The following is a 57211-nucleotide window of genomic DNA, read 5'->3' on the forward strand; positions in this document are numbered from 1 at the left end:
ATGACTGGTACAGCAGCGCCAAAGCTCAATTTCATCGGGAGGATTCTCGATCATAGCGGCGAGATCTCCACGACGCTGGACATGCTGCGGACCCAACGGTTCCCGCCGAACGCCCAAAAGACGCTCCGCGAGTTCGGCCTTACCGAAGCTGCGACAATCCTCGGTGTGTCAGGAAGCTACCTCAAGAAGCTTGAGCGAGACAAGGGCGTGAAGCCCACGACGGTGACACCAGCAGGCCGACGCTCATACAGCCTGGAGAAGATCCACGAACTGCGAGAGATTACTAATCGTGTTCCTCACAGAAAACTCCACGAAAAGCTGCAGGTCATAGCCGCCGTTAACTTCAAGGGTGGCTCGGGTAAGACAACCACTGCGGCGCACCTGGCCCAGTACTTGGCTCTGAAAGGGCATCGGGTCTTGGTCATCGATCTCGATCCGCAGGCTTCCCTCACCTCCATGTATGGCATCCAGCCGGAACTCGACAACAAGCCGTCGCTCTACGAGGCACTGCGCTTCGACGATCAACGCTGCTCGATCAAGGATGTGATCCAGCCTACCAATTTCCCCAACCTCGATATCGTCCCTGCGAACCTCGAGCTGCAGGAATACGAATACGAGACGCCACTCGCGATGCATGGTCCGAACTCCAAGGAAGGTAAGCTCTTCTGGACGAGGATCATCACGGCCCTCAATGAGATCGACAGCCGCTATGATATTGTCGTCATCGATTGCCCTCCCCAGCTGGGCTATCTCACCCTGACCGCACTCACTGCGGCCACAGCGGCCTTGATCACGATCCACCCCCAAATGATGGACGTGATGTCGATGGCGCAGTTCCTCGCCATGCTCGGTGGTATCCTTGGACCGCTCGAAAAGGTCGGTGTCCCTCTGCGGCTCGAATGGTTCCGCTATCTGATCACCCGCTACGAGCCCACCGACATTCCTCAGCAGCAGATGGTTGGACTGATGCAGGCTATGTTTACCGAAGACATGCTGAAGCACCAAATGGTGAAGTCCACAGCGGTCTCTGACGCGGGCCTAACCAAGCAGACCCTTTATGAGGTCGAGCGTGGCCAATTCACGCCCCAGACATATGACAGGGCGCGAGAGGCGCTTGACGCGGTGAACGACGAGATCCTCCAACTGATCAATAAGGCTTGGGGGCGCTAATGGCACGGAAAGACATCTTTGCGAACATAACCCACGGGCAAGGCCGCCGAACCGAGGAGAGCTATATCGCTCATGGCGCAGCCAAGGCGATGATCTCTTCCATCGAGGACTTTGCGGTCCAGGTGCGGGAAGGCGGCGTTCGCGAGTTAGATCCCAATCTCATCGATCCCTCCCCGTTCCCCGACCGGCTACCGGACGATGACCCGCAGCCCTTCGAAGATTTCAAAAAGTCGATAGCCGAAGATGGACAGAAGGTTCCCGTTCAGGTTCGACCGCATCCCGTCGCTGAGGGCCGCTATCAAACGGTCTACGGGCATCGCCGCGTTCGAGCCGCCAAGGATCTGGATAAGCTCGTCAAGGCGATCGTGATCGAGATCTCCGATGCCGACCTTGCTGTGGCCCAGGGCGTCGAGAATGCCGCTCGCCAGGATCTCAGCTGGATCGAGCGGGCCTTGTTCGCAAAGCGAATGGAGGAGGCGGGTGTAAAATCTCGCGAGATCCAGGCCGCCCTTGCGGTCGGTCGTCAGGAACTGGCTCGGCTTCGGGGTGTGTGGTCAGCGCTTCCGATAGACCTGATTGAGGCGATCGGAAGGGCTCCCAAGATTGGGCGTCCTCGGTGGCAGGAGCTGGCAAAGCTGGTGGAACTGCATCCCGAGCGGGTCGATGGTGCTCGTAAAATGGTGCCAGCTGGCAACATTTCTTCGTCTGACCAACGCTTCCAATTCGTCTTCAACGTTATGAAGGCCCAGGTAAAGCCTGCGGTGAAAGCGGGTCAGCTCGATTTGAAAATCAGCGCCTCGAGCCAGCGTGGCCGAGCGTTCGCAAAGTTCGTCGAGAGCCGATTGCCGGCGCTCATCGAAGAGTTTGAACAAGGAGAGAACTGAGCAAAAGAAAAAGGCCCCCAAACGTTCCCGTCGTGGAAGCCTCCTTCGAAGTAAGCACCCGAAAGATCGCACCTCCACGAATCATTGTCAAGATCAACGGACACCGTTTTGGTGAGCGGATTTCTTTTGCCTTTTGAAGGGTGAGAGACAATGCAGATTGGAAGTGTGACGACGCCTTTCGGGCGGCGGCCGGCGAAGCTTACCCTTGTGCGGCAGCAAATGGATATGACGCCCCCTGCCCGCTCGGCCGACAAATGGAAGATCTTCAGAGATGTTTGCGAGGCTCGAGATCTGCTCGGTATCCCAGACCGCTCCTTGACGGTGCTCAATGCGCTGCTGAGTTTCTATCCGGAGACGGAGCTGCAGCATGAAGGCCAGTTGATCGTTTTTCCGTCCAACAATCAGTTGGCGACCCGGGCGCACGGCATCGCTGGCACGACCCTAAGGCGGCACCTGGCGGCTCTTGTGGAGGCGGGCATCATCGTTCGGCAGGATAGTCCGAATGGCAAACGCTACGCGAGGAAAGATCGAGCGGGCGACATTGAGACTGCGTTTGGTTTCGATCTTATACCGCTGCTCGCACGCGCTGACGAGTTTGCTCTACTTGCCCAGCAGATCGCTGCGGACCGGGCCACGCATAGACGGCTGAAGGAAGCTCTGACCATCTGCCGGCGAGATGTCCGCAAGTTGATCACGGCAGCCATGGAGGAGGGTGCCGATGGCGATTGGGACGCGATCGAGGGAATGTATATCAACCAGGTGAGCCGGCTTCCCCGCTCTCCAACGTCCGAGAATCTGAAGCAAATCCTCGACGACATGCAGATGCTGCGTTCGGAAATCCTCAACATTCTGGAAATGCAGCTAAAATCGGAAAAAACGGACGCCAATGATGACCATTTTGGGCGTCACATACAGAATTCAAATCCCGACTCTACCCATGATCTTGAACCTCGCTCCGAAAAAGAGCAGGGGGCAAAACCTGAGCTAAAAAGTTTTCCGTTGGGTATGGTGCTGAAGGCCTGCCCGGAAATCGTCATGTACGGCAAGGGAGGGGAAATAGGCAGCTGGCGCGATCTGATGGCCGCCGCGGTGGTAGTGCGGTCGATGCTGGGGGTCAGCCCGTCGGCCTATCAGCAAGCCTGCGAGGTGATGGGGCCGGAGAACGCCGCCGCCGTGATGGCGAGTATTCTCGAACGAGGAGGGCATATCAACTCTGCCGGCGGCTATTTGAGATCGCTGACCGAACGGGCGAGGAAGGGCGAGTTTTCCTTGGGTCCGATGTTGATGGCGCTGTTGCGGGCGAATGGGATGGTATTGCCAAGGACGGGGTGAGGGCGATGCGCGTGGTGCGCGACGCTAGTCCTCGGGCAGGAGGCCATCGAAAACTTCGAGCAGCGCATCGACAATTGCCTGACCCAGTAGGTTGGCCGTTTCTGCGATCTTATCTTCCTCCATGTCACGCGCGGCGAGTGCCAGATTGCCGCCTTGTTCAGCAACAATGGCGCGTGATCGTTCGATCGCCCACTGAGCGAAGTCGCTGCGGTTTTCGATAGACATGGTTTCGGTCAGGGGCTCATCGTTCATCTCAGATCTCTCGGTAGGGGTGACATGTTGCGTCAAGAGGTGGCGGTGCATCTAGATGCAATCGGCACTTCCGCGTCAGGTGTCCTCATTTGCTGCGGCGTCGGTCAGCCTGGCCAAACGCTTCTGTCGTTCCGAGAGCCGGGTATGCGATCGTGCCAGAAACTTCGCTGCCAGAGCCGTAGGCTCATTAAGCCGTTGCAATTCGGCAAGAAAGCGTTCCTGCTGGGTAATAGCCCGCTGAAGCTCAGAAATCTGGCTATGCAATGAAATGATATCGTCTGCGTCCAGAAACATTGGCCCGGCCTCATCGAATGTCGATCGGACTGTCTGGATAACAACTGGCGGACGTTTTTTGAAGCCATGAAACGAGTTGATGATGGAAGACGCGATTGTGGGAAAAGGTCGAATCTCGTCAGCGGACATTTCTCCTGTTTCAAAGTCCTGGGCAAATTGACGTTAGAATGCGGCGTCTTAGGTTCGAACGCCGACCAAACGAAGGTCATTCGCATACAAACGAATGTCGCTCTAATGAAACAAATCGTTTCTATCAGGGCGCCAACACGAACGATCAACCTCGGGACAAGGTATCATGGACGTGATTAACTCGGTTATTGCAGTAGCAGCGACCCTCACCGGGCTCTGGGCGTCGGCCGTGCTTCAGGATGTGCGCGGCACACGAAGCGAAGATATTGTCGTAGCTTCCTCTGCAACAAAGACCCGCGGTATCGATATATCCGTCTCTTTCACGGTGCGGGCGGCCCCCCAACCGATAAGGGGCGGTCGACCAATTCGATAATACGCTCCGATCGAGGTCGCCACGATCACGCGCGCGGGAACTTGGCTATCTCGTGTCATAAGAAGGACTGTCTCTCCTGCCACTTATTCCGAGCCTCTCCAGGCCAAGCCTGATTTCAGGTGCGTCCATAAAAAGATCCCACAGAAGCCCTGATCGGCGGTTTTCGATCATCGCGACGATCGGCCCCTGATTTACGGCGAGATAGCTCTTCGAAATCCACTGGCCATTGGCAGCGAACGCATCGACGAAACCGTAGCGGCCCACAGCCGGCCATCGGCGACTGCAAGATAATGCCTCAACGCAGCTTCGGCTGCTGCCGGCAGATACGGAAAACTTGAGAGTGCCGCCGTCGGGGCAACAATGCCAAAATCATTGTCTGGCGCGCTGGCTACATACTTCCTCGGTCCATGCGACGATGTCAGTCCCCAACATGCCGCGCAATAGCCGACATGCTGGTTCGGATTGGCCATGGCATGCGCGTGGTGGATCTCTGCATGAGCGACGTTCTGTTCCCAGTAGTCGCAATATCGGTCCAGCATCCGTCTCGGATCGAGGCAGCAGAATGAGGAATGCGCCAGAAAAAGCGGACCTCCGAACGGTCGGCCCACTGGCAGGATGTGGCCATAGTAGCTGTTGCCATTCAGCAAGGCGCCATTTCCGGCCCAACCGTGATGGAACACGCTGTCGTCAATTGCGTGTTGTCGCGCACCGGCCGCGAGAACGTAAGCGAGCAGACCTTCGCTCCAACCCGTGATCGGAAGCGCCATCTTCCATTGATGCTTTGGGCTCCAATGCCAATACAGCGGCTTGGATGGCTTAGGCGCGTACCAACACCACGCGACCTCATCGACCAATTCTTGGATCAATGTTCGTAGCAGACGCTCGCCTGCATCCTCGCCGTTGCAATATTGCCGAGCGCAAATCAAGCCCTGCAGAAGGAGGGCCGTCTCCACGAGGTCGCCGCCATCGTCGCGACGTGAGAAGGGGACGACCTCTCCGGTTGCGCCGTTGATGAAATGCGGGAATGCGCCATGGAAGCGCGGCACCTTCTTTAGAAAAGCGACCATCCCGAGCATTCGTTCAATCGCTTGCCGGCGATCGATCCAGCCCCGACTGACGGCGACAATGATTGCCAGGAACGAAAAGCCCGAACCACCGATCGAAACGAGATCATTCCGCGCCGGACCCCAGGTCAACCGTCGATCATAGGCAAGCCCACTGACGGGATGCGCACCCTCCCAGAAATAGGCGATTGTTGCCCTTTGGACGCGATCGAGCAGCTCATCGAGGGGTGTTGCATCGGGCGGCGTCGGCGTTACGGAAGCTGAGAAATTCGGCATTGGCATGCTGTCTTGTACCATAATCACGGATGTCCATAAGGCAGTCCGTGCGGCGAGGGCATTTGACGTTGTTTTCGTTTGTTGGATGAGCGGGAACCGACTGCGAGGCTCGAAGCTTTATGGTTCATCTGAAACCCGAGGGTCTTGCGATGGATTGGGATAGAAGAGGCAGCGTCCTTTGGCTTGAGCCATATTCCGAGCAACCGGAAGCGTCGCGGTTTGAAACCGATATGGCATCGGTCAAATACACCCATGCCATCGAAGCACTTCGCGAGATTTACGCCCGACTTCAGGAGCCAAACCCGCCGGCGACCGAACCCTGGATGCTGTGGAACGACGGGACGATTTTTTCCCCCGGCCAGATCATCGCGGTGAAGGACCTCTTCGACCAGGAGATCAAAGGTCGCGGTGGCCCATTGGGCAAGCCGATGCCAGTCGGAATGATATCGACCGACTGAGATGTACGGGTGTGAGATAGCGCCCGGGCATCCGTCAGTCAAAAAAATGGCCGCACGAAGCGGCCAAGGACGGGTCGCATGGGCGCGGCCCGCGGGGAACATCTCAGAGGGCCGGACAGGAGGGAAGGCCGCAATGAGAAGATCGGGCTTTTACGACGGTTTTGTTTCGGATCGATGACAGTTGCGTTCAGCCGTGCAAAACGCCCGCAGCCAGGTGCCGCAATTGCATTCGCCACAGCCGAGCCAAGGTGCCTGCACCCGAAGTGACCGGGTCAGGATCCGGCTGTACGCAGTTTCGGATCGCGATGAGATCGGTCTCGCTTGGTGCATCGTTTTCATATCGGCGGTCTGGTCGGGAGGATAAGCACCAATGACCAGGAAATCGTTGCTCGCGTTCAGCCGACAGTGCGCGGGAAGAAGGAGGCAATCTCCCCCCGAGACTTCGAAGATCTGCCCGCCCTGGCCACCGAGAGCAACCCAGCCGCCGGCGCGAATAGCTAGTGCCGCTTCATACCGAGCCAACGTTCTTGGCCCTGAACCGACCAGGATCGATCTCATCCAGTTTCCAATCATGACCACCGGGTCACCAAAGAAATTCACACGCCGGGTTGCAATTGCGGCGTGAAGGTCGCTAGTGTCTCCGAAACGATCGCCTTGTCGGACCCGATCCTTCCTTCGTCCGCTATCACATTGATGGCAATGGGCTGGCTTTCGCTGATCATCGAGGGCGCCAAGCTGCTGCAAAGTTTCGTCAGGTAGGATCCGACGTCGATCTGGTCGATGCCGGATATGTGGAGGTGCCTTCGCACCCAATCAAAATCCAGTCGATTTCAATTGGTTCGTTGCCGGAGAAAGTGATCAAACTTGAATTGACGGCTTGTTGTAAATGGGCCTAGCATTCTCTCATCACGAAGGAGGTCGCCATGACACAGGTTGTTTCGACTTCTATTACAAGACGAAGCGTAGTCGCAGGGCTGACGCTGACCACCGCCTCCGTGGCCGTTTTAGCGGGCACCGATAGCGGGCAGGCCAACCAAACCACACACGAGAAAAGTCTGTACGAGCGGCTGGGCGGTGTCTTTGCCATCGCGGCGGTGGTGGATCACTTCAGCGACGCCGTTGTGAAGAACCCCGTCGTCGGCCAGGAGTCCAAGAATCCGCAGCTGCGGGAATGGCACACCAAGAATTTGGGCAGGCTGCCCGGCCTCAAGTTCATGCGGACACTTTGGGTCTGCGACGTTTCGGGTGGGCCCTTCCAGTTCTCGGCCACCAAGCCCGGCACGACGCCACTCGGCCTTGAGGAGGCACACCGGGATCTCCGGATCACCCCTGTAGAATTCGATGAGGTAGCAGCGGAACTCGGACGGAGTCTGGACTTCTTCAATGTTCCGGAACGCGAAAAGTCCGAAGTCCTGGCAGCCTTCGCCGCACATAAAGATGAGGTCACCGCCGACTAGGTCGCGGCCGCAAAGTGCGGTCGTATCCTGTCGTTCCGAGTCTTGACGATCACGCCCAGCTAAGGCCGGGCGGGATCGTTAGCGGCGCGTTTCTGCCTTATGCGTCCGCTGGCCTTACATCATGCCGTTCGCCGCAATCATCGTCGGCTGTCAGAGACGGAGCAGAATCTCGCAAACGTCGGCAGGGAGGTTTATGAGTTAGCGCTCTGCTTCGCACCCGATTGCGACTGAAGCCAAGAGGCGATCACGATGGATTGATCGCCGGAGTTCAAACATCACCGCGATCTACCTAGCCGAAGAAGCTACTGGAAAGGTTGGGTATGATACCTCTCGGCAAGCCAATTGAACAAATTCTCGGAATCGGCGCCCTTCTGCTCCTTGCGTTCGGGTGCGCTCTCGTGCTTCAACCCTTCCTTTCAGCCATCCTCTGGGCGGCGGTGCTCTGTTTCTCGACATGGCCGGTCTACCAGAGGTGCGAGCGGGCAGTCGGTGGCAATAAGAGCCTGGCCGCAGCCATGATGACATTGCTGGTCACGCTCGTTCTCATCGCGCCGTTCGCCGTCATGGTGCCGACGTTGACGGACAGCGTAGCCAACCTGCTCACGGCTGCGAACCAGATTCTCGAGCAAGGCCCTCCAAGGCCGCCGCGTTGGATCGCTGGACTTCCGGTCATTGGCGAGAACCTAACTGCCTATTGGGAGAGCTTGGCCCACAATGCGCCCGCGTTCACCATTGAACTCAAGAAGCTGATCGGCCCCGCCACTAATCTAGCAGTAGCCAGCGGTGCGGTGCTTGGCGTCGGGCTCCTCGAACTCGCGTTGAGCGTATTCATCGCCTTTTTCTTCTTTCTTCACGGCCGGCGCATGGCGACCTACGTGCGCGCGGTGGGTGAAAGATTCGCCGGACCTCGGGCCAGAGAGCTGCTTGTGGTGGTCGGCACGACCGTAAAGGGGGTCATATACGGTTTGATCGGCACGGCACTCGCCCAAGGGCTCTTGGCCGGCATTGGATTCTGGGTCGCTGGGATATCTCAGGCGGTGCTGCTTGGTTTCCTGACGTTCGTCCTGTCATTTGTGCCGATCGGCCCTCCGCTTGTGTGGGGGGCGGTGGCGCTGTCGCTTCTTGTGCAGGGAGCCGTTGGGTGGGGCATCTTCGTCGCTGCATGGGGCTTGCTCCTCGTTAGCGGCATTGACAATGTCATCAGACTCTACATCCTCGGCAAGACCAACAACCTGCCTGTGTTACTGGGCCTGTTCGGACTCATTGGCGGCGTCGTCGCCTTTGGCTTTGTCGGCATCTTTCTCGGACCGACATTGCTTGCGGTCGCGTACAGCCTCTTCCTTGAATGGAACCGCGCCGAAGTGGAGGAACGCAGTAACCCGACGCCACTCTCCGACCCCGAGTGAGCTTAGTGCTGTTGAAACGTTGCTATCTCTATCTCGCGCCGAATACGCCGGGACAGCTGAGTACAATCATTGGCCGGGGTTACCGAAGGGCGGCCCGCGCAGAGGCGCAGATGGCGGCTGCCAAGGCCGCCGCTAGCTGCGTCACTTGTGTTCGCGCAGTTCCTGGGGCACAAGTATCAAGGGTGTCGCTTAATACCAGCGGCCTCGGCCATAAAAGCCGCCGCCTAGGGCAATAACTATAAGAGCTATGATAAGCAGGGTGGTGATATCCATTAACGTCTCCTGGGAGCCACCAGCACGGGCGTAGTTCCTCGTGATGTACTCCAGCTTAACTTAACGTTTAGCGCTTCGCATTGTTCCGCAGCGGACTGCTCGTCGCTGAGGCGACAGGAGCAACGTCCCTGCCCGCACCTTCACACGCGGATCAGCAGACCGTTGCAATTCTTGCAGTCTAGTCAGGTTCGCAAGGCTGATGATCGGTGAATGCGCTTGGCAATCAAGTGATCAGGCGCGCCGCCCGCCCCATCTTACGCTCGCTTTCGTTGTAGTAGCTTGCGGCCTGGGCGATGGACTTGTGCTGCGACTGCTGCATGGCCTCGGACAGGGGGATGCCGCGATTGGCAGCCTCGGTGAGATACCCGGCGCGCAGGCCATGGGCGGAATAGAGGGTGACATCCAGCCCGGCCTGGGCGGCCCGGGTTTTAAGCACCAGGTTGACAGACTGTGGCGTCAGTGCCCGGCGGGTGAGATTGCCCCACTGATCGACCTTTCGAAACACTGCCCCGCTGTCTATGCCGGCGGTCGTCAACCAGGCCCTCAACGCGACCACCGGCCGGCCGATCAGCAGAACGGTGGCGTCGTCCTCGATCGTCGTGGTCTTGGTGCGGCCGAGATGGATGCTGAGGCAGGGCAGCATTGGCGAGTCTGCAACCTTCGGATCGGTTGGCACCGGATCTTCTTCGATCAGATCGTCGACCCGGAGCCCAGCCACCTCCGACCGCCTGCGCCCGCCCGAGGCAAAGGCAAGCAGCAGCAGGGCGCGATCCCTTACGTCGACCGGGCGATCGCTGTTGCAGGTCGCCAGCAATTTGGCCAGCACATCGCCGGTCACCGCCTTCTTGCTCTTGCGTTGCCGTGGTCGTCCGGTGGCGCGAACCGCGAGCCGCAGCGCGCTTTTCAACGACGGCGTGCCAAAGTTGCCGGTCAGCCCACGCCAGCGGGTGAGGATCGACCAGCTGGTCAGCCGGCGCCGGACCGTCGCCGGCGCGTGCGGCCCGTCGGTTCTGAGCAGGCCGCGTGTCTTGAGATGCTCGGCCAGCTCCGCTGGCATGCCATGCGCCGGATCGCTTTGGCGGCGGATTGGGTCCCACAGATGATGCGCCACGAATTTGAGCAACAAGCTCTCCGGCGCCGGCCAGGGCAGGGGAGTACCGATCGCTGCTACGGCCCAGGCCTCGAGATAGGCGAGATCGGATGCTAGCGCCCGCAGCGTGTTGTCGCCCATGCCTTCGGACGCGAGATGCTTGAGGGTTTCAACATCGTCGTCGGTCAGGATTTCGGCGAGCTGGTCACGCCGGTCGAACGGCAGGATGGCGTCGAGGGCATCGAGCTCCGCGGAGCGCTTGAGCACAGCGTCGGCGGGGATGGCGGGCAGGGGGCGTTTGACCATGGCGAAGTCCGAAGATTTTGCACGGACGACGCGGCCGTGATTTGCAAAGATTCTAGCGTTCTTCGACGATGATGACCATGTCTATCGACCCTTGACTTGCAGCCACGCGCTGGAGCGCTTCGAAGACCATGTGTTCTTCAAACACCATGCAGGTTCCTACTTCCCAACGGCGACCAAGTCTACCAAAGGAGATACAAGTTCATTTGCCCATTGAGCCCAGCTTAGGCGGTGTCGTCGTACCGCCAGCCTTTTCCGCTCTGATCTCGCGTTCGTTACCGGAGGGTAGGCAATCAAGCCAGGTATAGAGCGGCTCAGCCAAGTCGGCCGGCCATGAGGACGCGATGCGTAGCCGGTCGACCCACTAAGCGTCAAAACAGTTTAGGTTATAGCATTACTGATTTGCCGTATCGCTTTCGATGGGGTAGCGCGCGTCTTCCCAAGCGGGGAAACCGCCCGCGAAATGGTAGACGGTCGTATATCCCCAAGCCAGCGCCTTGGCCGACGCATAAGCCGAGTCACTGCAATATTTGCCGTGGCAGGAGAAGATGATCCCTTCGTCCTTGCGCAGCGTGGCCTTGGCCAAGGCATCCTTCGTCAGCGCGGTGGTGACGGAAATGTTGATCGCGCCGGACGCATGGGCGCGCGCGAAACTGACCTCGCTGCGGACGTCGAAGAGCTTGATTCCGCTGTCATGCAGCCGCTTCGTCGTTTGCGCGTCTATCTTCCTGGCACCGGTGACGTTGTACTCGCCGTTGGTCTTGTTGACCAGGCGGGCATATTCGTCGAAGGCGAGGTCGGTTCCGGCCCCCGAGGGCACGCCGGCCTTGCGAAGGCCTTCCTGCATCTGTTCCACATAGGGCCTGTGGTAATTGAACGCATCGCCATACCACCACCAACCCATTTCCTGCACGGTCAGCGGGGAATAGCCCACAGGGACCGTGATCGCATCATATCGACCGATGTTTTCCTTGACGCCTTCCTTGCGGCCAAGATGGCCCAGGATGGACACGATCGTCGCATAATCGTCCGGGATGTCCTGCTGTTTTTCCACCACCGAGCTATAGGCCTCGAGCGCCTCTTCGTATTTCTGCTGATTGAAGAGCGAAAGAGCCAGCACCCTGAGAAAACCGGGCGGATACTGCGGATCGAGCCGCATGGCATCGCGGGCGGTCTTCTCACCTTCCTCGGCCTTGCCCGTTGCATTCAGGATGCGCGCCTTGCTGACATAGATGTCGGCATCTTGAGGCGCCAGGTTCAGGGCACTGCTAATCGCCGCAAGCGCCTCCTGATAATGGCCCTGCTTGGCCAGCACTTCCGCCGAGACCGCGTGAGCGAGCGCGTTCGGCTTGCGCATCGCAAGCGTCAGGTTCTGATAGACCTTCTCCATCGATTTCTGGAAATGGAGATTGGCCGATTCCCAACCGGAGGAGGCTATTCTCCAGTTTGCGAGCGCAAGGGCGGCATAGGCGCGGGCATAATTGGGATCGAGCCTTACGGCTTCCTCGAGCAGCGGGATTGCCACCAGCGTCTCCTTTTCGCTCTCACTGCGCAAGTGGCCCAGCCCCTTCAGGAGCCGGTCATAAGCCTCGGAATTGACTGTCTCGACCCGTTCCGACACCGAGCGCTCGGCGGATGTGATCTCGACGGTGAGCGCGGAGACGATCTGGCGCAACACCTTATCCTGGACCGAGAAAATCTCGCCCATGGCGGCGTCGTAGCGGTCTGCCCAGATATGATGATCACCGCGCGCATCGATGAGCTGAACGTTGATGCGCACCTGATCGTCCTGTCGCCTGACGCTGCCTTCCAGCACATATTGCACGCCGAGTTCCTCGGCGATCTGCCGCAGGTTCGTCGATTTGCCCTTATAGGCGAAGGTCGAGTTGCGGGAGGTGACGAAAATGCCCGACAGCTTGGAGAGGTCGGTGATGAGATCCTCGGTCATTCCATCCGCGAAATAAGCTTGTTCGGGATCCGCGCTCAGATTGTCGAACGGCAGCACGGCAAGAGACGGCTTGTCAGGCAGGGCCAGTACGTGGCGGTCGGCGGTTGCCGTCCGGACGTCGCCTGTCCATGGTTGGAACCACCACGCGCCGGCGCCGGCAGCCAGCAGCACGAGGGCCGCGGTCGCATATCGCAGTTGCCTTGTATGGGTGGGGCGGCGCCGGGTCGCACCCTCGAACTGCACCCGATAGGTGCGCACGGGCCTTGAAATGTTCTTGACGTGCTGTTCGCCAATAAATTCTAGCGGAAGTCCGAGCTTCCCCTGCAGTTGGTCGTAGGCCGTGCCGGATACGAAGACGCCGCCGGGTTCGCATAGCTGTTCGAGGCGTGCGGCGACATTGACGCCGTCGCCAAGCAGGTCGTCGCCATCGACGACCACGTCGCCAAGATTGATGCCCATCCGGAAGCGGATGAACCTTTCCGGTGGCGTCCCGACCTGGGCGGCGGCAACGCGCTTCTGTGCTTCGACCGCGCAGGCCACGGCATCGACCACGGAACCGAACTCAATGATGGCGCCGTCGCCCATCAGCTTGACGATGCGCCCGTGATATTCGTCAAGCAGAGGATCCGTCACCGCTGTCCGCAGTGTCTTCATCGCCGCGAGAGTGCCTGCTTCGTCGGCCTCGATAAGTCGAGAGTACCCTACTACATCGGCGGCAAGAACAGCGACCAGCCGCCGTTCGGCATGATCCGTTGCCATGGCGCATCCTCCCGAGCAGGAGATGGAAGCATCCAATTCCTGCTCGTTAGCCCGAATTCTCATGCTGTCGATCTATAAAGACTACTCCCATTTGTCCGTCTTGACGAGTGCGAATGTGGCAGGAGTCCGTACATTGTGCCCGAGCGAACTGCTTCGGTCGAATATTCAACGACCGCGGGAACACCCGCTCCCGTCATCGAGAGCGCCTGCCAACGATGTCTTGATTTGGCCACTGGTCTAAGCGGTAACCACGCAGGCTTGCACTCAATGGAGCAAGCATGCTCCGGATCATCGTGCTTCTCAGAAAGGCCGACCTCGAGTTGCGCGACGTTCGCAGCGATGTGCTGCCCTTTGCTCAAGCGTAGGCGAATGACGTGGGCTTGCAAAATTAGCTTTCCAACCGGCCGACACGGCCGTGATTTGCATCGATTCTAGCCGTTCCGGGTGGCAAAAGCCATCACTATCGATACATGATCCCTATCGATAGTGATGGCTCGGAATTACATTTTGATTTCATGACTTGACTTGTGTGAAACAGAAATGTAATTTGTGGCAGGAGCAAAAGGATGAACGAAAATATAGTCTATCTGCACGGCCAGCCGAAACCCGTCGGCCATTTCCTGCGCGTCGGAACGAGTGGCCATCGGCAGCTCGAAACCCTTCTGGGTTCCGGAAGGATGATGGTTGACAGGGTAGTCGTCGAAGCGTCAGCCGCTACTAGGCAACAGGATCTTCTTACTGCCCTCGCGGAGATTGGCGGCGAGCTGATCTTGGATACTAACGTCGCGGAGCTCTCGTCGATCGGTCGATTCGGTGGTGCCGCCAAGGCGGCGCCTTGGGCGAATCCTGAAAGTGTCCTCACCCCAGACGATCTACGGCCAAACGCAAACCGAGACGTCATCGGGCAAATAGCCAGGTTTGCGGTCAAGCAGGGCTTCCACGCTGTGCAGGCTCCGGCCCACGTTCTTGAAAGTTCCACAGATCAGCTCTTTGCACTTGATTGTGAGGCCGCTGCGTCATTGCGCCGAGCGTTGGATGCAGAAGGCGGGAAGCATATCGGCATCGACTATCCGTTAATGATCAAGAATGCTTCCCTACGTGACCCGGCCCAGCGACGGTCGTTCATTGCGTCGCTAAAAAATGTGCCTTTCGAAAATCTATGGTTCAGGGTCTCGGGCTTCGGCGCCGACGCCACCCCTGCCGGATTGCGCCGATATATCGCGGCAATGATGGACTTTCATAGGTTGGAGACGCCGATCGTCGCCGACGGCGTTGGAGGTCTTGTCGGTGTCGCCATTGCCGCGTTTGGCGCGGCTGGCGGGATTTGCCACGGTGTTGCCGAAAAGGAGCGGTTCGATGCCAGCGATTGGGCAAAGCCACCCCAGTCTGGTGGTGGAGGTCGTGAGAAGCGTGTTCTGATGAGCGGGCTGGATCGCCTCCTCAGTGTAAAGCAGGTTGACGCGTTGATGGCGGCCCAGGGAGCGAGATCATTGTTAGCTTGCCATGATCGGTCTTGCTGTCCGAACGGTTTGAGCGACACCCTAAAGAATCCCAAGGCGCACTATTTGCGTCAGCGCGCGCGTCAAATCGGGGAGTTGTCATCTGTACCCGAAGCACGACGTTCTCAGCATTTTCTTGAAAAGGAGCTCGCTGCTGCCGAACGGATCGCGCGGTCCGCTGCGAAGCTTGAAGTGTCAGATGAAGGCTTGTCTGCTGTGCTGCAACGCAGTAGTGAGCGGCTAGAAAAAATGCATGCGGTTCTGGAGTCCTTGAACGGCACAATTGCCGGCCAACCAAGGGCTCCTATCCCACCGCGGCGACAGGGGAGGCGTGCGAGCGTTGCTTCGCACGGCAGGTAACGACATGAGCACAGCTGTAGCACGAATTCTGGACGATCTCCGGTCTCGCGGAGGACTTCAGGGCAAAGACATAGCCAACATTGTGGATGTATCGACCGCGACGGTGTCGCGGTGGTCACATGGCAATGGCTCGCCAAACCTTCGAACCCAGACGGTGATTGCGGATTTGCGGTACGTTGTTGACCGTCTTTCTGATTTTTACACCGCAGACGAAACACGGCTTTGGCTGCACTCGCGTCATTCGCTTCTCAACAATGAACGGGCAATCGATCTCATAAATGCCGACCGAACTCAGGAGGTCTTGGCCGTGATCGAGCGTCTTGACGCCGGCGCTTACGTCTGAGGTTGAGTGTGGAGCGGCGGGCGCGAGACCTAGAATTGCTTGATCTGCTTGAGACGCATAAAGGCGTGTCATTCGAAGGAGATGTGTGGCGCATAGTCCGCGAAGAACGAGAGCCTTTGCTTGGCTACCCCGCTGGGGCACGTTGGGATCCAGGGTCGTTCGACGTGCTCTACACCTCTCTGGAGAAGGAGGGTTCGCTTGAAGAGATTCATTTTCATTTGAGCCGCCAGCCAGTCTTCCCCTCAAAGATTCGGTCGATTTTACATCGAATATCGGTGCGTACGCAAAGAACGCTGCGAATAGCAAATTTGGCTGAGTTAAAGACACTTGGTGTGACCGTCGAGACTTATGGGTCGCTGTCCTATCAGCGAACACAGGAAATCGGGGACGCTGCTGCATTCCTGGGATTCGATGGAATCCTGGCACCAAGTGCTCGCTGGCCGTGCCAGAATCTAATTCTCTTTACTGAGAGTTTCGCTCCCGCTGATCTCAAAGTCGTGAGCTCGGAGCCAGTGATTTGGGATGACTGGAGAGATCGAAGGGCCTCCGAGCGACGACAACGAGAACGAGGGGCGCCATCCGAATAGGGTAGTGGAATTCTTCACAGCCCGGACGCCTTGGTGAGATTGACCCGGAAGCGGTCGCGCCGACGCTGATATTTGCGGGTCATTTCCGCGCTGGCATGGCCAAGCTGCTTTTGCACATAGCGCTCGTCGACCTCGGCCGAAGAGGCAAGCCCGGCGCGCAGCGAATGGCCGGAGAATTTCGCCGCCCGCTCCCCTTCGCTGAGGTCACCGCGAACACCGGCGGCCAGCGCCGCCGCCTTGACGAGACGGGCGACTTGCCTGTCGTTGAGGCGGTCCGGCCCGACATCCTTGCCCTTTCCAGTGACGCGGCGGAACAGGGGACCTTTGGCGAGCTTTCCAAACTTGATCCAGGTCTCGATGGCAACGACCGGGCAGGTCGTGTCGGAGGAACCGCGCCCGACCTCAACCTCACGCCAGCCGGTTTTGCCGCGCAGTGTCACCAGCAGGCCTTTGTCGAGGATTTCGATCCAGCCCGAAGAATCCTCGGTCTGGTCGCGACCGAGGTCGAGCCCGACGATTTCCGAACGCCTGAGGCCGCCAGCAAAACCGATCAGCAGCATGGAGCGGTCGCGCATGCCACGAAGGGTTCCCCGATCCAGAGTTTCCAGCATGGCGATCAGATCTTCCGGCAGGATGGCTTCCTTCTGCCGGGGAGGCGACGCGTGGGTGTTGCGAATGCCAGCCATTACGGTAGCGATGGCACGGTCCTTGCGATCGAGCGGCGTGCCGCGCTGGGCACAGTTCCAACTGATCGCCGAAAGGCGGCGCTCGATCGTCGATACGGAATTGGCCTTCATTCCGCGTTCCGCCGTCCCCGATGCGCAGGCGGTGGTGTAGAGGCCGACGACCTGCGGATCCGGAGGCACCGGCGCAACATTCTGGCGCCGGCACCAGGCAGCGAAATGCTTCCAGTCGGAAGCGTAGGCGCGGCGGGTATTGGTGGAACTGGCGGCCTCGACATAAACGCGGGCGCGATCGGCCAGTTGTTCGAGGTGCGCCGGCAGGCTAGCGCTCGCCTGCGGCGGAGGAGCAGGGAGACCACTGTTCCCGGCCGACGCGTCCGGCGCGGAAACATCACCAGAATGCGCCGTGCTGTCAGACGGCGCTGCGCTCGCCTCGGCGTGATTTTCGGTGTTCTGGTCGCTGATTTGGGCCATTCTCTATATAAAGAGCAAAACATCCGATAATGCAACATTATCGGACGTTATTTATTTTCGACGAGCAGTGCGGTTTAACGTGAAATTGATGGCATGAACTGCTCTTATGATTTATGTTTCCAGGTATGGATTCGCCCCTGAAGCACGCCCTGACGGCATCGACCTGGTCAACCCACCTGCCAGACTGGGCCTTGTCGCGCGCGCGGGATTCCAGTGATCTCGACGCTGCTTTCGCTGCGGGCATTGCCTTGAAATCCTTGGATGATCTCGTCAGTACTGAGCCCGTTTGGGCCGGCTGTTGGCGTGCACGCCAGGCACTGCGATGCGCCGCTGCCGCCGCCCGGTTGCTCGGCCGCAAGGAGGCAGAAGCAGCGCTTCGGGATACCGTTCTGCTCACCGCGCCCGGCGACGATCCGGGGCCGGCCGGAGCCGTGTTATTGGCCTTTCAAAAGCTGGCAGGCAAAAGGCAGACGGTCGGCAGCAAACTTCTGGAAGATTTCGCGGGGCTGATGGGGTTGCGCCGGGAGGGGATGAGCGAAATCGTCGACATCTTCGATGGTGCGGTGCAGTCCGGGCGTGCCGTGCCGTTCGCGGTCGCCGCGCTGGTGACGCAAATTTGCTCGGCACAGCCGGATGCCGAGATCCTTGCCTGGTGGCTGGCCGACCGGCTCTTGGGCGAAAAACTCGGCTGGGAATGTTGCCTGCCGCTGATGATGGCCGAACGCTATGGCGCGGCCTTCCGCACGATCGGGGGCAGGGGGCGGTTGCGGCCCGGCGACGATGGGTTTGAGCGGGCAGTGTGCCTGGCGCTGGTCACGGGCGCCGGCGCGGCACTGCGAAGTGCTGGTGAGATTGCCGGGCGCGCAGAGAGGCTGCAGGCGATTGCACCAAAGGTCCGGACCAAGGGCGCGGAGATCGTGGTCCACCAATTGCTCGCCGAGGACGCCGTGTCGGCCGCGGCGCCCGGATCCAAACTGTCGCGCTGGGCCAGCCGGCGCTTGTTTGAGCGGCTCGAAAGTTTTGGCGCCGTGCGTGAACTCTCGGGCCGGGCATCGTTCCGGATTTATGGGTTGTGATCATGGCCGGAGCAAGCGCATCAAAGGCAGAAAGAGCGAGGAGCAAGACGAGGTCCGAGGACAATGTCCTCATTGATCGCGAGCTGGAGGACCTGCCCCCGGATTTGCGCTGGCGCGAATGGATGCTGCGGGCCGAGGCGGTGATGTTTGCTTCTGCCGAGCCGGTCAGCCGCGAGATCTTGGTGCGCGTGGTGGGCAACGACTGCAGCATCGATCTCTTGATCGACGACCTGCGCGAGGAGCTTCGTGCCCGTCCTTATGACATCGTCGCGGTTGCTGGCGGCTGGCAGCATCGAAGCCGTACAGCCTATGGTCCGGTGATCCGCGCCTCGCACGCGCCGACACGCTCTGCGTCCGCATTGCTCTCCGAACATGAGGCAGCGCTGCTGATGGCGATCGCCTACCTTCAGCCGGTGACACGCGGCGAACTGTCGAAAATGTTCGGCAAGGAGGTGAGCCGCGACACGATTGCCGGCCTCCGCGATGCCGCCTTCATCGCCTCCGGCCCGCGCAGCCCGACGCCGGGCGCCCCCTATACCTACGTCACGACGAGGCAGTTCCTGTCCGTCTTCGGTCTCGAGACGCTGCGGGACCTGCCCGACATCGAGCGGCTGGAAGATGCCGGACTGCTCAGCCGGCATACGCTTGCGCGGGAAGCGTTCGCGGAAGAAGGCGCCGATGGTGACGAGCAGGACTAGCTGTGAGCCCATCTGGTCGGCATGACGGGCTGCCATTAGCGCTGGCGTGCGATCGACCAGGATGGCCATGTGCTCGGCGAAATCGTCCAGGCTCGCCGCAACGCCAAGGCTGCCAGGCGCCTTCTGATCCGGCTGATGAAGAAGCAGGGATGCCTTTCCGAGCCCATCGTCACTGACAAGCTTCGCTCCTACGGCGCTGCAAAGATCATACCCACAGTCGAGCACCAATCGGACAAGGGATTGAACCACCGAGCCGAAAACTCGCGTCTCGTGTGGCGAAAACGGGAGCGGGTGATGCCGTCAGCTTGCGGCCGACGTGCTCAACGGAGAGGTTTACGGCGCTGACGGCGCTGACGGCGCTGACGTCGCGCAGGACACGCGGTGTGAATGCAATGGAACTCATGGCCAGGCGGTTGCGCTTGAGCGTTGTCTCCGTTTTCGCCCCTCCAACCGGACTATTGGGGGAACACTCTCGACGATTTCGCGCAAGTTCTCGAATTCGCTACGTGATGAAGCAGCCGCTTTTCATTTCCTGTGCTCATCCCCTCTCCGATTGGTGGGACTGATCTAGGAATGTTTCCTCAAGGGCGACCCGGGAATGCGACAAGGCATTGCGAACCCGACTGTCTGGCCGAGGGGATCTCTCAAAAAATAAAATCAGATCCGTGCAGGTCGGCCAAATCAATTCCTTGAATGCGAAGCGAATCCTTGCCGGCGTGGAGAGTGATGTCGGCGCCGGTATCGATTGCATGTGCCTTGAAGTCGGCAAAGCTCGAGATCATCTGCGAGCCGCGCAGATCGATTCGATCGAGGCCGGCCACGAAGTCGGCGATGGTGTCGTCTCCGTAGCTCTTGCCGAAGACAAAGACATCCACCTCGGTGCCTCCGAACAGGACATCGTTGCCTTTGTGCCCGTCCAGCCGGTCCTTGCCTGCCAGTCCCTGGATGACATTGAAGGCCGAGTTGCCGTCCAGATGGTTGTTCAGTTCGTTGCCCGTGGCTCCACCCGCCGCCTTGCCGATCAGGACCAGATCCTCGACATGGGCGTTGAGGATGTAACCGACGGTGGACTTGACCATGTCCCTGCCGCCGTTTTCGGATTCCGAGATGCTGACGCTCGCGTCGTCGGTGATCAAGATGTCGTTGCCGCTGTCTGTGCTTATCACGTGATCGACAGAGCCTCCCCGGTTGTCGAACACGTCATTGCCCGAACCAAGGCTGATCGTGCCTTTCATGACGCCGCGATTGGTGATGACGTCGGCGAGTTCGCCGCCATTGACCGCATAGTAATAGGCTTCGATCGTGCCATGATTGATGATCCTGCCGGCACCACCTTCACCCTGCACGTTGATCGCGGTATCGGTGTCGCCGCAAAGGATCTCCGCGCCGGGGCGGTTGACGATCTTGACCAGGCCAGAATTGGACCAAATGCCGGTGCCTGCGTTGATCGTCCCGTCATTTATGATCTTCCCGCCAAGCTCGGCGAATATGCCCACCCCACCGACCGTGATGTCGCCGTGGTTGGTGATGCTTTGATGCCGGCCGTTTGCCTGAATGCCCATTTGCCCCTGGACCACGCCCAGGTCACCAACGATGAGGCGCGTGTCGCGCCCGCCGAGGACAATGCCATCGTCGTCACCCTCGGCGCCGCCAATCACGGCTCCGTTGACGACGATCGTGTTGCCATGTGCTCCTTTGACTTCCGATAGCGCGGTTTCGTGGAAGACCTGGCCGGTGACGATCAATGCCGATGTGTCGATGACCCAGGTATTGCCGGACCCTTTGATGATGAGGGGCTGGCTCGTATTGCTTGATATGATGTGCTTGCTCACCAGGTGCTCCTGCATGGATCGGTTGATAGAACCGCCACTCGGCCGCATCCACGATGACCAAAGGCGCTCGAAGTCGCCTCTACCCTGGCAAATTGCAGTGACGTGACGCTGCAGCGTCGGTTTTTATTCGCAAGGCGACGCCAGATTACGATAGAAAGCCGCCGAGCGTTTCGACGGGCCTATTGTCGCTCGGCACTCAATCCTGAGATTGCGAGCGTTCATCCAAGGTCTGGCATTAGATCGAGACTGGCGGACGTGAACCGGTTCCGGACGAACAGATGCCTCCCGGAAGCCGCCCGCGCCGAGTTTCCGCGGTGCGCGGCTGCAAGGTTGTCACCGTCCGATCGGCCCGATAGCGTGCGAAGTGGTTGTAGACTTGCCGGGTTGTTAGCCGCAGCTCGGCCGCGGCACGCGTGATGGCAGACCGCCTCGGGCCGCCGTCATTAAGAATCTTGTCCTACTCACGCGCTATGCGGCGCGCCGTCGACCACTGCTCGTCCGAGATCGCTTGAGGCGTCGTCGGTGTTCGCGCGCGCAGTCTCTTTGGCAAAGCTGGAGCTTCACTGAAATCGTTAGCGGAAAATCGTGTCGTAATTGTCGGCTAAACCCAACGGGCGTATGACACTTGCCGGTTTGAAATCACAAACCAAAAGCCACATCGGCACTGGCGCGCCTCGACGAGCGCATCGCCCGATCGCCGGTCGGAGCAGGATGGATCGAGCGATGCCATTTCGCGGATGCCTGCGCCTCGCTCTGGGTCGACGGGGAGCTTGTCCATCTCGAGGACCTCATCCTGCACGATGCCGGCGCCGATATCCGTGCCCCGAGCCACGAGCTCACCATCGCCCGCGACGTGCTGCGCGCCCGTCGCCGGATCGCCGCGCAGCCGCCGGGCTGGGCGCTGAGCGTGGATGGCGTGCGCAGCCTGCGCGGGCAGGCGTGACCTGCACCATCACATGATGCCGATAGCGCCGTGGTGAGCAGCAGCGCCGCGCCGAATGTCGATATGACCGGAGTACGGGAGGGGGAGTGGGACGGCGAGAACGACGCCGATCCTCTCGCGGCCGCGTTCGCCGCCATCGATGCGGCGGTGGCGCGCTTGCAGTCGGCGTTAGCGGAAGCCAAGGCGCCGGGTTGGCGTATCGTGCAGGACCGGGATCCGCTGGTCTACGATCTCGACTGGGACGAGGACGAACGCCTGGACGAATGGCGCAGTGTCCTCACGGAGACGGATGGCCTGCCGCCGGTGCTGCGGGCGATCGTCGTCCTTGATGCCTGGAACACATTGCAGGTCCTGCAGCACGCGCCCTGGCTTGGTCGTTTGCTGGCGGCCAGTCTCCTGCGCCAGGCTGGACTAACGACCTCGGCACATCTCGCCGCCGTCAATCTCGGCCTGAAATCCATTGCCGTTGATCGTCGGCGCCATCCCGGCCGCAACACGCGGCTGCTGGCACTGCTCAACGGTCTTGTCGCTGCGGCCGAATTCGGGCTGAAAGAACATGACCGGCTGGCGCTCGCCCGCCAGGTGCTGGAGCGGCGGTTGATCGGCCACCGGGCATCGTCGAAGCTGCCGGACCTGGTCGAGCTGATGATGGCGCGGCCGCTGGTTTCGGCGGGCATGGTGGCCGAGGCGCTCGAGGTAACGCCGCAGGCGGCGCTGAGGATGGTCGGGGAGTTGGGGCTCAGGGAGATGACGGGCGGGGGAGGTTTCGGGCGTGGGGAATTGTTTAGAAGAGGAGCGGCTGCGCACTCCGACGGGACCGCGCAGCATAAGTCAAGTGCGCGGGCGGCCCGAGAGCTTGCTCTGGCAGTGCGAGCGCGAAGGCACGCTTTGTCCAAACGCGATAGTCGATTGACGACACCGTACAAAAGCCGTACAATACGACAACTATACGTAACACGTGGAGCTTGTCGGAATGGTGCCTAAAACCGAACGAATGGAATTGCGTCTCGATGCCGAGACGATTGAGCAGATCGACGCATGGCGGGGCAATCAAGAGGATGTTCCCTCGCGATCTGAGGCAGTGCGTCGCTTGATCGAAGAGGGCTTGCAAGTCACACAAAGCCGAGACTTTCGACCGAGCCAGCCCGAAAAGCTTATGACCTGGATGCTCGCTCAGATAATGCGAAACCAGATCAACGAGCGGAAGGAAAAGCGAAACAACGAGTTTGACCTGAAAGATATCGACCTCATCGAGCAAGCAATCTATGGCGGCCACTTTTGGGCACTTGATTGGGAAATGACCGGCGTTCTGCATAATCACATCGATGACCGCCGGCGCGTCTCGCTCGTGGTTGATGTGATGGATATGTGGACTTTCATCGAGCGCGCCTATGAAGGCTACACACAGGCGGAAAAAGACCAAATCGTTGCAGATGTGGGTTCTTGGGCGAAGAACCCACAATTTCACGGCTTTGATGGCAATAATGAAGGAGAGTATTGCGGCATCGCGAGCTTTTTGGTCGATAAGCTCAATCGGTTCGAGAGCTTCAAAGGGCGCTCAATGAACTCCCACAGTCCTACAGTGGTGAGGTATGGGCGCATGGCTACTGTCTTTGAGCAAATTCGCCCCAACCTCGTGGGACGAGAACTCACTGTTGGAGAGATGACCAAACTCCTGAAAAGGGAGGTCGCTTAGTGGACAACAGCCGGGGGGCCTCCTATCTAAGGCTAGGCGACCCCCAAGGCTTCCCCACAGGGGGAACTACAGGGCCTGTAGGCCGTTAGTAGTATAGCACCATGGTGGTCCTCTAGGGGGCCTTCGTAGTCAACTTCATGTTGACTAATAGGGGTGCTAGGGGGTATAGTCCCCCTTAGTCCCAGAGATGGTGAGCACCTTAGGGTGCAATAGGGACACCGCACCAGCAATGGTCCCTCTGTGAGGGGTTAAGTCGGTTTCCGTACGAAACGCAAGTTTCAGAAGTAGGCCCTGTGGGGCCTATTTTCGTTTTAAGTCCTTTGAATCTTTTGTTTTTTGCCCGCCTGAATGGCGTTCCCTGTGGCTTTAGCCTCTACCAGATCATCAAACGTCACTGGCTGGGCATATTGAATGAACGACGCACGCAAATGAGCGCTTTGCACGTTCAAAATCGCATCGTATTTCGGATTCTTAGCCTGCTTAAGTGCAAAGAAAACCACGTAGTTACCGCCGTTTGACCTAATAAAAAAGAAATTCGATTTTTGCGCAAGGTACACCGAGCGGCCAAGCAGGCTTTGCACAAAGTTCGGCAGGTTCAGGGAAAGGGCATGCCGCACCAGGCAGAATGCGCGGGTTTCATGCCCATGTTTGTACATGAAATCCGGTGTATGGTGGGCCTCCACTGCCTCTGTAAAGCAATGGCAGCTATAGCTCGCCAACACCCGATAGGTGGTGTTGCCCTTCAGGACTTGGATCACGGCGTCATCGAGGGTGTCCCATAGTGTAGGTGGCACCTTTGATCTTCTTATCTTTGAACTTCCCCACGCGCCCCTGCCCGTACTCTCGAAACCTCTCGCCACAGACTCGTGGCGAAGCGCTGTTTCTACATCAAGTCGCAATTTCACCCAACATGTTCTTGAGGAGAAGCGCGCCCATGCATTGACCGTGGGTTGCGGAGGTTCTGTCTTTGTTCCTTGCGTGTAGGCTGATTCGTAACTAGGGGGAATTGGGGCGGCGCAGTTCTACATATAGTTATTATTACGCCCGCTTGGGACAACATGTAGAGCAGAATGAGAGCCAGCATCCATATCGGCCAGAAGGGCGCGCAAAGCCTGTACTACGCCACGGTAGAGCAAGCCAACCGCAGCGTTGTTTAGCTGTCGCGATTTTCACACGCGTGGGGTCAACCTTCGGAGCCGGTGGTGGGTCAAATGCCGCGCCGAAACACAGCTGTCATAGGCGGGGCGAAACGACCTGGTCGATGCATCGGCGCCAAAGAGATTTTCAGCACATGCATTCAGGCGCCCGTGCCCCGCTCCCGCCGTCGCCTCAGAAACGAGCGTAACGCTCCTCGGGCTGGGGCGACTTTAACGCATGGCAGGTGCAATCTTCATCTTCAGGAAAGCGAGCCACGGTCTCCAGCGCCACACGCGATGCAATCATTGACAGGCTCGGCAGGACGTCGTCCTGCAGAAGTTGGCCGCGACTGCGATCCATGTAGTCGTTGAAGCCCGCTGTGACGAAGGCGCAGGGCGTGAAACAGGCGCCGATCTCGCGTGCCAGCGTTGCTTCTGGCGCAATCGAATGATTGATCACGTCTGCCCCCATGGAGCGAAACATCAGGGCTTCGGCCGGGGTGGTCAGCCGTGGACCATAGGCGTGAGCGGCGACGAGCCCGAGTTCCACGCCGTGGACCCGGCGCGATGCCGGCCAGTGCTGACGCGCCGTTCGAGCCAGCAGCGAGGAGCAATGCGGGCAGATGAGCTGCTTTCCGGAGCAGTCGAACCTCTGTCGACCGTCGAGCAGGGAGTAGGGCGTCTGGGTGAGTTCGACGATGTCGGCATTGATCACCATGTCGCCAGGCTGAATGGCTTTGTTGACGGCTCCCATCGTAGAGCTCGCCAGGATGCGCCGCACGCCGGCCTCCCGCAGAACCCAAAATGCGCGCCGATGGCAGGAATGATCGATGTAGTCGCGTGGATTGCCATGCGAATACATGCATAGGACCTGCTTCGTCTCTCCTTCCGCGGTAAGCGAGGCGTCAAACTCGAGAAGCTTCCAGTTTTCCGTCACGCCATAGGGTGTATCGAAGGCGAGATCGCGCGCCAGCACGCGGACGCCGGCCATGCCTACATCTTCTGGAAAGGCGAGGCCCCAATTGGCCGACCCGGTGATCACCGCAGTCCTGACCGAAGGGATGGAGGCGGTTTTCGGTTTGTCGATCATCGTCGGAATTCACTTTCAGGCGTCGGTCGAACGCGCATTGAGGACCAGAATGACAACCCCGACGAAGACCGTCCAGAGAGTCGAAATGGCGGCGATGGTAGGATCGATCTGATCCCGCAGAGAGATGAACATCAGCTTGGGCAGCGTCGTGTTCGGTCCGTTGGCGATGAAGATGGAAATCACCGCTTCGTCGAGGGAGGTGAGGAAGGCCATCAGGGCCGCAGCGACGAGGCTCAGGGCGAGCTGTGGCGCGATGATCCCGCCGATCACCCTAGGCCAACCTGCACCCAGGCTTCGGGCCGCCTGCGCCTGTTGCCAGTCGAAACGGTTGACCGCCGGCTGCAGCACGACGACAGCCACCGGGATGGCCAGCGTCACATGTCCCATGAGCACGCCGGAAAGGGATCCGAGCAGGCCGAGCTTTGCCAGTACGATGAACAGGCCGATGGCCAGCAGAATGCCGGGCGTTACAGACGGCGTGAGGAGGAAGCCGTAGACACCTCCTGCGATCGGAGAGCCCAGACGATTGATGGCGACCGCAGCCAGAAAGGCGACGGGAACGGCGATCAAGGCGGTAAGGGCGCCGAGCATGAGGCTCGTCTTCAGCGCCGCCATCCACGCTGCCGAGGTAAAGAAGGCCTCATACCAGCGCAGCGACCATTGCTTCGGCGGAAACTCGAGCAAGTCGGAGGCGGAGAAGGACAGCGGTACGACGACCAACGTCGGCAGTATGAGGAACAGGAGCACAAGGCTCGCGACGGTCCAAATGAGGTCGCGTGAGAACGCGTTGTCGTGGTAGGCGTCAAGCATGCTGCATCCTTTCGCCGGCCAGCCTGCGGATCGTGACGAACATCGCGCCGGCAATGAGGACGAGCAGTAGCAGCAGCACGCCAAGAGCGCTGGCGCTTCCCCAGTCCTGGAATGTCGATAGCGTCCGCTCGATGCGGATCGCGATGGGGTTGACCTTGCCGCCGCCGAGCACCGCGGGTGTGATGAAGAAGCCGAGCGTGTAGATGAAGACGATCATGGAGCCTGACGCGATGCCGCTGGACGAAAGAGGCAGTATGACTGTCGCCACGCAACGCCAGAAGCCAGCGCCCAGGCTCGCCGCGGCGCGGACGACATTGCCATCGATGTCGCGCATCGCGGCATAGACTGGCAACACGAAGAGCGGCAGCATGTAGTGCACCATGCCGATCAGCGTGCCGGTAAAATTGTAGACGAGCGGCAAGGGCTGGTCGATCACCCCAAGCGACGTCAGGGTCGTGTTGATAAGACCCTCTCGCCGCAGCAGCACGAGCCATCCGTAGGTTCGCACGAGAATCGAGGTCCAGAGCGGCAGCATGATCAGGATCAGCATGAGGTTTGCAGCACGGCGCTTAGCGCTGGCGAGCGCGAGAGCCAGCGGGACGCCCAAAACCACGCATATGACAAGGGTGGACAGAGACAGAACCAGGGTCACGCCGAGGGCCGACCAGGTGAGGCCGCTCGACAGTACCTTTTCGTAGTTGCCGAGTGTGGCCTCGCCCGCCAGGGTCAGGAATGACTGGCTGAGAATCCAGAGAACCGGGGCCATGGCCGAAACGCCGACCAGAACGATCGCCGGCCCGGCGAGGGCGAGAAAGAAGAAGCGTTCACGTCTTTGTTCGCGCAGGAGCCCTGAATTGTTCATCGGGCGGCGGCCTCTTCCAGCAGGTGAACATGGCCGAGTTCTGCGTGAGCGCGAATCTCAGTCCCGATTTCGAGCTCGCCGCAGGTGGCGCCCTGGTTCGCCGCTATGCTCAGCATGAACTGATCTCCGGTGCCGGTCTCCAGATTCAGAAGCCAATTCTCACCTCGAAATGCCTTTGAGGCGAGACGCCCGATCACCTCGACCCGGCCATCGCCTAGCTCGCCGGGATCGAGCGCGAAATTCTCGGCCCTGATCATCGCGAGGCGCTCGCGTGGCAGGCTTGCTGCGCCCGGTCCCTGGAGATTGCCGACCGGGGCGATATTTGCTTCCCCCATGAACTCCGCGACGAAGCGGTTTCTTGGCCGCCGGTAGACGTCCTGGGGCGCACCGATCTGCTGGATGCGTCCGGCGTCCATGACTGCGATACGGTCGGACATGGTCAGCGCTTCGCGCTGATCGTGCGTCACGTAGATCGTCGTGACGCCGAGGTCGTCGTGCAGTTTGCGGATCTCGAACTGCATGTGCTCGCGCAGGTTCTTGTCGAGCGCCGAAAGGGGCTCGTCCATCAGCATTACGCGCGGCTCGAAGACGATGGCTCGCGCCAGGGCAACGCGCTGGCGCTGGCCGCCGGAGAGCGCGGCGATGTCGCGCGCGCCAAAGCCGGAGAGTTTCACGCGGGCAAGCGCTGCCTCAGCCCGTTCGCGCGCCTGCGCTTTGGGAACACCACGCAGCCTCAGGGGGTATTCGACGTTCCCCGAGACGCTCATATGCGGAAACAGAGCGTAGTTCTGGAAGACGACCCCGATGTTGCGCTTGTTGGGCGGCAGGGAGGTGACATCCCGCCCGTCAATCGTCAGGAGGCCACTTTCCGGCCGCACGAAACCCGCGAGTGCCATCAGCAGGGTTGTCTTGCCGGACCCCGAAGGGCCCAGCAAGGTCAGGAACTCTCCGGCGGCGATATCCAGCGAGACATCGTCGAGGGCGACGTAGTTCCCGTAGGTCTTCCGGATGTCCGCGATCGAAATCGGGAGCGAGGTGGCCGACATGTCAGCACCGGGCTCAGCGGTTCATCATATCATCGAAAGCACGCTGGGCTGTTTCGCCGTTCTTCACCCACCATTCGGCATTGGAGAAGACGGCCCCGTCGACATTGCCAGGCGCCGTGGCGAGCAGCTTCATCTTGTCGGCGGAGATGAGCTTGAGTTCATAGGCCTTCGGGTTGACCGGTCCATAGGCGATATAGTCGGTCAGTTTGGCTTCCCGCTCCGGCTTTGTCATGGCCGCGATCAGCTTCATAGCAGCATCGCGGTTGGTCGCACCCTTGGGAACCGCGAGACAGTCCGTGCCGATAACCGAGCCCTGGAACTTGAAATCCGCTGGTCCGCCATCGGCCTTCACGCTTTCCGCGCGTCCGTTCCAGGTAACGACCAGATCGGCTTCCCCGTCCTTCAAGATCTGGGCTGACTGCGCGCCCGACGTCCACCAGACCGCGACATTGGGTTTGAGTGTCTCAAGCCGGGCGATGGCGCGGTCGAGACCGCCGGGTGCGCTCAGTTCCTTGTAAATGTCGGCTGGCGCTACCCCTTCAGAAAGAAGCGCGATTTCGATCAGGTCCTGCGCATTCGCACGAAGCGCACGCTTGCCAGGATATTTCTCGGCGTTCCAGAATTCCGCCCAAGTGGCCGGAGGGTTGGTTCCGATCGCCTTGGTATTCCATGCCATCACAGTGCCGTACGAGCTAAAGGGATAGCAATATTTGGACTCAGCTCCCGGCGGCAGCGATTTTGGATCGATGATTGTGTAGTCGAGTGGCTCCAGCAGGCCTTGTTCGGCAGCCTGCGCGCCTTCGGGGGAGCCGAGGTGGATTATATCGGTCAACACCGAACCGGAGGTGACCTGCATCTTTAGTGCGGCAAAACTGTCGCTCTGGGTCTCCTCTCGAACGGTATATCCCAGCTCTGTCGCCGCAGGGGCCCACATTGCCTTCTTGATGGCATCGCCATAGTCACCGCCGGCGGTGGTGATGGTGACGTCCTGGGCAAGCGCTGGGACGGCCGCGACGAGCGCGATCGCGGCGACGGAATAGCGTAGGATCTGCATCATTGGTTTATCTCCTCAGTTCACCTCTGGAATGACGATTTTGGGTGTTAACACCTCTTTTTCTTAAATCGTAACGTTACGATTACGCCTAATCGCCAAATCGTCAAGCAGTTTCTTTGTCAGGCGCGGCTTTCCTTGCCATGCGGAAAATGCCGACCTACAAGGAGGGAATGGAGATAAGCAGAGGTGACATGACAGCAAAGGCAAGGCCTAACCTGCGGAGGCTTGCGGACGAGCTTGGCCTTTCCGTCACGACGGTGTCGCGGGCACTCAAGGATGGGCCGGAGGTTCATCCCGACACCATCAGCCGCGTGAAGGTGGCGGCGGAGGCAGCTGGATACGTGCCCAACCTGCACGGGCGGGCACTGCGTACCGGTTCGACCCGCAACCTGACCGCTATCTTGCCGATGGAGACGAGGGATTACCTGTCCGACATCATCAAGCTTCCTCTGATGGAGGGCATGACCATGGCGGCGAGGCAGCTCGGCTATACACTGACCATCTTTTCGACCACACCCGAGGAGAGCCCGCAGGAGAGCCTCGACCAGGTTCTCCGTTCGGGCGCGGCCGATGGAGTTGTCATAACGCGTATGCTGGCGGAGGATCCCCGAATTCCTTACTTGCTTGAGCGAGGTGTTCCATTCATCGCGTTCGGGCGCAGCAATCTCGACCGGGACTATGCCTATGTCGACATCGACAATGAACGCATCGCCCATGAAGCGACGTCTCTCCTGATCGAACGCGGGCGCGCCCGCATCGCGCTGCAATTGCTGATCCGCGAAGATCAATACAGCGCCATGCGGTTTGAGGGCTATCGCAAGGCGATCGAAGATCACGCGTTGATTGTCGACCCCGCGCTGATAGGGCAGGAAGATTTTACCATGGAGGCAAGCGAGCGGTGGATCGAGCGGCTGCTCGACAGCGCCGATCCGCCGACTGGGCTCGTCTGCGCCAACGAATTGGGGTTACTGGGGGCGCTCAGCGCCTTGCGCAAGCGCGGGCTCGCGCCTGGCCAAGACTTCAGCATCGCGACCCGCGACAATACCCGGATTGCCCGTTATCTTTCTACGCCGCTCGTGACGCACTCGGTGGACATGGTCAGCGTCGGCCGCGCCCTGATCGAAGGGCTCGTGCGCCAGATCGAGTATCCGGATGCTCCGCTGGCGCAGGAAGTATTCGCCGGCGAAATGTCCATAATCGGAGACGAAGGATAACTGAGTGTGGGTTCGATTCCGCTCAACCAAATTCGGTTTCGCAGGCTCAATTGGACCCCGCTCAGCTTTCCGATATGACTGGGCTAGGGGTTCCACTCCTATCATGCCAATGTGGGATGGAAATAATCAGATGATTGAAATGAAGGGATGCCCACATGTGGCAAAGTCGGTGGGGGAGGGCTCGCGGCCAACCGCGAGAAAGGCATTCGATAGCGTGCTTGTGCATTCTTGCAGCGCTTGAATCGCTAGCCCAGCGTGTGGCTTGCCAAGCCATAAATTTTCGTGGACGCGCCCTGCGCAACTGCGGGCCTCTTGCGGCCGAGCGACATTGAAGTCACGGTGTCGAAGACGGAGAGGCCGCAATCGTCAAGAAAGCGGAAAAATGGTCCCTTTTTTTCGCGGGTGTCGAGTCGCAGGAAGGCCCCCTTGTGCTCGATGATGTGCCCTCGAATGACGGCAATTGCATCGTCGTCCGTTTCGGCAACGACCGGCCCGATCACATGGCCTCGACCGAATGGCCGGCAAAGCGAGAAGGCTGCAATCCGTCCATCGCGTAGGAGCGCGATGGATCGAGACTGCGAAAGCAATTTTTCCAGGAGAGGTCTGCGGTTGGCGCCGAATGCGATTTCATCGAGATCCGCAATTGTGTCGAGTTCTTCGGGACCGATCGGACGCAGGACGATATCAGACGCAGACAGGAAGGCCGGCGGGTCCTGCGCTTCGCCCTGACATTGATAAACAATCGCTTCCGGCTTGAAATTCATCGACAAATAGAGGCGGCGAGCGGCATGCGTTGCATTGAGTCCGAGATCACGATCGTCGAGCCTACTCCGAACGTGCCCCATCAGCCACTGGCCGGCGCCTTTCGCTTGGAGACGCGGTGAGGTAATCACCATCCCCACCGTGGCGAAATCGGTGTCATAAGCAAACCACATGGCCGAGCCAAGAACGCGGCCAATGTCGTCGATGGCCACGACGCCTTTGCCGACTTCCCTGAGAAATTGCCAGTCTTCCGCACGGTGCGGCCATCCGACCCCTATAGAGAGGGTGTGCAGATGCTTAAGATCGACGTCTGCGATGTCAGCCAACCTTAACCTGAAGGAACTGACCTGCAATGAATCTGATGCGGACTCAGACAATCTTAATCCCCTCGATGCGGTCTTCGGGCATGAACAGCGCATGTCCCGTCCGCGAATTATGAGCTGTCGCTCACGGCCATAATAGAGAGGAACGGCGGCAGAATCCGCTTGAAAGGGACCGGAATTTAACAAAATCCACTGAAACGGAAAATGATTTCCGCATGAAATCAATTTCCAGCTCTCTAAAGTGGAGGAATGGGTGCCGATGCGCCAACCAAGGCGGGGGTGGATTGCGGATGAACGCGATAGAAATTTTGGAGCGGCTCGTCAGTTTCCCTTCCGTCGTGGGTACGCCTAACGGCGCAATCGTCAAATGGATCAAGAACTATTCCGAAGCTCACGGGGCGACCACAAGGGTGCTGCCAGGACCGGAAGGCGATCGCGCCAATCTGTTCATCACCATCGGCCCGAGAGACGTTTCCGGCTATATCCTTTCGGGACATATGGATGTCGTTCCGGCTTTGGAGCCCGATTGGACGTCGGATCCTTTCACCCTGAAAGCGAGCGGTGAAAGCCTCTTTGGCCGCGGCACGAGCGACATGAAGGGATTTCTCGCTGCTGCACTCGCAGTGCTTCCAGGCCTTGCCGCCGCACCGCCGAAGCGCCCGATCCATCTTGCCTTTTCGTATGACGAGGAGGCCGGCTGTCGAGGCGTCCCGCATATGATCGACCGGCTGCCGGAGCTCTGTGCTGAACCGCTCGGCGCCATCATTGGCGAGCCGAGCGGCATGCATCCGATCCGTGCCCATAAGGGCAAGGCTGCCGCACGCATCGAAATTCGCGGCCGTGTCGGCCATTCGTCACGGCCCGACCAGGGTCAAAACGCGATCCACGCTTTCGCTTGCGTTCTGCTCGCGGCCGTCCGCACCGCCGGCGCTCTTCAACGCAGTAGATTGGACCGCAATTTCGAACCTCCGTACTCCTCCCTGCAGGTGGGGACGATTGCGGGCGGGCAAGCCGTCAATATTATCCCCGACTTCGTCACGGCGGATATAGAAGCACGCGCGATCGCCGGTGTCGCTCCCACTGATCTTCTTGAGCCGGTCCGCGTTGCCGTCAAAGGGCTCGAACAACAGGGCTTCGGCACCAGGTGGGAGCTTCTGAGTGCTTATCCTGCCCTGTCGCTTCCAGCCGACGCACCGCTTGCGCATTTGCTCGGCGAACTGACGGGGAACAAACCGCTGGCGGCCGTGAGCTACGGAACAGAAGCCGGGCTCTACCAGCAGGCGGGAATTGACGCGATCATCTGCGGGCCGGGCGACATTGCACGCGCCCATCGTCCTGATGAGTTCATCCGAACTGACGAACTGGCGGCATGCCAGAGGATGATCGAACGCCTGGCTGAAACGCTCCGCAACTGAGGTTTGAGACTACGATGGCTTTTCTATTCAATTCGGACCGCGAGAGGGGACGCATCTTCGCGGAGGCCTTTTCTCGGGAACTGCCGGACTTGCCATTCGTCAGCGACGCAAGCCAAGTCAAACCAGGCGAGGTGCGGTATCTTCTCACCTGGACCGCGCCTTCGGATCTCGAACGCTTCAGCAATCTTGAGATTGTCTTCTCCATTGGAGCAGGCGTCGACCAATTCCAAATCGAGGCGCTTCCAGCGCAAGTCAAGCTCGTGCGCATGGTCGAAGATGGCATCGTGCGCATGATGCAGGAATATGCGACGCTTGCGGTGCTGGCGCTTCATCGCAATCTCAAGACCTATATTGAACAGCAGTCTGATGGAAAGTGGCAGTCACTGCCGGGCACACAAGCGCAAGGGCGGCGCGTTGGCGTGCTCGGTCTGGGCATGTTGGGGCAGGCGGTCATCGAGCGATTGAAGCCTTTTGGTTTTCCGCTGTCGGGCTGGAGCCGCTCCGCCCGTGAAATCGAAGGTGTGACCTGCTATAGCGGCCTCGCATCCCTCGCAGCGTTTCTGCATACCACCGACATTCTCATTTGTCTTTTGCCCCTGACGACAGAAACCCGAGGCTTCCTCAACGCTGAGCTTTTCTCCACGCTTCCGATCGGCGCCGCCGTTGTGCATGTCGGCCGCGGGGCGCAACTCGACCACGATGCACTCCTCGATGCTCTCGACATGCATCACTTGTCAGGTGCGGTGATCGATGTGACGGAGCCGGAGCCCCTCCCTCCCGAGCATCCGCTATGGCGGCACCCCAAGGTCATCCTCACGCCTCACATCGCCAGCGTGACACAGCCCGAAACCGCGGCGCGCGCGGTGATCGAGAATATCAAGCGACATCGCGCCGGCCTCGACCCGATCGGTCTTGTCGATCGCGAGCGCGGTTATTGAACCTCCATCCGGAAAACAAAGGAACGAATATGCCCTTCCTCAAAACCGTTGATCCGAACAGCACCGACGCGCCGCGTGAATCCAAGCCGGTTCCCGAGCGGCTGATTTCGGGCGATCCCGCGTTCAAGACCTGGGCACAGGATGTAGCCCGGGACGGGCTTGTGCACACGGGAATCTGGGAGGCGACGCCAGGGGTCACCCGATCGAACAAGGGCGAGACGTTCGAATTCTGCCATATCCTGAATGGCGTCGTCGAACTCACCCCGGATAATGGCGAGACAATCACCTACCGGGCGGGCGACAGTTTCGTCATGAAACCGGGTTTTACCGGCACGTGGAAGACTGTGGAAACCGTCAGGAAGATCTATGTGACGGTGATGTGAGATCAGCGATCGCCGGCGCCGCTCGTTCTGGGTGGCGCCGCATTCAACTACGCCCGGGGGCCGTCCAAGTCCCGATCCTGCTTATTCCGCGATTATCCGGGCGCGACGCGCCTCCGTCCCCCGCAATGATCCGCTGGAAGTGCCAAAGAATTGACTGCGGCGTCGGCCCCAAAAAAGAGGATTTTCCTCCGCAGATTATGACGAGACGACGCATACTGCTGAGTTTCGAAGAGTAGCCTGCCCATATCTTCCGCAAGGACATGGCTATGGCTCTCAGCTTCGATCCCGACGCAACTCAATTGCCGAAAGGCCATTTCATCGGCGGACGCTATATCGACGCCAAGGGCGGTCTGCCGATGCGTCGACCTTCCGACGCCGTCGCCTATGCAGAATGTCCTGTGGCCGATGCGGATCTCGTCGATCAAGCCGTTTCCACGGCAAAAAGAGCACTCAAGGAAAGCGGCTGGTCTACCCGGCGCCCGCGCGAGCGCACCAATGCCATGCATCGCTGGGCCGACCTAATTGAGGCAGAGGGCGAGACGCTCGCCCGACTCGAAGCCGTATCCTCCACGCGCCCGATCAGCCAACTCATTCAAGGTGATGTGGCGGTCACCGCCGAGCAGATTCGCTTTTTTGCCGAGTTCGCCGACAAGGAAGGCAGCGACCTCGTGCCGACCGGCGACGACAGCCTCGGCTTGATCATGACTGAACCCTATGGCGTCGTCGGCGCGATCACACCCTGGAACTTTCCGCTTTCCATGGCCGGTTGGAAGCTCGGTCCCGCGCTCGCCGCAGGCAATGCGATCGTGTTGAAGCCCTCCGAAATGACGCCGTTCTCGACACTCTACGTCGCCGAACTTGCCGTGCGCGCCGGCATTCCGGCGGGCCTCATCAATATCGTGCTCGGAGATGGCCGCACCACCGGCACTGCGATCACCGGTCATCCCGATATCAGCAAGGTCAGCTTTACCGGTTCGACGGCAGCGGGTTCGGCAATCATGGCCAATATCGCCAGGACGGGCGTCAAACCGATGACCCTGGAACTCGGCGGCAAGAGCCCCCAAATCGTCTTTGCCGATGCCGATCTGACGCTCGCTGCCAACGCAATCGCCAGCAGCATTGTCGTCAATGCCGGCCAGGCCTGCGTCGCTGGCTCACGCATCATCGTCGAGAAATCCACCGCTGAATCATTGGCCTTGGCGATCCTCGCCCGCATGCAAACGATCAAGCCCGGCCCGACCTGGGATGAGACAAGCGACTATTCGCCGATCATCTCCGAGCGTCAGATCGACCGCATCGATGCGATCGTGCGGGCCGCGATCGACGCCGGCGCGGAGTGCCTTACCGGCGCGAAACGCCTGAACCGCGACGGCTATTTCTACGCGCCGACCCTACTCTCGCACGTCCGTCAAGACTCCCCCGCCGTCGTGGAGGAAATCTTTGGGCCGGTGCTGACGCTGCAGACATTCACGGATGAGGAGGAGGCACTCGCGCTAGCCGATCATCCCACCTACGGGCTGGCGGCGGGACTCTTCACCCGCGATCTCTCTCGCGCCATCCGGCTCACACGTCGGCTGCAGGCGGGCACCGTCTGGATCAACCGTTATAGCCGTTCCCGCGACCATATCCTGCCGACAGGCGGCTACAAGCAGTCCGGCATCGGCAAGGATCTCGGCCGCGCAGCCTATCAAGCCAACCGCAAGAGCAAGAGCGTGCTCATCAATCTCTAGGACCTGATCATGAAGACTTATTCCATCGCGCTTCTGCCGGGAGACGGCATTGGTAAGCCGGTCACCGAAGCAGCTTGGAACGTATTGCAGGCTGCGGCGAAGGGCTCGGGCTTTGCTCTCAAAGCAACGACATTTCCCTGGTCCTGTGACTTCTACAAGCAAACCGGCGCCATGATGCCCGCCGATGGGATCGAGACGCTCGGGCGCTTCGATGCAATTCTTCTCGGCGCGGTCGGCTGGCCGGCGGAGGTGCCGGATTCGGTTTCGCTGCACGGGCTGCTGCTCCCTATCCGCAAGGCCTTCGTACAATATGCCAATATCCGCCCGCACCGGCTTCTGCCCGGCGTTTCGGGCCCGTTGAAAGCCGGCGACTTCGACATACTCTGCATCAGAGAGAACACCGAAGGCGAGTATTCCGGCGCCGGCGGCCGCGTCCATCAGGGCACCGCCGACGAAGTGGCGGTGGAGACTTCCATCTTCACGCGAACGGGCGTCGAACGCATCCTGCGCTTCGGCTTCGAACAGGCCCGCATGCGGCGCGGCAAACTGGCTTCGGTCACCAAGTCGAACGCTCAGAAATATTCCATGGTGCTCTGGGACGAGATCACCCGCCTAGTCTCTGCGGAGTATTCCGACGTCGAGGTGACGAGTTACCACATCGATGCGATGGCGGCGCGCATGGTTATGGCGCCGGAGACTCTCGATGTGGTCGTCGCCTCCAACCTGTTCGGCGATATCCTGACCGATCTCGGCGCCGCCATTCAGGGCGGGCTCGGCTTTGCGGCCTCGGCCAATATCAACCCGGATCGCAGCGCACCCTCGATGTTCGAACCCGTCCACGGCTCGGCACCCGATATAGCCCATCTCGGGATCGCCAATCCGATCGCGGCGACCTGGTCGGGTGCCATGATGCTCGATCATCTCGGCGAGAGCGCCGCAGCCGCCCGCATCATGGCCGCAATCGAAGCGACGACGAAAACCGGCATCGGCACCGCTCCGGGAAAAGACAGGACCGAGACGATCGCGAAAACCATCCTCACATTCCTCAATTGAAGAAGAGATCGAACATGCAGATACTGAAAGACAAGAGCCTCTTCCGACAGGAAGGTCTGATCGGCGGAACCTGGTGTGCAGCGGCGTCGGCGAAGACGGTCGAGGTGATCGACCCGGCATCGCAGAAGGCGCTAGGCACCGTTCCCGATATGGACGGATCGGATACGCGCGACGCGATCGAGGCCGCGGAAGCAGCTTTCCGTCCCTGGCGGCAGAAGACCCATGCCGAACGAGCAGCACTGCTCGAGACATGGCACAATCTGATGATCGACAATCTCGAGGATCTTGCGCTTTTGCTAACCCTTGAACAAGGCAAGCCGCTCAGCGAGGCGCGGGGAGAGATCCGCTATGGCGCATCCTTCGTCAAATGGTTCGCCGAGGAAGCACGGCGTATCGGCGGGACCACCATCCCCTCACCGACGCGCGATCGCCGGATTGTGGTTCTCAAGGAACCGGTCGGCGTATCGGCGATCATCACGCCGTGGAATTTCCCCAATGCGATGATCACAAGGAAAGTCGCACCTGCGCTTGCCGCTGGTTGCACCGTGGTCATCAAGCCTTCGGAGTTCACCCCCTACTCGGCGCTTGCGCTCGGCGTGCTGGCCGAACGCGCAGGCATCCCGGCCGGCGTAATCAACATCGTCACCGGCATGCCTGCCGACATTGGCAATGAACTGATGGCAAACGAGACCGTGCGCAAGATTTCCTTCACTGGTTCGACCCGCGTCGGATCGCTCCTGATGCGCGGTGCCGCCGACAGCATCAAGCGCTTGAGCCTGGAACTCGGCGGCAATGCGCCATTCATCGTCTTCGACGACGCCGATCTGGACCTGGCCGTCGAAGGCGCCATCGCCTCGAAATTCCGCAATGGCGGCCAGACCTGCGTCTGCGCCAACCGTCTCCTGGTGCAAGGGAGTGTGTATGACGCATTCGCCGCCAAGCTTTCGGCTCGCGTCTCGGCGATGAAGGTCGGACCTGGAATGGAATCCGGTATCGACATCGGCCCAATGATCAATGGGGCGGCGATCGATAAGATAAGCCGGCATATCGAAGACGCGTTGGCCAAGGGAGCCACGATCGTTTCCACCCGCCCCGACCTGCCGGACGGCCCGCAATATACCGCGCCGATCGTTCTGGCCGGGGCCACGACAGACATGTTGCTCGCGAGCGAGGAAACGTTCGGGCCCGTGGCGCCGCTGTTCCGCTTCGAACGCGAGGAGGAGGCTATCACCATCGCAAACGCCACGCCTTTCGGCCTGGCCGCCTACTTCTACACGGAAAGTCTGAAACGCTCCTGGCGCGTAGCCGAAGCGCTGGAATTCGGCATGATCGGCCTGAATACCGGTGCGATTTCCACCGAAGTCGCCCCTTTCGGCGGCGTAAAGCAATCCGGCCTCGGCCGCGAGGGATCGCAACTCGGTATCGAGGAATATCTGGAGGTGAAGAGCTTCCACATCGGTGGGCTGGCTTGATCAAAAAAGGGGCGCGGATCGTAAGATCCGCGCCTTGAAAGTTGGCGGCCTGGGAGAAGTCGCTCACTGAAATCTGTCGAGGGCCTTGTAGTAGAGCCCCACAAGCGGCAGAAACCAGGGCTTTCCGAAATGGCCGGGCACTGCAGGCCATTCAAGACCTTTGAGCGGATTGCGATCGGCCTTGCCGAGTATGGCATCCGCCATGATCATTCCAAGATGTGTCGACAGCTGGGCGCCATGGCCCGAATAGCCCATCGCATACCAGACACCGTCGACATAGCCGGCCCGCGGATAGCGATCCTTGGTCATGTCCACCAGGCCGCCCCAGCAATAGTCGATCTCCACCTCGGCAAGATGCGGGAAAATTTGGATGAGACTGGCGCGCAAGATGGCACCGCTCTTCTCGTCTGATCGCTGATCGGATGTCGCGGCAAAGCGAGCGCGACCGCCGAATATCAGCCTGTTGTCCGGAGACAGCCGAAAATAGTTGCCGATGTTCATGGAGGTGACACAGGTTCGGTTGCCTGGCATGGTTGCCGCAACCTCGGCCTCCGTCAATGGCCGGGTTGCGATCAGGAAGCTGCCGACCGCGATGATACGGCGGCGGAAATAGTTGAAAGAGGCTCCGGAGGTATAGGCACCCGTCGCGACCAGGACATGATCGGCGCTCACCGCGCCACGAGGCGTCTCCAGCCGAGGTTTTGCGCCTGACATCGTATGGTGCTTGACAGTGGCGTGCTCAAAAATCGTCGCCCCATGCCGGACTGCCGCTTGGGCCAATCCAACGACATAGCGGCCCATATGCATCATGGCGCTCTTTTTCGAAAGCATTGCGCCATGAAAGGGAGAGCCGACTTCGGTCTTGAGGTCGGCTGCGGTCAGAAGCGCGGTTTCCGGATCGACTTCGCGGTGGATGGCCTCGAAATTGCGGGCGATTGCCTCGAAATGTTGCGGCTTGGATGCGAGCTTCAATTTTCCCGCTCGACGGAAATCGCAGTCGATGCCTTCTTCAACAACGATCCTTTCGATCGTGTCGATGGAGTCGTCCAGCGCCCGGTAAAGGGCCACCGCGCGCTCGGGTCCCAGTTCGGCCTTCGCTGCGATGAAGCTATGGGCGAGGCCGTTGTTGAGATGGCCGCCATTGCGTCCGGATGCGCCCCAACCGATGTGGTTCGCCTCCAGGACAACCACGCGCGCACCCGACTTTGCCAATTGTCGCGCTGCGGCGAGGCCGGTAAAGCCACCGCCAATGACGGCAACATCAAAGTCACCCTCGACCGGGCCAGCGGATGCTCCGGTGAACTTCGGCGCGGTATCGTGCCAGTATGACTCGAGCTTCATCGCCCTGGTCTCCGTTAAAGCCCGACGACGCCGGGAAGGCCGGAAATATCCTTGATCTCGACATAGCCGTAATAGGGATTGGCCGGCTCATGGCCGCGATTGACCCAAACCTTGTTCTTGATGCCGAGATCGTGCGCCGACATCAGATCGTAGCGGAACGAAGACGAACAATGAAGAATGTCTTCCGGGCCGCAGCCGAGCATGTCGAACATGTACTCGAATGCCTTGAACCGCGGCTTGTAGGCATTGGCCTGCTCAGCCGTGTAGATCGCATGGAACGGCGCTCCGAGCTTTTCAACGTTCGACATGATCTGTGAATTCATTGCGTTCGAAAGGATCACGAGCGGTATTTCCTTGGCGACCTTCGCCAGTCCGGCTGGCACGTCTGGGTGCGGGCCCCAGGTCGGAACCCGCTCGTAGACCATGCGTGCATCCTCATCACGGAAGGTCACACCGTTCTTGCGGCAGGTGCGCTCGATGGCGTTGTGCACGACTTCATCATAGGGCTTCCAGTCCCCCATGATCTCGTCGAGCCGGTAGGCGGCAAAGTTTCTTATGAACTGCTGCATCTGGTCTTCGTCCAGTTGGTCTTCGTAAAGATCACGGGCAGCCTCGGCCATCTGGAAGTTGGTGAGCGTGCCGTAGCAGTCGAACGTGATATATTTGGGCCGAAACTGAACCATTGGTTTGATCCTTTGCTGGTGTCCATGGCGTTGTCGTCATTCATCATAGGACAGGCAGTCCGGCGTGGCAGGCCGCAATTGCCCTCGCCAAAGCAGAATCTTTCGTATCTTCCGTCTACTTTGGCAGAGAGTTGCGCGCCCATTTCGCTGACGACGCGCTGGCCCATCGTCGTCGTCAGAGATTTCGTGCCAGCATAAGATGCGGCGAGTGCCGCTCGAGACGGCGAAAGATGTCGCCTGTCTCGTTTTGTCGGGACGATCCTCTCATCAGTCGAGGCTATCATTCTCTGCAAGGAAGCAGGAATCCATGCGATGCAGACGACCCAAATCGACGTCGTGCCGTTCGGCACCCAACATCTCGAAGGCGCGTTGGCGCTCTCACGTCAAGCTGGCTGGCCGCACAGGCTGGCGGATTGGGAAATGGCGCTTGCATTGAGCACAGGCGTCGTTGTGCTGGAGAACGAAAAGGTCGTCGGCACCACGCTCACGACGCGCTACGGGTCAGATTGCGCGACCATCAATATGGTCGTTGTCGATGAAGCCATGCGCGGACGGGGCCTCGGCCGGCGGCTGATGGAGGCGGGCCTCGATGCTGCTCGCGGGTCACCATGCAGACTGGTCGCAACCCAGGAAGGCCTGCCGCTCTATGAAAGGATGGGTTTTCGCGAGGTTGGATCCATCCTGCAACACCAGGGCTTCTGCGCGGCCGTGGACGCGCCGGCAGATGTCGAATGGGCGCAACAGGACGATCTCCCGGAAATCGCGGCCCTCGACCAGGGTGCTTTCGGCGCCGATCGCAACGGGCTGATTTCCTATCTGCAGAATATCGGACGTTTCGCGGTGATCCGGCGCGGCGGGCATGTGGCGGGGTTCTCAGCGTCGCGTTCCTTCGGACGCGGTGAGGTCATCGGTCCCGTGGTGGCGGAGAATGCCGAGGATGCCGGCAAACTGATCCTTTTCCCGATGGCGGGCCAACGCCACGCATTTCTTCGCGTCGATACAACCAGCGCTTCAGGCCTGTCGTCCTGGCTTGTCGAGCGAGGGCTTGTCCATGTCGGCGGCGGCACGGCGATGCAGCGCGGCGGCCAGCCAGGGAAACCGTCGCCCGCCAAGACTTTTGCACTGGCCAATCAGGCTTTCGGCTGAACGGAGACAAAGATGCTCAGCAATTCTCTCATAGAACTTGATCGCGCCCATCTCGTTCATCCGGTCGCCTCCTATCGCGGCCATGAAAAACTCGGTGTGCGGGTCTTGGCATCCGCCTCCGGCGCGACCGTGACCGATGCGACCGGCCGCCAGCTGGTTGACGGTTTTGCCGGCCTCTGGTGCGTGAATGCGGGCTACGGCCACGAAAGCATCGTCGAGGCCGCCGCCCGGCAGATGCGGGAGCTTCCCTATGCAACCGCCTATTTCGGCCTCGGTTCGGAACCGGCCATCCGGCTGGCCGCCGAACTAGCCGAACGTGCGCCGGGCGATCTCAACCACGTCTATTTCACCCTTGGCGGTTCGGATGCGATAGACAGCACCGTCCGTTTCATTCGCTATTACCATCATGCCAAGGGAACGCCTCGGAAGGACCAGTTCATTTCGCTCGATCAGGGTTATCACGGCTCCTCGACGGTCGGCGCCGGATTGACCGCGCTGCCGGCTTTTCATGCCGGCTTCGGTATCCCATTCGATTGGCAGCATAAGATCCCCTCGCATTACACGTATCGCAATCCGGTCGGAAACGATCCGCAGGCGATCATTGCCGCGTCAAAAGACGCGCTTCGAAGGAAGGTCGTGGAAATCGGCGCTGATCGTGTCGCAGCATTCTATGCCGAACCGATCCAGGGATCCGGCGGTGTGTTGGTGCCGCCGAAGGGTTGGATGAAAGCGATGCGCGATCTCTGCCGCGAGCTCGACATTCTATTCATCGCCGATGAAGTCATAACCGCGTTCGGCCGAACGGGCCCGCTCTTCGCCTGCACCGAGGACGATATCGTGCCGGATTTCCTGACTGTGGCCAAGGGCCTGACATCGGGCTACGTGCCGATGGGTGCAGTCTTCATGACCGATCATATCTACAACACGATTGCCGACAGCGCGGGCGCGTCCGCGGTTGGACATGGCTACACCTATTCAGCTCATCCCGTGAGTGCAGCAGTCGGCCTCGAAGTTCTCCGGCTTTATGAGGGCGGTCTGCTGGAGAATGGCCGAAGGGCCGGTGCGCGGCTGATGGAGGGCCTGAGCGGTCTCGCTGATCATCCGCTGGTGGGCGATATCAGGGGCCGCGGTATGCTGGCGGCGATAGAACTCGTTGTCGACAAGGAAAAGAAGACGCCCTTTCCGCAGGCGGCGGAACCAGCGCGCCGGATTTTCGACCGGGCCTGGGAGAATGGTGTGGTTATCCGGGCCTTTGCCAATGGCGCTCTGGGCTATGCCCCGCCGCTTTGCTGCACCGACAGCGATATCGACGCGATCGTCGATCGGACGCTGAAGACTCTCAACCAGACGCTCGAAGACAAAGACGTGCGGACGGCTCTGGCATGACGACGGCGAAGGAGAGCGGGCGCGATGTACCGCTTTCCTCCCAAATTCGGAATTTTCTGCCGCGACGCTTCGCATATTCAGCGACTCCGACATGACAATATTGCGAAACTAACGGGAAGAGCAGGCGGAAATTCGGCATAGACCGACCTGCTCGGAACCCGGCGAAACCGGCGGCAACAAGCCCGGACGCCAAAACAATCGAGATCAACAAAAGGGGAATGCCATGACCGACTCCAAGATTAGCAACTGGACCAGCACCGACAACGCCATGGTCGAAACCGCCATCCGCCGCGGCGCCACGCGCCGCGAGCTCTTGCAGATGCTGTTGGCTAGTGGCGTGGCCACGGCTGCCGGCGGCATGCTCGGTCGGGCAACGAATGCGGTCGCTGCCACGCCTGTTTCTGGCGGCGCCCTGAAAGCTGCCGGCTGGTCGTCGTCGACGGCAGATACGCTCGATCCCGCCAAGGCATCGCTGTCCACCGACTATGTGCGCTGCTGCGCCTTCTACAACCGCTTGACCTATATCGGCCAGGACGGCGCGCCGCGCATGGAACTCGCCGAATCCATCGAAAGCAAGGATGCCCAGGTTTGGACCGTCAAGCTGCGCAGTGGCGTAACCTTCCACGATGGCAAGCCGCTCACAGCCGATGACGTGGTCTTCTCGCTGAAGCGTCACCTTGATCCCGCCGTGGGTTCGAAAGTGGCCAAAATCGCCAAGCAGATGACCGGCTTCAAGGCTGTGGACAAGCAGACGGTCGAGATCACGCTCGCCAGCCCGAATGGGGACCTGCCCACGATCCTCGGCATGCATCACTTCATGATCGTCGCCGACGGCACGACGGACTTTTCCAAGGCGAACGGTACCGGCGCCTTCGTGCGCGAGGTCTTCGAACCCGGCGTTCGCTCGGTCGGGTTGAAGAACAAGAACTATTGGAAGCCCAACGGCCCGAATATCGACTCGTTCGAATTCTTCGCGATCAGCGAGGACAACGCCCGCATCAACGCGCTGCTGTCCGGCGATATCCACCTCGCGGCGGCGATCAATCCGCGCTCGGTGCGCCTCATCGATGGCAAGGAGGGCTTCGTTCTCGCCAAGACGACCGCTGGCAATTACACCAACCTGAATATACGCATGGATATGGCTCCCGGCGACAAGAAGGGTTTCGCCGAGGGCATGAAATACCTGATCAACCGCGAGCAGATCCAAAAATCGGCACTGCGGGGCTTCGCCGAAATTGGCAATGACCAGCCGGTATCGCCAGCCAACTTCTACCACAATGCCGACCTGAAGCCGAAAGCGTTCGATCCGGAAAAAGCAAAATTCCATTTTGAAAAGGCCGGCCTTCTCGGCCAATCGATCCCCGTGATCGCGTCGGACGCCGCCAACTCGGCGATCGACATGGCAATGATCGTCCAGGCAGCCGGTGCCGAAATCGGTATGACGTTCGACGTACAGCGCGTGCCATCCGACGGCTACTGGGACAATTACTGGCTCAAGGCGCCAATCCACTTCGGCAATATCAACCCGCGCCCGACGCCGGATATCCTGTTCTCGCTCCTCTACGCATCCGATGCGCCGTGGAACGAGAGCCAGTACAAGTCCGAAAAGTTCGACCGCATGCTGCTCGAGGCGCGCGGATCGCTCGACCAGGCGAAGCGCCGGGAAATCTATAACGAGATGCAGGTCATGGTTTCCGAGGAAGCCGGCACGATCATCCCCGCCTATCTCACCAACGTCGATGCGATATCGGCCAAGCTCAAGGGTCTGGAACCCAACCCGCTAGGCGGCATGATGGGCTATTCCTTCGCGGAATATGTCTGGCTCGAAGCCTGACAACGCACGCGACCGGGAGCAGATTTGTTCCCGGTCATCCTCCCCTTTCGTGATAAACTGTCGGCCTCGGGTTGACGGGGAGCATGCACATGAAGAATCCGGTCCTGTCCCTCATTGCGAGCAGGCTGCTCATCGCCGTTATCACCTTGATCATCGTGTCGTTTGCCGTCTTTTTCGCCACGACGATGCTTCCAGGCGACACGGCCTCCATCCTGCTCGGTCAGGCGGCCACGCCGGAAGCCGTTGCAGGCCTTCGCAAGGCCATGCATCTTGACGACCCGGCAATCTTGCGCTTTCTCCGCTGGCTGTCCGGACTTCTGGTTGGCGATCTCGGCATTTCGTATGCGAACGACATGCCGATTGCAGACCTGATAGCGGGGCGCTTCGTCAACTCGATGAAACTCGCCGGCATCACGGCTCTGTTCGCGGTCCCGTTCGCGCTGACGCTGGGCATTACCTCCGCCATGATGCGCGGCACGCTCTATGACCGGATCGTCACCGTGCTCACGATAGGCGTGATTTCCGTACCGGAATTCATGATCGCGACGTCGGCGGTGCTTTTCTTTGCGGTCTATCTGCAGTGGCTGCCGGCGATCTCTTTTGCCAACGAAGCACACACATTAACCGATATGCTGCGGGTCTATGCCATGCCGGTTATCACGCTGACCTTCGGCGTTTCGGCGCAGATGATCCGCATGACACGGGCTGCCGTCGTCGAAACGTTGAACACGCCCTATGCCGAAATGGCGCTGCTGAAAGGGGCATCACGCAGCCGCATCGTGTTGAAACACGCGCTGCCCAATGCGCTTGGCCCCATCGTCAATGCGGTCGCGCTCTCTTTGTCCTATCTCCTGGGCGGTGTGATCATCGTCGAAACGATCTTTAACTACCCCGGCATCGCCAAGCTCATGGTTGATGCCGTCGCGACCCGCGACCTGCCCCTTATTCAAACCTGCGCGATGATCTTTTGTGTCGGTTACCTGATCCTGATTACCGCCGCCGATATCATTGCCATTCTTGCCAATCCGAGGCTGCGATGACCACTGTCGAAACCCATAATCCAAAAGACCGCAAGTTCGGCTATCGCGTGAACCCTGTTGGCGTGCTCGGTTTCGCCATCATCCTGTTTTGGGCCATGGTTGCCATTTTTGCGCCTTGGCTTATCCCCTATCCGGTCGGCGAGATCGTCGATTTCGACTATTTCGGACCGATGAGCCAGCAGTTCTGGTTGGGCTCCGACTATCTCGGTCGCGACATGCTCTCGCGCATCCTGATGGGCGCCCGCTATACAGTGGGCATCTCGCTGGTGGCCGTGGCGATCGCATGTTTCTCGGGCATTGTACTCGGAATGATCGCAGCGGTTTCCGGGGGCTGGATCGACACTGTGCTAAGCCGCTTTCTCGACGCAATGAACTCGATTCCAAGCAAGCTTTTTGGCCTGGTGGTGGTGGCAGCAGTCGGATCGTCCGTTCCCGTTCTGATCCTGACGCTTGCGGTGATCTATACGCCCGGTTCATTCCGGTTCGCGCGCGCCCTTGCCGTCAACATCAACACGATGGATTTCATCACCGTCGCCCGCGCCCGCGGCGAGGGCACACTCTATTTGGTCACCTCCGAAATTCTGCCGAATATCATCGGGCCGGTGCTGGCCGATCTCGGCCTGCGCTTTGTTTTCATCGTGCTTCTTCTGTCCGGCCTTTCCTTCCTGGGTCTCGGCGTGCAGCCACCCTATGCGGATTGGGGTGCATTGGTGCGCGAGAATATCGGTGGTCTGCCCTTCGGAGCGCCAGCTGTGATCTTTCCGTCGATTGCAATCGCGACGCTTACCGTGAGCGTCAATCTGCTGATCGACAATCTCCCGCAGAAAATCCGCGATCGGAGCGAATGATGGCCAATCTCGTCGAAATTCGTGATCTGAAGGTCGAGGCCAAGACTGATGCGGGCCGTATCGTCGAAATCATTCGCGGCGTGAGCTTCGACGTTGCAGAAGGCGAGATCGTCGCCCTGATCGGCGAAAGCGGTTCGGGAAAGACGACGATCGCGCTGACCTTGATGGGTCACGCACGGCCAGGCTGTCGCATCAGCGGCGGCACGGTGATGCTGGATGGCAAGGATATGGCGAGACTGCCTGAGCGTAAGCGTGCCGGCATTCGCGGCAATGACGTGGCCTATGTGCCGCAGAGCGCAGCCGCCGCCTTCAATCCCGCCCAGACGATTATGGAGCAGGTGATCGAAGTTACCCGCATCCATGACCTGATGCCGCCCGAGCAGGCGCGCAGCCGTGCGGTCGAACTGTTCAAGGCGCTCTCGCTTCCCAATCCCGAAACGATCGGCGCCCGCTATCCGCATCAGGTCTCCGGCGGTCAGTTGCAGCGCCTGTCGGCGGCGATGGCACTGATCGGCGACCCCAAACTTGTCATTTTCGACGAGCCGACGACCGCGCTGGATGTGACGACTCAGATCGAAGTGCTTCGCGCCTTCAAATCGGTAATGCGCGCGGGCCGCATCTCCGGCGTCTATGTTTCGCATGATCTCGCCGTGGTGGCGCAGATCGCCGACCGTATCGTCGTATTGAAGGGCGGCGAGATTCAGGAGATCGGCAAGACCGGGCAGATACTGGCGTCACCCCAGCACCCCTACACGAAGCAACTGCTGGGTGCGTTCAAACCGGAAGCACGCGTTCAGACCATTGTCGAACCGCAGCTAAGCAATGCAATCCTCAAGGTTCAGAACCTGGTAGCGGGCTATGGGCCCATCCAGGCCGACGGTACGCCGATGATCCAGGCGTTGCGCTCGGTCAGCGTCGAGGTGGAGAGGGGCCGCAACCTTGGCATTATCGGTGAATCCGGCTGCGGGAAATCGACTCTCGCACGCACAATCGCCGGCATCATTCCGGCTGCCGGAGGCAAGATCACATTCAACGGACAGACGCTGGCGCCAGCCGCGAAGGCACGCACGCGCGATCAACTTCGCGAGCTGCAGATCGTCTTCCAATACGCCGACACCGCGCTCAATCCTGCTAAATCGGTCGGCGATATTCTGGGAAGACCACTTACCTTCTATCACGGCATGGCCGCAGACAGGCGCGAAAAGCGCATTGACGAACTCCTGGACATGGTTCGCCTGCCGAGGGCTCTCAAGCACCGACGTCCGTCCGAGTTGTCGGGGGGACAGAAGCAACGCGTCAACTTTGCGCGCGCGCTCGCCGCCGAACCCAAGCTCATTCTCTGTGACGAGGTCACATCCGCGCTCGACACCGTGGTCGCCGCGGCCGTGATCGACCTGCTCAAGGAATTGCAGCGGGAACTTTCGCTTTCCTACATCTTCATAAGCCACGATCTGTCGGTCGTCGAAGCGATTTGTGACGAGGTCGCGGTCATGTATGCGGGGGAAAAGATCGAACAACTTCCGCCATCGGCAATGGGCAGCGGCGCGAGCCATCCGTATTCGCAACTGCTCTTTTCGTCTGTTCCGAAACTTGACCCAACTTGGTTGGATCGCCTCGAACAGGATCCGGCTCTCGTGCGCGCTTATTCCGGACGATGATGGCTATTTCTCAGTTCACATCGGGAACAGGTTGGTCAAAGGCAAGTGAGATTTGACGATCGGCGATTTCAGCACCACGAAGCTGAAATATTTGTCGATGCCGATGTCCAAGTCCGTGAGGCGCTCCATGATCTCCTGATACTCCGCGATGCCACTGGTCACGAATTTGATCAGATAATCATAACCGCCGGAGATCAGATGGCATTCGATGACCGAGTCGATCTTCTCGATGGTGGCGAGGAACCGGGCAAAGTCGATCTGCCGGTGGTTCTTCAGCGTGACCTCAGTGAAGACCGTGATGGTCTGCCCAAGCTTCGCTGTGTTGATATGTGCAGAGTAGCCGTCGATATAACCTTCGGACTGCAGCTTCTTCATCCGCATTAGGCACGGACTGGGCGACAGATGGACAAGTTCGGCAAGCTCCACATTGGTGATCCGGCCGTTCTTCTGCAATTCGTAGAGAATCTTTATGTCGATCCGATCAAGCTTCATGCGGCCTCCCCCGGCCCTTGTCGGCCAGCTATGCCAGCAGATTATGCCGGCGATCTCCAGGAAGCATAACACATATGTCGCGGTTGTACATTTTTGTTCGAAATATCCCAGTCAGCATAAATAGTTGCAACACTCATCAACTGCAGAAGAAAATTCTGCTTGCGCCGAAACTGCAGCAACGCTTCTAGCGGGTCTCGAGTAGAATAAGTGTGCTGCTGCACCGGAGATGATCAATGCCCGCGCCACTCGTTCGAATCGAAACCATGGCTCCTCAGCCCGAAATTGCTGATGTGGTCGTCATCGGGGGCGGGATTGTCGGCGTTTTCGCGGCTTATTACCTTGTTCGCCGCGGCCTCAAGGTGGTTCTTGTGGAGAAGGGCCTTATTGGCGCGGAACAATCGAGCCGGAACTGGGGCTGGTGCCGTCAGCAGAACCGCGATGCCCGCGAACTGCCGATCGCGACCAAGAGCCTCGACCTGTGGGATCAGTTCGCTGCCGACACGGGCGAAGACACTGGCTTCCGGCGTTGTGGTCTCCTATACCTTTCCAACAATGAAGACGAGCTTGCGGGCTGGGCGCGCTGGCGCGATTTTGCCCGGACGGTGGGCGTGACAACCCACATGCTGTCTGCTGAAGAAGCGACCGAGCGCGGCAAAGCCACTAGCAAGCAGTGGAAAGGCGGTGTCTACTCGCCCTCCGACGGCACGGCCGACCCGTCAAAGGCGGCCCCTGCTGTGGCCCGCGCGATCATCAGCGCTGGCGGCGTCATTGTCCAGAACTGCGCTGCCCGTGGCATTGAGACGAGCGGTGGCCGGCTGTCGGCGGTTGTGACCGAAAAAGGCACTATCCGGACCAAACTCGCCGTTCTGGCAGGAGGCGCATGGGCCTCTTCATTCTGCAACAATCTCGGTGTGCGATTCCCGCAGGCCTCGGTGCGCTCCTCGATCCTGTCGGTGGAACCTGGTATCGAGGGCCTGCCTGATGCGCTCCACACGGCTGAGGTCTCCGTGACGCGACGCGCCGACGGCGGTCACACGCTAGCGATCAGCGGTCGCGCCCGGGTCGATGTCACGCCGCAGCAGATCCGGTTTGCCCGATATTTCGTGCCGATGTTTGCCCGCCGCTGGCGGAACCTCGCGCCGGGTGGGCTTGAAGGGTGGCGCTCGGGACACGAGTCGCTTGCACGCTGGCAACTCGACGAGCAGACACCTATGGAGCGCATGCGCGTTCTTGATCCTCTCGTTGATGAAAGTGCCGTCGCCGAAATACTCCGCCGGGCGCGGCAGTTGTTACCCCAGCTGGCGAAGGCCAAAGTCGCGGCGAAGTGGGCTGGCTACGTAGACAGCACGCCCGATGGCGTACCCGCGATCGGTGAGATCCCGAATATTCCGGGTCTCATCCTGGCGGCAGGTTTTAGTGGGCACGGCTTCGGCATCGGACCGGGTACCGGCCATCTGATCGCCGATCTGATGACGGGCAGAACTCCGATTGTCGATTCCCTTCCCTATCGGCCGGAGCGGCTGGTCGCTTCAGCCTGGGGGAAGGTCGCCGACTTCTAAAGCGAACTCGTGCCGAGCTGTCATGGGCATCGCCCGGCAACGTGCCGTTGAAGCGATTCAATGCCGTTCGAGGTACCCTTGCCGTCAGTTTCGCTAGGTATAGTAAACGGCTGCGGGCGGGAAATATCCAGCGAAGGCCCCGTCATCCAACACGTAGGTCTATATGCGATCTGTGTCAGTCTTGCATTTCGCGAGGGCCGGCACGATGGTCACCATGTAATTGTTCGAAGGCGAGCTGAAACCGCGCTCATCGTGCTGCCGCTGATGTTGTTTCACCTCATCCAGTTGTCGGTGCTGGCCGTGGTTTCTCAGCGCGGTGTCATGCGCTCACAGGCAAACTAGGCTTTGCCACGCCCGTCGTAGCGACTCCGGCACTTGCGATGCCGCGTACAAGACTACGCCTGCAATAGGTGTGGCCGATAGAGCCACGCCGGATATCGCGCGCGCTTCCATATCCGAAATGACCAAATCGGGAATGATATTGACGGGCCGCCCGCCCGTAATGTTGCCGATTTGCAAATGAGGAATACGGGGATTCGAATTTGCGGTCCAGTCTGCTGCTTCGAAGAGCGTCGGCCGTGCGCAGGGCTGCAAGCAGAACGCAAGCGAAGGCGTGAACCGCGTTTTTCCCTTGGTCGGGCCGTGACGAATGGCCGTCCGAGATGTCTAGGCATCCGTCGGTGTCTAGCTCTTGCTCAATGCATCGCAATCACATGGTGGCTGGCAAAAGCGGTATCGAACATCGATCCGAATCTCGAAATCACATGCACCCTAGAAAAGAAGATGCCCCCGGTCTGTCACATCAAGTCGAAAATTTGGGCCCGGTGGCCATCGCACCCTAGCGGGGCGGCATGCGAGTGGCGCCATCCAGCCGGATCACTTCGCCATTCAGATAGTTGTTTTCGATCGCAAACCGGACCGCATCGGCGAATTCCGCCGGATCGCCGAGCCGGGACGGATAGGGAATGACGGCGACGAGGCTTTCCTGCGCCTCCTGCGGCAGCGAATGGAGCAGCGGCGTGAGGAAGATGCCGGGAGCAATCGTGTTGACGCGGATACCGAAACGCGCGAATTCTCGCGCGACCGGCAGCGCCATGGAGACGATCCCGCCCTTGGACGCCGCATAGGCTGCCTGGCCGACTTGCCCCTCGAAGGCTGCGATCGACGCGGTGTTGACGATCACGCCACGTGACTGGTCCTCGCGTTCCGGCGCCTCGGCCATGCGCGCCGCCGCAAGCCGCATCATGTTGAACGTGCCGATCAGGTTGACCCGGATAACGCGCTCGAAATCTGCGAGCGGCATCGGGCCGTTTCTTGAGAGCACGCGGCCCGAAGTGCCGATGCCGGCGCAATTCACTAGGATCCGGAGCCCGTCCGGCGCGTTGGCTGCTTCATTCACGACTTTTGCCGCATCGTCTTCCGAGGTTACGTCGCCGGCAACCGCAATGCCGCCGATCTCCGCCGCAACCGCCTCTGCGGCCGCAAGGTCGCGATCGAAGACATGCACCCGCGCGCCGAGCACGGCTAGCAGCCGGGCGGTCGCAGCTCCGAGGCCGGAGCCCGCCCCGGTGACGATGGCGCTCGATCCTGCGATCTTCATGCTGCGACCTCCTTGCTGGCCAGGATGACATCGGGCGCGCCGGCATGGAGCGCCTCGATCAGATCAGCGCGATGAGCCCGCACCGCGCGTTGATTGAGCGAGCCCTTGTCGGTGATCTCACCCTTGTCGAGCCGCGGCGGTTCGCGCAGAAGCATCAGGCGCATCACGCGTGTCGATGATCCGCTCGCGCGGCGCTGGTGTTCGGCAAGCCGCGCGGCCAGAAGTGTCCTTACTCCGGGATGGGACAGCACATCCGTGTCCGAGATCTCGTCCCCGGCGTCGATGGCATCGCGCAGCGCCTTGACGACAGGTATCGCGAGTGCGCCGAGTTCCGCCCGGTCCTCGCCGGTGATCACGACATCGCGGATCAGCCCGCCGAACTGGTCGACGAGTTCGGCCCTGAGCTTGCCGACCGAAACCCAGGTTCCCGTCTGGAGCTTGAAGTTCTCCGCTGTCCGGCCTTCGAAGTAGAAACCCCCAGTGGGATCGCCGGGGATGGCCAGCCGCACCGCGTCGCCGATCATGTAGAAGCCTTCCTCGTCGAAGGCTTCGGCTGTGAGCTTGGGATCGCGCCAATAGCCGGGCGTGATGTTCGGCCCCTTCAGCCTGAGTTCGTACTTGTCCTCGATGGGCACAAGCTTGAGCGTGATTCCCTGCGCGGGAATGCCAATATTGCCGGGTCTTTCCTGCGGCTCGGTGCAGAACAGCGAGAAGGGTCCGGTTTCGGTCGATCCGAGCCCGGAACTGATCAGCACTTGGCCGCCCGTCACCTGCTCTGAAAGCTCAAGAAGCGCATCCCAGGTGTGCTGGGCCATGCTGGCGCCCGCATACATCAGGATCTTGAGATCGCGGAAAAAGCTGTCGCGCAGCGCCGTGTCCCGGCGCATGGCGTCCACCAGCATCTCGTATCCGGCCGGCACGTTGAAATACCAGCTGGGAGAGACCTCGCGCAGGTTGGCGATGGTCTCGCCGATCAGCGATGGCGTCGGCTTGCCACGATCCAGATAGAATGTGCCGCCGTTGAAGATGACGAGGTTGAATACTTTGTTGCCGCTGGCGGTGTGGTTCCACGGCGCCCAATCGACGATGACGGGCGGCTCGTCGCGGAAGAATGCGTAGCAGTCAGCGACCATTTCCTGGTTGGAGCACAACATCCGCTGGGTCTGCGTCACCGCCTTGGGCGCGCCTGTCGTGCCCGAGGTGAAGAGGAATTTCGCCACCGTATCCGGACCGACGGCGAGGAATGCGCGCTCGACATCGGGACCAGCTTCGGTCTTCAGAAGAGTCTCGAACGCGATCGACATGCGCAGCGTGGGCGAGGGATTGCGAACCGATACCACGGGCAGGTCCACATCGAAGGCAGCCTCGATGGCGGTGCCAAAGGCCAGACCGTCCTCCGTGAAGACGGCACCCGGCGTCATCTGCCGTACTATATCCTTGAGCTTTCCGAAGCCAGGATCAGCCGTCGCATAGGCCGGCGTAACGGCCGCCGAGGGAATGCCGACATGCTGCGCACCGAGTGCCATCAAAGCATGTTCGATCGCGTTCTCCGACAGGATCATCAGTGGCCGCTCGACCGAAAGGCCGAGATCCAGAAGCGCCTGTCCAATACGGCGGATCATGTCGAGCGCCTGGCCGTAGGTAACCTTCCGCCAGCCGCCGTCATCATTGCGCGCCGCCATCCAGACGCGATCCGGATCACTCTCGGCCCAATGCACGAAACGCTCATTGATGCAACGCGGATAGGGCCCGAGTGCGTCCTGCCGCCATACCACGATGGTACCGTCGGGACGGCGTTCCCATTCAAGCCGTGGCGACCAGAGCTTGACCTCCTGAATACGTCTCTCCGTCATGACTCCTCCAGAGCACGCAAGTTACGTTATCGATCGGCTTGAACACCGAGCTGAAAATTTGTTTACAAGGAAACAATCTCCGTGTAAACAATCGTCGTGAAAGCAAAAGCAAGAAACTGACAATTTGGAGAGGCGATCATGAGTGAAGGCGCGGCACCGAATTTCGTAACCTATGAGCTCGTGGGCGAGATTGCCCATGTCGGCCTCAACCGGCCGGAGAAGCGGAATGCGATCAGCGACACCTTCGTCGAGGCCATTGCCCAAGCTGTGGCGCGCGCCGAGCGTGAGGCGAAAGCGGCAGTGCTCTTCGGTCATGGCAAGCATTTCTGCGCCGGTCTTGACCTCGGCGAGCACGTGAAGAAATCGGCCATCGAAGGCGTGCGCGGTTCGCGCCGCTGGCATGCGGTCTTCTCCAGTATTGAACATGGCACCATCCCTTGGATCTCGGCGCTGCATGGCGCTGTTGTCGGCGGCGGGCTCGAACTTGCCGCGTCCACTCATATTCGCGTGGCCGACGAAACAGCCTTTTTCGCCCTTCCAGAGGGCCAGCGCGGCATCTTCGTTGGCGGCGGCGGTTCGGTCCGTGTCGCCCGCCTGATGGGTGTCGCCCGCATGACCGACCTCATGCTGACCGGCCGGGTCGTGGCTGCGGGAGAGGCAGAACGCTGGAACCTCGTTCAATACGTGGTGCCGGCGGGTGACGCGCTTAAGAAGGCGCATGAACTGGCCGTCGCGACCTCAACCAATGCGGCTCTCTCCAATTATGCCGTGATCAATGCGCTGCCGCGGATCCAGGACATGGCAAAGGAGGATGGCCTCTTCGTCGAATCCTTCATCTCCTCCTTCACTGCCACCAGCCCGGAGGCGGAAGAGCGACTTACGGCTTTCCTCGAAAAACGAGCCGCCCGCCTTAAGGCGCCGGGCGAGATCTGAGGGTCGGGATATGGACGCTGCGGTACGCCATCTCGATCAGGTGAAACTCGGCCCGCTCGCCGGCTCCGTCGGTTTTTTGCTGCGGCTGGCGCAGTTGCGCGCCTTCGATGACTTCTTTTCCGATCATGGCCCGCAAGGTCTGAAGCCCGGTGAATTCTCCGTTCTCTGGGTCATCGCCCGGAACCCCGGCATCCGTCAGAGCGTGCTCGGCCAGCGGTTGATGATCAAGCGCGCGCACATGACCAAGTTGATTCGCGCCATGGAAGATGCCTCCTTCGTCGCGCGCCGAATACCGGATTCCGACCGCCGCGCCGTGGAACTGACGCTGACGCCGTCAGGCGAGAGCGAAGTCGACAAGGCGAGCGCCCTGTTCTTCGAGTATGAACAGAGAACCGGCGCGCCGCTCGACGACCGGGAGCAGGCGATGCTGGTCGCGCTTCTCAAGAAATATGTCGGACTGGACGAGGAGGCCAGCGGATGAACATCGACGAACTTGTTGCCATCGATTTCCACACCCATGCCGAGGAGCCTTGCGGCTGCCAGCGCGACGACGGCTATCACGAATTTCAGGCCGGCATGGCCAGATATTTCAGGAACCCCGCCGGCGCCCAGGGCATGTTGCCGACGGTCCAGGAGACGGCCGCCTATTATCGCGAGCGGAAGATCGCCTGCGTCATCTTCCCCGTCGATGCCGAACGCGAGACCGGCTTTCGCCGTTACGAGAACGAAGAGGTGGCCAAGATCGCGGCCGAAAATGCCGACATCATGATCCCCTTTGCCTCGATCGACCCGGCCAAAGGCAAGATGGGCGCCCGTGAGGCGCGCCGCCTGGTGCGCGATTTTGGCATCAAGGGTTTCAAGTTTCACCCGACGATGCAGGCCTTCTATCCCAACGACCGCGACGCCTATGTTCTTTACGAGGCCATCGCCGAGGAAGGTGCGATCACGCTCTTCCATACCGGCCAGACCGGCGTCGGCGCCGGCATGCGCGGCGGCATGAACATGCGGCTCAAATATTCCAATCCCATCCATCTCGACGATGTCGCGGCCGAATTCCCGGACATGCCGATCATCCTGGCGCACCCCTCCTTCCCGTGGCAGGAAGAGGCGCTGGCGGTCGCGACACACAAGCCGAATGTCTATATCGACATGTCTGGCTGGTCGCCGAAATATTTCCCGTCAATCCTCATCCAATATGCGAACACGATGCTGAAGCACAAGATGCTGTTCGGCTCCGACTGGCCGGCAATCACGCCGGACCGCTGGCTCAAGGATTTCGAGACGATCGGCATCCGCGACGAGGTCCGCCCGCTCATCCTCAAGGAAAATGCACGGAAGCTGCTGAAACTCTGATCATGCAAACTCTGGGATTTCCGCGTTCTCAGAGGTAATTCATGGCTGCCTGCTTGAAGATAGCAATGGAAGTTGGGTCGTCTTGTTTCGCCGGCAACTAAATTCTAACCTTCGGATCATTGATGATGCGGTGCATAACCTCAATCTGGAGGACTACCACTAATGATCAAGCTCAATCTGGCCCCAGTGCATGTCGGTGGTATCATCGATGATAGGATAGCCGTCTTGAATCTGAACAAGAGCGACGCCGCAAAAATTATTGGCGTCCGCCGCGCGACCCTGTCGGATTTGGTGAATGAACGGAAAGGACTTACAGCGGAAATGGCGATCCGGCTGGAAAAGCCTTTGGCGTGAACGCGGGTTTCAGAAGCTCTGACTTCGTGCCTCTTCGTCTCCTCTCTCACGCAGCACAGTCCCCGTCGGGAGCAGATCGCCGCCGGTCTTTCGCCTGACCAGCCCCCAGAGACCATCCGGAAGCGCCAGTGCAAAGGCGATCGCCACCGCGCCCAGGCCGAACAGATACCAGGCACCATAGTCT

The 57211-nt window shown here is 59.9% G+C and carries 52 protein-coding genes and 3 pseudogenes (1 of these 55 cut by a window edge); 32 read left to right on the top strand and 23 right to left on the bottom strand.

From position 1 onward, the window contains the following. The 3 genes from repA (at position 1) to repC (ending at position 3386) form a co-directional block, all read left to right on the top strand. Entirely contained in the window at positions 1-1170 is a 1170-nt protein-coding gene (repA, locus tag IHQ71_RS28915) for a plasmid partitioning protein RepA (RefSeq protein WP_258163136.1), read from the top strand. Next, positions 1170-2054 (top strand): plasmid partitioning protein RepB, encoded by an 885-nt coding sequence (repB, locus tag IHQ71_RS28920; RefSeq protein ID WP_258163137.1) that lies wholly within the window; start codon positions 1170-1172, stop codon positions 2052-2054. Before repA ends, repB begins: the two co-directional genes overlap by 1 nt. A gap of 150 nt (positions 2055-2204) precedes the next feature. Then, positions 2205-3386: a plasmid replication protein RepC gene (gene repC, locus IHQ71_RS28925; RefSeq protein WP_258163138.1), complete on the top strand. Its 1182-nt coding sequence runs from the start codon at positions 2205-2207 to the stop codon at positions 3384-3386. 24 nt (positions 3387-3410) lie between these two features. On the opposite strand, the gene IHQ71_RS28930 is transcribed toward repC, so the two are convergent. The 4 genes from IHQ71_RS28930 to IHQ71_RS31945 all read right to left on the bottom strand — a co-directional run bounded on the left by IHQ71_RS28930 (position 3411) and on the right by IHQ71_RS31945 (position 5501). Beyond that, positions 3411-3638 carry a hypothetical protein gene (locus IHQ71_RS28930; RefSeq protein ID WP_258163139.1) on the bottom strand — a complete coding sequence of 76 codons (228 nt, stop codon included), beginning with the start codon at positions 3636-3638 and terminating at the stop codon, positions 3411-3413. Positions 3639-3713: 75 nt separating this feature from the next. Then, the gene (locus tag IHQ71_RS28935) at positions 3714-4061 is read right to left on the bottom strand and encodes a hypothetical protein (protein ID WP_258163140.1); all 348 of its coding nucleotides are present in this window, start codon (positions 4059-4061) and stop codon (positions 3714-3716) included. Between the two features lie 418 nt (positions 4062-4479). Next, a complete protein-coding gene (locus IHQ71_RS32120; protein ID WP_374990076.1) occupies positions 4480-4698 on the bottom strand; it encodes a glucoamylase family protein in 219 nt (72 codons plus the stop codon). Then, complete coding sequence (locus IHQ71_RS31945) at positions 4626-5501, bottom strand: glucoamylase family protein (protein ID WP_374990077.1); 876 nt, start codon at positions 5499-5501, stop codon at positions 4626-4628. Before IHQ71_RS31945 ends, IHQ71_RS32120 begins: the two co-directional genes overlap by 73 nt. A 503-nt stretch (positions 5502-6004) precedes the next feature. On the opposite strand from IHQ71_RS31945, the gene IHQ71_RS28945 reads away from it, so the two are divergent. Then, complete coding sequence (locus IHQ71_RS28945) at positions 6005-6232, top strand: hypothetical protein (protein ID WP_258163141.1); 228 nt, start codon at positions 6005-6007, stop codon at positions 6230-6232. A 596-nt stretch (positions 6233-6828) separates the two neighbouring features. Here the strand turns inward: IHQ71_RS28945 and IHQ71_RS28950 are convergent. Beyond that, positions 6829-7041, bottom strand: a complete 213-nt coding sequence (locus IHQ71_RS28950; RefSeq protein WP_374990078.1) for a hypothetical protein — start codon at positions 7039-7041, stop codon at positions 6829-6831. A 114-nt stretch (positions 7042-7155) separates the two neighbouring features. Between IHQ71_RS28950 and IHQ71_RS28955 the strand changes: the two genes are divergently transcribed. Together IHQ71_RS28955 and IHQ71_RS28960 are read left to right on the top strand one after the other, a co-directional pair. Next, the gene (locus IHQ71_RS28955) at positions 7156-7689 is read left to right on the top strand and encodes a group 1 truncated hemoglobin (RefSeq protein WP_258163142.1); all 534 of its coding nucleotides are present in this window, start codon (positions 7156-7158) and stop codon (positions 7687-7689) included. Positions 7690-8009: 320 nt separating this feature from the next. Next, positions 8010-9095: an AI-2E family transporter gene (locus IHQ71_RS28960; protein ID WP_258163143.1), complete on the top strand. Its 1086-nt coding sequence runs from the start codon at positions 8010-8012 to the stop codon at positions 9093-9095. 496 nt (positions 9096-9591) lie between these two features. On the opposite strand, the gene IHQ71_RS28965 is transcribed toward IHQ71_RS28960, so the two are convergent. Together IHQ71_RS28965 and IHQ71_RS28970 are read right to left on the bottom strand one after the other, a co-directional pair. Beyond that, positions 9592-10764, bottom strand: a complete 1173-nt coding sequence (locus IHQ71_RS28965) for a site-specific integrase (protein ID WP_258163144.1) — start codon at positions 10762-10764, stop codon at positions 9592-9594. A gap of 391 nt (positions 10765-11155) precedes the next feature. Next, positions 11156-13468 (bottom strand): rhodanese-like domain-containing protein, encoded by a 2313-nt coding sequence (locus tag IHQ71_RS28970; protein WP_258163145.1) that lies wholly within the window; start codon positions 13466-13468, stop codon positions 11156-11158. Positions 13469-14034: 566 nt separating this feature from the next. Between IHQ71_RS28970 and IHQ71_RS28975 the strand changes: the two genes are divergently transcribed. From IHQ71_RS28975 to IHQ71_RS28985, 3 genes are all read left to right on the top strand, one after another. Then, positions 14035-15327: a hypothetical protein gene (locus tag IHQ71_RS28975; RefSeq protein WP_258163146.1), complete on the top strand. Its 1293-nt coding sequence runs from the start codon at positions 14035-14037 to the stop codon at positions 15325-15327. Positions 15328-15331: 4 nt separating this feature from the next. Next, positions 15332-15670, top strand: a complete 339-nt coding sequence (locus IHQ71_RS28980; protein ID WP_258163147.1) for a hypothetical protein — start codon at positions 15332-15334, stop codon at positions 15668-15670. Between the two features lie 83 nt (positions 15671-15753). Beyond that, a complete protein-coding gene (locus tag IHQ71_RS28985) occupies positions 15754-16257 on the top strand; it encodes an RES family NAD+ phosphorylase (protein ID WP_258163232.1) in 504 nt (167 codons plus the stop codon). A gap of 14 nt (positions 16258-16271) precedes the next feature. Here IHQ71_RS28985 and IHQ71_RS28990 read toward each other — a convergent pair whose 3' ends face one another. Continuing rightward, complete coding sequence (locus IHQ71_RS28990; RefSeq protein ID WP_258163148.1) at positions 16272-17414, bottom strand: site-specific integrase; 1143 nt, start codon at positions 17412-17414, stop codon at positions 16272-16274. A 125-nt stretch (positions 17415-17539) separates the two neighbouring features. Between IHQ71_RS28990 and IHQ71_RS28995 the strand changes: the two genes are divergently transcribed. From IHQ71_RS28995 to IHQ71_RS29005, 3 genes and pseudogenes are all read left to right on the top strand, one after another. After that, positions 17540-18490, top strand: coding sequence for a DUF1403 family protein (locus IHQ71_RS28995; protein ID WP_258163149.1), 951 nt, complete (start codon positions 17540-17542; stop codon positions 18488-18490). Positions 18491-18492: 2 nt separating this feature from the next. Continuing rightward, positions 18493-19188 carry an SMC-Scp complex subunit ScpB gene (locus IHQ71_RS29000; protein WP_258163150.1) on the top strand — a complete coding sequence of 232 codons (696 nt, stop codon included), beginning with the start codon at positions 18493-18495 and terminating at the stop codon, positions 19186-19188. Positions 19189-19230: 42 nt separating this feature from the next. After that, a pseudogene (locus IHQ71_RS29005) lies at positions 19231-19485 on the top strand (DDE-type integrase/transposase/recombinase); the annotation flags it as partial. Here IHQ71_RS29005 and IHQ71_RS32125 read toward each other — a convergent pair. Next, on the bottom strand, positions 19394-19591 hold the full coding sequence (locus IHQ71_RS32125) for a hypothetical protein (protein ID WP_374990079.1): 198 nt from the start codon (positions 19589-19591) through the stop codon (positions 19394-19396). The pseudogene IHQ71_RS29005 and the gene IHQ71_RS32125 overlap by 92 nt on opposite strands. Positions 19592-19832: 241 nt before the next feature. Beyond that, complete coding sequence (locus IHQ71_RS29015) at positions 19833-21020, bottom strand: calcium-binding protein (RefSeq protein WP_258163151.1); 1188 nt, start codon at positions 21018-21020, stop codon at positions 19833-19835. A gap of 664 nt (positions 21021-21684) precedes the next feature. Here IHQ71_RS29015 and IHQ71_RS29025 point away from each other — a divergent pair. Then, positions 21685-22751: pseudogene (locus tag IHQ71_RS29025) on the top strand (RHE_PE00001 family protein). Positions 22752-22936: 185 nt separating this feature from the next. Beyond that, positions 22937-23659 (top strand): YfbU family protein, encoded by a 723-nt coding sequence (locus IHQ71_RS29030; RefSeq protein WP_258163152.1) that lies wholly within the window; start codon positions 22937-22939, stop codon positions 23657-23659. Between the two features lie 311 nt (positions 23660-23970). On the opposite strand, the gene IHQ71_RS29035 is transcribed toward IHQ71_RS29030, so the two are convergent. The 6 genes from IHQ71_RS29035 to IHQ71_RS29060 form a co-directional block, all read right to left on the bottom strand. Then, positions 23971-24453, bottom strand: coding sequence for a hypothetical protein (locus IHQ71_RS29035; protein ID WP_258163153.1), 483 nt, complete (start codon positions 24451-24453; stop codon positions 23971-23973). Positions 24454-24988: 535 nt separating this feature from the next. After that, complete coding sequence (locus IHQ71_RS29040; protein WP_258163154.1) at positions 24989-25885, bottom strand: 5'-methylthioadenosine phosphorylase; 897 nt, start codon at positions 25883-25885, stop codon at positions 24989-24991. Between the two features lie 15 nt (positions 25886-25900). Next, on the bottom strand, positions 25901-26695 hold the full coding sequence (locus tag IHQ71_RS29045; RefSeq protein WP_258163155.1) for an ABC transporter permease: 795 nt from the start codon (positions 26693-26695) through the stop codon (positions 25901-25903). Continuing rightward, a complete protein-coding gene (locus tag IHQ71_RS29050) occupies positions 26688-27557 on the bottom strand; it encodes an ABC transporter permease (RefSeq protein ID WP_258163156.1) in 870 nt (289 codons plus the stop codon). The genes IHQ71_RS29045 and IHQ71_RS29050 overlap by 8 nt, the downstream gene beginning before the upstream one ends. Further along, positions 27554-28603: an ABC transporter ATP-binding protein gene (locus IHQ71_RS29055; protein WP_258163157.1), complete on the bottom strand. Its 1050-nt coding sequence runs from the start codon at positions 28601-28603 to the stop codon at positions 27554-27556. Before IHQ71_RS29055 ends, IHQ71_RS29050 begins: the two co-directional genes overlap by 4 nt. Before the next feature lie 13 nt (positions 28604-28616). Beyond that, complete coding sequence (locus IHQ71_RS29060) at positions 28617-29660, bottom strand: ABC transporter substrate-binding protein (protein ID WP_258163158.1); 1044 nt, start codon at positions 29658-29660, stop codon at positions 28617-28619. A gap of 188 nt (positions 29661-29848) precedes the next feature. Here IHQ71_RS29060 and IHQ71_RS29065 point away from each other — a divergent pair, with 188 nt between their 5' ends. Further along, positions 29849-30871, top strand: a complete 1023-nt coding sequence (locus IHQ71_RS29065; RefSeq protein WP_258163159.1) for a LacI family DNA-binding transcriptional regulator — start codon at positions 29849-29851, stop codon at positions 30869-30871. A 245-nt stretch (positions 30872-31116) separates the two neighbouring features. Here IHQ71_RS29065 and IHQ71_RS29070 read toward each other — a convergent pair whose 3' ends face one another. After that, a complete protein-coding gene (locus IHQ71_RS29070; protein ID WP_258163160.1) occupies positions 31117-32052 on the bottom strand; it encodes a GNAT family N-acetyltransferase in 936 nt (311 codons plus the stop codon). Between the two features lie 194 nt (positions 32053-32246). Here IHQ71_RS29070 and argE point away from each other — a divergent pair, with 194 nt between their 5' ends. From argE to IHQ71_RS29100, 6 genes are all read left to right on the top strand, one after another. Then, positions 32247-33371, top strand: a complete 1125-nt coding sequence (argE, locus tag IHQ71_RS29075) for an acetylornithine deacetylase (RefSeq protein WP_258163161.1) — start codon at positions 32247-32249, stop codon at positions 33369-33371. A 14-nt stretch (positions 33372-33385) separates the two neighbouring features. Next, complete coding sequence (locus tag IHQ71_RS29080; protein ID WP_258163162.1) at positions 33386-34309, top strand: glyoxylate/hydroxypyruvate reductase A; 924 nt, start codon at positions 33386-33388, stop codon at positions 34307-34309. A gap of 29 nt (positions 34310-34338) precedes the next feature. Next, positions 34339-34692, top strand: coding sequence for a cupin domain-containing protein (locus IHQ71_RS29085; RefSeq protein WP_258163163.1), 354 nt, complete (start codon positions 34339-34341; stop codon positions 34690-34692). 266 nt (positions 34693-34958) lie between these two features. Then, positions 34959-36422 carry an aldehyde dehydrogenase gene (locus IHQ71_RS29090; protein WP_258163164.1) on the top strand — a complete coding sequence of 488 codons (1464 nt, stop codon included), beginning with the start codon at positions 34959-34961 and terminating at the stop codon, positions 36420-36422. 9 nt (positions 36423-36431) lie between these two features. After that, the gene (locus IHQ71_RS29095) at positions 36432-37475 is read left to right on the top strand and encodes a tartrate dehydrogenase (RefSeq protein ID WP_258163165.1); all 1044 of its coding nucleotides are present in this window, start codon (positions 36432-36434) and stop codon (positions 37473-37475) included. Positions 37476-37489: 14 nt separating this feature from the next. After that, complete coding sequence (locus IHQ71_RS29100; protein ID WP_258163166.1) at positions 37490-38947, top strand: NAD-dependent succinate-semialdehyde dehydrogenase; 1458 nt, start codon at positions 37490-37492, stop codon at positions 38945-38947. Between the two features lie 63 nt (positions 38948-39010). Here the strand turns inward: IHQ71_RS29100 and IHQ71_RS29105 are convergent, their stop codons facing one another. Then, positions 39011-40288, bottom strand: coding sequence for an FAD-binding oxidoreductase (locus IHQ71_RS29105; protein WP_258163167.1), 1278 nt, complete (start codon positions 40286-40288; stop codon positions 39011-39013). A 14-nt stretch (positions 40289-40302) separates the two neighbouring features. Further along, a complete protein-coding gene (locus tag IHQ71_RS29110; RefSeq protein WP_258163168.1) occupies positions 40303-40971 on the bottom strand; it encodes a haloacid dehalogenase type II in 669 nt (222 codons plus the stop codon). A gap of 312 nt (positions 40972-41283) precedes the next feature. On the opposite strand from IHQ71_RS29110, the gene IHQ71_RS29115 reads away from it, so the two are divergent. The 6 genes from IHQ71_RS29115 to IHQ71_RS29140 all read left to right on the top strand — a co-directional run bounded on the left by IHQ71_RS29115 (position 41284) and on the right by IHQ71_RS29140 (position 48883). Further along, the gene (locus IHQ71_RS29115) at positions 41284-42117 is read left to right on the top strand and encodes a GNAT family N-acetyltransferase (RefSeq protein ID WP_258163169.1); all 834 of its coding nucleotides are present in this window, start codon (positions 41284-41286) and stop codon (positions 42115-42117) included. Between the two features lie 12 nt (positions 42118-42129). Further along, positions 42130-43503, top strand: coding sequence for an aspartate aminotransferase family protein (locus IHQ71_RS29120; RefSeq protein ID WP_258163170.1), 1374 nt, complete (start codon positions 42130-42132; stop codon positions 43501-43503). A 223-nt stretch (positions 43504-43726) separates the two neighbouring features. Beyond that, entirely contained in the window at positions 43727-45337 is a 1611-nt protein-coding gene (locus tag IHQ71_RS29125; RefSeq protein ID WP_258163171.1) for an ABC transporter substrate-binding protein, read from the top strand. 89 nt (positions 45338-45426) lie between these two features. Then, the gene (locus tag IHQ71_RS29130) at positions 45427-46377 is read left to right on the top strand and encodes an ABC transporter permease (protein WP_258163172.1); all 951 of its coding nucleotides are present in this window, start codon (positions 45427-45429) and stop codon (positions 46375-46377) included. Then, positions 46374-47225, top strand: coding sequence for an ABC transporter permease (locus tag IHQ71_RS29135; RefSeq protein ID WP_258163173.1), 852 nt, complete (start codon positions 46374-46376; stop codon positions 47223-47225). The genes IHQ71_RS29130 and IHQ71_RS29135 overlap by 4 nt, the downstream gene beginning before the upstream one ends. Further along, complete coding sequence (locus IHQ71_RS29140; RefSeq protein ID WP_258163174.1) at positions 47225-48883, top strand: ABC transporter ATP-binding protein; 1659 nt, start codon at positions 47225-47227, stop codon at positions 48881-48883. The genes IHQ71_RS29135 and IHQ71_RS29140 overlap by 1 nt, the downstream gene beginning before the upstream one ends. Positions 48884-48898: 15 nt before the next feature. On the opposite strand, the gene IHQ71_RS29145 is transcribed toward IHQ71_RS29140, so the two are convergent. Continuing rightward, positions 48899-49375, bottom strand: coding sequence for an Lrp/AsnC family transcriptional regulator (locus IHQ71_RS29145; RefSeq protein WP_258163175.1), 477 nt, complete (start codon positions 49373-49375; stop codon positions 48899-48901). A 233-nt stretch (positions 49376-49608) separates the two neighbouring features. Between IHQ71_RS29145 and IHQ71_RS29150 the strand changes: the two genes are divergently transcribed. Then, a complete protein-coding gene (locus tag IHQ71_RS29150) occupies positions 49609-50934 on the top strand; it encodes an FAD-binding oxidoreductase (protein ID WP_258163176.1) in 1326 nt (441 codons plus the stop codon). An 838-nt stretch (positions 50935-51772) separates the two neighbouring features. Here IHQ71_RS29150 and IHQ71_RS29155 read toward each other — a convergent pair. Then, on the bottom strand, positions 51773-52534 hold the full coding sequence (locus IHQ71_RS29155) for an SDR family NAD(P)-dependent oxidoreductase (RefSeq protein ID WP_258163177.1): 762 nt from the start codon (positions 52532-52534) through the stop codon (positions 51773-51775). Next, positions 52531-54387 carry a feruloyl-CoA synthase gene (locus tag IHQ71_RS29160; RefSeq protein WP_258163178.1) on the bottom strand — a complete coding sequence of 619 codons (1857 nt, stop codon included), beginning with the start codon at positions 54385-54387 and terminating at the stop codon, positions 52531-52533. The genes IHQ71_RS29155 and IHQ71_RS29160 overlap by 4 nt, the downstream gene beginning before the upstream one ends. Positions 54388-54525: 138 nt before the next feature. Here IHQ71_RS29160 and IHQ71_RS29165 point away from each other — a divergent pair, with 138 nt between their 5' ends. The 4 genes from IHQ71_RS29165 to IHQ71_RS29180 all read left to right on the top strand — a co-directional run bounded on the left by IHQ71_RS29165 (position 54526) and on the right by IHQ71_RS29180 (position 57027). Further along, positions 54526-55320: a crotonase/enoyl-CoA hydratase family protein gene (locus IHQ71_RS29165; protein ID WP_258163179.1), complete on the top strand. Its 795-nt coding sequence runs from the start codon at positions 54526-54528 to the stop codon at positions 55318-55320. A 10-nt stretch (positions 55321-55330) separates the two neighbouring features. Beyond that, positions 55331-55801, top strand: a complete 471-nt coding sequence (locus tag IHQ71_RS29170; protein WP_258163180.1) for a MarR family winged helix-turn-helix transcriptional regulator — start codon at positions 55331-55333, stop codon at positions 55799-55801. After that, positions 55798-56673, top strand: a complete 876-nt coding sequence (locus IHQ71_RS29175) for an amidohydrolase family protein (protein ID WP_258163181.1) — start codon at positions 55798-55800, stop codon at positions 56671-56673. The genes IHQ71_RS29170 and IHQ71_RS29175 overlap by 4 nt, the downstream gene beginning before the upstream one ends. A 162-nt stretch (positions 56674-56835) precedes the next feature. After that, positions 56836-57027 carry a HigA family addiction module antitoxin gene (locus tag IHQ71_RS29180; protein ID WP_258163233.1) on the top strand — a complete coding sequence of 64 codons (192 nt, stop codon included), beginning with the start codon at positions 56836-56838 and terminating at the stop codon, positions 57025-57027. A gap of 9 nt (positions 57028-57036) precedes the next feature. Here the strand turns inward: IHQ71_RS29180 and IHQ71_RS29185 are convergent. Beyond that, positions 57037-57211: pseudogene (locus IHQ71_RS29185) on the bottom strand (branched-chain amino acid ABC transporter permease); it runs 862 nt beyond the window's last position.

The sequence above is a fragment of the Rhizobium sp. TH2 genome (assembly GCF_024707525.1).
Lineage (GTDB): Bacteria > Pseudomonadota > Alphaproteobacteria > Rhizobiales > Rhizobiaceae > Rhizobium_E.

Excerpts from the sequence above, each read along its gene's own strand:
- repA (WP_258163136.1), top strand. The coding sequence starts at position 1 with ATGACTGGTACAGCAGCGCCAAAGCTCAATTTCATCGGGAGGATTCTC.
- repB (WP_258163137.1), top strand. The coding sequence starts at position 1,170 with ATGGCACGGAAAGACATCTTTGCGAACATAACCCACGGGCAAGGCCGC.
- repC (WP_258163138.1), top strand. The coding sequence starts at position 2,205 with ATGCAGATTGGAAGTGTGACGACGCCTTTCGGGCGGCGGCCGGCGAAG.
- IHQ71_RS28930 (WP_258163139.1), bottom strand. The coding sequence starts at position 3,638 with ATGAACGATGAGCCCCTGACCGAAACCATGTCTATCGAAAACCGCAGC.
- IHQ71_RS28935 (WP_258163140.1), bottom strand. The coding sequence starts at position 4,061 with ATGTCCGCTGACGAGATTCGACCTTTTCCCACAATCGCGTCTTCCATC.
- IHQ71_RS31945 (WP_374990077.1), bottom strand. The coding sequence starts at position 5,501 with ATGGTCGCTTTTCTAAAGAAGGTGCCGCGCTTCCATGGCGCATTCCCG.
- IHQ71_RS28945 (WP_258163141.1), top strand. The coding sequence starts at position 6,005 with ATGGCATCGGTCAAATACACCCATGCCATCGAAGCACTTCGCGAGATT.
- IHQ71_RS28955 (WP_258163142.1), top strand. The coding sequence starts at position 7,156 with ATGACACAGGTTGTTTCGACTTCTATTACAAGACGAAGCGTAGTCGCA.
- IHQ71_RS28960 (WP_258163143.1), top strand. The coding sequence starts at position 8,010 with ATGATACCTCTCGGCAAGCCAATTGAACAAATTCTCGGAATCGGCGCC.
- IHQ71_RS28965 (WP_258163144.1), bottom strand. The coding sequence starts at position 10,764 with ATGGTCAAACGCCCCCTGCCCGCCATCCCCGCCGACGCTGTGCTCAAG.
- IHQ71_RS28970 (WP_258163145.1), bottom strand. The coding sequence starts at position 13,468 with ATGGCAACGGATCATGCCGAACGGCGGCTGGTCGCTGTTCTTGCCGCC.
- IHQ71_RS28975 (WP_258163146.1), top strand. The coding sequence starts at position 14,035 with ATGAACGAAAATATAGTCTATCTGCACGGCCAGCCGAAACCCGTCGGC.
- IHQ71_RS28980 (WP_258163147.1), top strand. The coding sequence starts at position 15,332 with ATGAGCACAGCTGTAGCACGAATTCTGGACGATCTCCGGTCTCGCGGA.
- IHQ71_RS28990 (WP_258163148.1), bottom strand. The coding sequence starts at position 17,414 with ATGGCCCAAATCAGCGACCAGAACACCGAAAATCACGCCGAGGCGAGC.
- IHQ71_RS28995 (WP_258163149.1), top strand. The coding sequence starts at position 17,540 with ATGGATTCGCCCCTGAAGCACGCCCTGACGGCATCGACCTGGTCAACC.
- IHQ71_RS29000 (WP_258163150.1), top strand. The coding sequence starts at position 18,493 with ATGGCCGGAGCAAGCGCATCAAAGGCAGAAAGAGCGAGGAGCAAGACG.
- IHQ71_RS32125 (WP_374990079.1), bottom strand. The coding sequence starts at position 19,591 with ATGAGTTCCATTGCATTCACACCGCGTGTCCTGCGCGACGTCAGCGCC.
- IHQ71_RS29030 (WP_258163152.1), top strand. The coding sequence starts at position 22,937 with ATGGTGCCTAAAACCGAACGAATGGAATTGCGTCTCGATGCCGAGACG.
- IHQ71_RS29040 (WP_258163154.1), bottom strand. The coding sequence starts at position 25,885 with ATGATCGACAAACCGAAAACCGCCTCCATCCCTTCGGTCAGGACTGCG.
- IHQ71_RS29045 (WP_258163155.1), bottom strand. The coding sequence starts at position 26,695 with ATGCTTGACGCCTACCACGACAACGCGTTCTCACGCGACCTCATTTGG.
- IHQ71_RS29050 (WP_258163156.1), bottom strand. The coding sequence starts at position 27,557 with ATGAACAATTCAGGGCTCCTGCGCGAACAAAGACGTGAACGCTTCTTC.
- IHQ71_RS29055 (WP_258163157.1), bottom strand. The coding sequence starts at position 28,603 with ATGTCGGCCACCTCGCTCCCGATTTCGATCGCGGACATCCGGAAGACC.
- IHQ71_RS29060 (WP_258163158.1), bottom strand. The coding sequence starts at position 29,660 with ATGATGCAGATCCTACGCTATTCCGTCGCCGCGATCGCGCTCGTCGCG.
- IHQ71_RS29065 (WP_258163159.1), top strand. The coding sequence starts at position 29,849 with ATGACAGCAAAGGCAAGGCCTAACCTGCGGAGGCTTGCGGACGAGCTT.
- IHQ71_RS29070 (WP_258163160.1), bottom strand. The coding sequence starts at position 32,052 with ATGCGCTGTTCATGCCCGAAGACCGCATCGAGGGGATTAAGATTGTCT.
- argE (WP_258163161.1), top strand. The coding sequence starts at position 32,247 with ATGAACGCGATAGAAATTTTGGAGCGGCTCGTCAGTTTCCCTTCCGTC.
- IHQ71_RS29080 (WP_258163162.1), top strand. The coding sequence starts at position 33,386 with ATGGCTTTTCTATTCAATTCGGACCGCGAGAGGGGACGCATCTTCGCG.
- IHQ71_RS29085 (WP_258163163.1), top strand. The coding sequence starts at position 34,339 with ATGCCCTTCCTCAAAACCGTTGATCCGAACAGCACCGACGCGCCGCGT.
- IHQ71_RS29090 (WP_258163164.1), top strand. The coding sequence starts at position 34,959 with ATGGCTCTCAGCTTCGATCCCGACGCAACTCAATTGCCGAAAGGCCAT.
- IHQ71_RS29095 (WP_258163165.1), top strand. The coding sequence starts at position 36,432 with ATGAAGACTTATTCCATCGCGCTTCTGCCGGGAGACGGCATTGGTAAG.
- IHQ71_RS29100 (WP_258163166.1), top strand. The coding sequence starts at position 37,490 with ATGCAGATACTGAAAGACAAGAGCCTCTTCCGACAGGAAGGTCTGATC.
- IHQ71_RS29105 (WP_258163167.1), bottom strand. The coding sequence starts at position 40,288 with ATGAAGCTCGAGTCATACTGGCACGATACCGCGCCGAAGTTCACCGGA.
- IHQ71_RS29110 (WP_258163168.1), bottom strand. The coding sequence starts at position 40,971 with ATGGTTCAGTTTCGGCCCAAATATATCACGTTCGACTGCTACGGCACG.
- IHQ71_RS29115 (WP_258163169.1), top strand. The coding sequence starts at position 41,284 with ATGCAGACGACCCAAATCGACGTCGTGCCGTTCGGCACCCAACATCTC.
- IHQ71_RS29120 (WP_258163170.1), top strand. The coding sequence starts at position 42,130 with ATGCTCAGCAATTCTCTCATAGAACTTGATCGCGCCCATCTCGTTCAT.
- IHQ71_RS29125 (WP_258163171.1), top strand. The coding sequence starts at position 43,727 with ATGACCGACTCCAAGATTAGCAACTGGACCAGCACCGACAACGCCATG.
- IHQ71_RS29130 (WP_258163172.1), top strand. The coding sequence starts at position 45,427 with ATGAAGAATCCGGTCCTGTCCCTCATTGCGAGCAGGCTGCTCATCGCC.
- IHQ71_RS29135 (WP_258163173.1), top strand. The coding sequence starts at position 46,374 with ATGACCACTGTCGAAACCCATAATCCAAAAGACCGCAAGTTCGGCTAT.
- IHQ71_RS29140 (WP_258163174.1), top strand. The coding sequence starts at position 47,225 with ATGGCCAATCTCGTCGAAATTCGTGATCTGAAGGTCGAGGCCAAGACT.
- IHQ71_RS29145 (WP_258163175.1), bottom strand. The coding sequence starts at position 49,375 with ATGAAGCTTGATCGGATCGACATAAAGATTCTCTACGAATTGCAGAAG.
- IHQ71_RS29150 (WP_258163176.1), top strand. The coding sequence starts at position 49,609 with ATGCCCGCGCCACTCGTTCGAATCGAAACCATGGCTCCTCAGCCCGAA.
- IHQ71_RS29155 (WP_258163177.1), bottom strand. The coding sequence starts at position 52,534 with ATGAAGATCGCAGGATCGAGCGCCATCGTCACCGGGGCGGGCTCCGGC.
- IHQ71_RS29160 (WP_258163178.1), bottom strand. The coding sequence starts at position 54,387 with ATGACGGAGAGACGTATTCAGGAGGTCAAGCTCTGGTCGCCACGGCTT.
- IHQ71_RS29165 (WP_258163179.1), top strand. The coding sequence starts at position 54,526 with ATGAGTGAAGGCGCGGCACCGAATTTCGTAACCTATGAGCTCGTGGGC.
- IHQ71_RS29170 (WP_258163180.1), top strand. The coding sequence starts at position 55,331 with ATGGACGCTGCGGTACGCCATCTCGATCAGGTGAAACTCGGCCCGCTC.
- IHQ71_RS29175 (WP_258163181.1), top strand. The coding sequence starts at position 55,798 with ATGAACATCGACGAACTTGTTGCCATCGATTTCCACACCCATGCCGAG.
- IHQ71_RS29180 (WP_258163233.1), top strand. The coding sequence starts at position 56,836 with ATGATCAAGCTCAATCTGGCCCCAGTGCATGTCGGTGGTATCATCGAT.